We start from the raw sequence: 55,402 nt of genomic DNA on the forward strand, positions 1-55,402 counted from the left end.
CGCCTCCCTGCGCGCCCAGGGCGACGGCAACCTCGACCACTCCGCCCTCCTGCGCGGCGTCGAACGCCTCTCCGGAAACACCACCGAAAGCTGAGCCGGTCCGCGGCTCCTTGCCGCGGCCGACCCGGACCGGCCGACGCCGCGACTGCCGCACTGCAGTCGCGGCGTCGGCTTGTCTACGGCTCGGGGAACGTCACCGGAAGGGCGGCAAGGCCGCGCATCAGCCGTGTGCGCCGCCAGTCGAGCGTGCCGGGGTCCTGGCACTGCCGCCGCATGCCGGGGAAGCGGGTCAGCAGAACCTCGAAGGCGATCCGGCCCTCGGTACGGGCCAGCGCTGCGCCCAGGCAGTGGTGCGGGCCGTGACCGAACGAGAGGTGCCCGGCCGGGCGGTCCAGCCGTACGGCGTCGGGCGCGGGGAACCGTGCGGGATCGCGGTTGGCGGCGCCGGGGGAGACCAGGACGACGTCCCCGGCCGCGATCCGGGCGCCGCCGAGATCGAGTGACTCGCGGGCGTACCGGAAGGTCGCGAGGGTGAGCGGGGAGTCGTGGCGGAGGAATTCCTCGACGGCTGCGGGCAGGAGGGAGAGGTCGGCCCGGAGGCGGGCGCGGAGGGCGTCGTCGTGGAGCAGGGCCAGCATGCCGTTGCCGATCAGGTTGGCCGTCGTCTCGTGACCGGCGACCACCAACAGCACGGCGAGGGAGACCAGTTCGGGCTCGGTGAGCCGCTCCCCGTCGTCCCGGGCGGCGATCAGAGCGCTCAGTACGTCGTCGCCGAGGGCGTCGCGCCGCCTCGCGATCAGCTCCGTCATGTAGTCGCTGATGGCGTGTGAGGCGCGATCGACGGTGTCCGGGTCCGCGGTGGCGAACAGGTCGTTGGACCACCGGCGGACCGCCGCGCGGTCGTGTTCGGGTACGCCGAGCAGCTCGCTGATCACGGCGATGGGCAGCGGGACGGCGAACTCCTCGACCAGGTCCGCGGAGCCGCCGTCGGCCAGCGTGTCGGCCAGCCCCTCGGCGATCTCGCGGATGCGCGGCTCCAGACGCGCCACGGCCGCCGGCGTGAACGCCTGCATCGCCAGCTTCCGCAGCCGGCCGTGGTCCGGAGGGTCCGTGGCGAGCATGGTGCGGCTGACGGCGGGGGCGAGATCGCGCGTGGACGGCCGGCCGGCGAAGTAGCGGGCGGTGTCCTTCGACAGCCGTGCGTCGGCCATCGCGGACCGTGCCTGCGCCCATCCCGTGACGACCCACGTCGTACGGCCGTTGGTCGTGCGGACCCGCTGGACGGGGCCGCGCTCACGCAGCGCGGCGAGCAGGGGATAGGGGTCTCGGGAGAACGCTGCCGAGTCCAAGGGGTCGGGCACGTCGACTCAAGATCCTCATCGTGGGAGTGGGGAAGGGGGGGCGTGCGGGAGGGCGCAGAGCAGGGAGCGGTGGGCGCGCGGAGAGCGGGCGGGCGCGGATACGGGCGCGCCTACCTGTCGTCGCCCGGAAGGGTCTCCCACGAGGCGGCAGCCTGGGCCAGCGCCTTGCGGAGCAGCCGCAAGGCGTCCTCCTGATCCGGAATGCCGAGCGCCGTGAGCGGCGACTGATCCACCATCGCCTCGATCAGCTCATGCCGGACCTTCGCTCCCTTGTCGGTGAGTTCGACCGTCTTGGAACGCCGGTCCGCCGGATCGGGGACCCGCTCGATGAACCCCTGCCGCTCAAGACGGGTGACGAGGAATGTCGCGCTGGACGGGTCACAGTGCAGGCGGCCCGCCAGCACCTTCATCGAGGGAGCGGGCAGCTCCGGGTCGAGCGCCCAGAGGGCTTCCGAGAGCGGTGCGGTCAGCTCCAAGCGGTCCAGTGTCGTCCGCAGCTGCACCTGGGACCAGCTCACGACCTCATGCAGGGCGGTGAGCAGCTCTCGCGTCAGTTCGGCCTGAGTCGATGGCACCACATGTCCAGTCTACCGAGGAGTGCTTTGAGTCTCGAAGTTTGCCGGCCGGCGAGGTGGCTGCGCTCCGGCGCGACATAACAAAACCCTAGTCCGCCAGCAGGTGGACGTGTAGTGACATCCACCGGCTCACCGGTCGCTTCGTCCATGGTCTCCCGCCTCACCTCGCGGGGGAGGGGCCGCTCTTCGACGTGCGCGCGAGCGGAGCCCGGCGCACGCTGGAGGCATGACCGAGCATCCGCCTGTCATCGTGCATCCCCCCACGCCCTCCGGCGGGCGTCGGGTCACCGTGCGCGGACAGATCGTCGGCCTGGCCCATGGACGTGGCGATGTCGCCGAATTCCTCCGCCGCGCCGGGGTCGCCGAACCGGCCGAGGACATCGCGCTGGATGACCCCCGCCTCGTGGAATGGCGCGGTGGGAGCCTCAACGACTGGCCGATGCCGCCGGCCTGAACGGCGTCAGATATCAGCGGCCTGAACGCGGCCGCGGCCGTAGGCGTACCGCTGCCGACTGTACGTGTGCCGCGGCTGTAAGCATGTCGACCGCTGTGCGGCCCCCGTAGCACGGCCTCGAAATGCGCTGTCCGATTCCCGCCAGCATCGCCATCGCGCCTGCCGCACAGTGGGGACCGTGATGAAGAACGAGGACGGCGGGACGTCTCCCGCCCCGCCGTCGTCCCGCCCGAGCCGCAGCCGGTCGCGATGGCCGGATCCGTCGACGGATGGCGCCCGCCCCGCCAAGGACGTGTCGCCCTTGCCTGCTCGTGGCGCGTCCCGGGCCCGGGCGTATTGGACCCCGGCCCCCTGAGCGCGCGGGAGACACCGTCCGATCCTCTCGGGCTTCAAGGAAAGAGCAGACTCATGACAGCACCCGTACAGTCGGCACGTCCCACGACCGCCACCCGGCCGCCGGCGCAGAGCGAGCCGACACAACAGGCAGGGGCCGACCGCTCCGCCCCATCCCTGCCCGATACCCCGACCCCGTCCGACACCCTGCACAGGACTTCGATGACTCCGCCGCCAGCCGTATCGTCCGTTCCCTCCGCGTCGTCGCCGATGCTGTACACCACGTGCGAGAGCCCGTTGGGCGAGCTTCTCCTGGTGGGTCAGAAATCCGAGACCGCGCACGGCGGCACCACGCTCGCCTCGCTGTCGGTTCCCGGACAGAAAGGCGGCGCGCTCGTCCAGGACGCCTGGAGCGAGGACGCCACCGCGTTCGAGGAGATCATCCGCCAGCTGCGCGGTTACTTCGACGGGACGCTGACGCGCTTCGACATCGCGTGCGTCACCACCCGTGGCACGGCGTTCCAGCAGCGGGTGTGGAAGGCCCTGGAGACCATCCCGTACGGCACCACGACGACCTACGGCCGGCTCGCCGCCGACATCGGTGCGGCGCCCGGCGCCGTACGTGCCCTCGGAACCGCCATCGGCGCGAATCCGCTGCTCATCGTCCGGCCCTGCCACCGCGTCATCGGTGCGGACGGATCGCTCACCGGTTACGCGGGCGGTCTGGACCGCAAGCGCCAACTCCTCGGCCTGGAGGGGTTCGCAGACCTGGCGGGCGTGGCTCCGGGGGCCCGCTGAACGTTCGTGCGCGCCTTACACCGGTGAGCCCCCGCACCAACGCCCTTGGAGCACTCCATGCCCACGCACACCACCCAGCGAGCGCGCGGCGCCGGGGGCTCCCGGCCCACCGCCCTCGGTGACCGGGTCGCCGCCTGCGACTGGCGGGCCCTGACCGATGAACTCAACGTCCTGGGCTGCGCGTTGACCCCCCAGCTGCTCGCCCCCGACGAATGTCGCGACCTCATCGCGCTGTACGACGACGCCGCCCGCTTCCGTTCGACGATCGACATGGCCCGGCACCGCTTCGGATCCGGCCAGTACCGCTACTTCGCCGAGCCGCTCCCAGAACCCGTCCAGGCCCTGCGCGAGGCGTTCTACCCGCACCTGCTGGAGATCGCCCGCGACTGGTGGGGCAAGCTCGGCAGGCCGGCGCCGTGGCCCGACCAGTTGGGGGAGTGGCTGACGATGTGTCACGCGGCAGGTCAGAGCAAGTCCTCGCAGATCCTGCTGCGTTATGGGGCGGGTGACTGGAACGCGCTGCACCGCGACCTCTTCGGCGACATGGTCTTTCCGCTCCAGGTCGTCATCGGGCTGGACGAGCAGGGAACCGATTACACCGGCGGGGAGTTCCTTCTCGTCGAGCAGCGCCCGCGGGCGCAGTCCCGTGGCACCACGACCGTCCTTCCGCAGGGCCACGGCCTTGTCTTCACCACCCGAGACCGCCCGGTGCGGTCCACCCGCGGGTGGACGGCGGGTCCGGTTCGCCATGGCGTGAGTACCGTCCGCTCCGGCCACCGGCACTCCCTGGGCCTGGTCTTCCACGACGCCTGACCGCGGCAGTTCTGCCGTCGGCATCTGGCGACCCGTGTGTCCCGGCGTCCGCCGGTCAGAGCTGGAGTCGCTGCCCGTTCGCCGGCAGGCGTCTCAGGAGCGTTCGTCCAGCGCCGTGAGTGTGGAGACGAAGACCGGCGCGCCCTCCTGGAAGCCGGTCACCCGGACCGTCGTGGTGCTGGGCATCGCCGACGGCACGAGGTGCGCCTCGATCACGCAGGGCACGTCGCGCTCGGCGTAGCGGCGGAATTCGGTGCCGAAGGCGTACGGAACGAAGGTGGCGGGCGAGGTGAGGGCGCGGGCGGCCTGCTGTGCCGCGTCGAGCAGCACCATCCCCGGGACGTGATCGTTCGCCGGGTTCACGACCGCGGCGTGGCCGGGTGCGACGCGCAGCAGCCACCGGCCCGGCCGGTCGGTGGGTGCGATCAGGACGTCCTCGTTCTTGGTGCTGCCGGTGAGCCCGTGTGGAACGGGCTCCGGAAGCGGCCCCTGGACGTGGCGTGCTGACAGCTGTGCGCCGCGGATCCGGCGGTAGACGGCGGGGGAGGCGACGGTGACGCCGGAGTGGCCGGTTGCCACGATTCCGTTCGCCTTGCGGATGGTCATGCCGAAGTGGCCGCCGGTCATCGCGCCGGCCCGCATCCGCAGCTTGCTGCAGGTCACCTCGATGGTCAGCTCGGTGGGTCCGTTTCCGACTGCGAGGTGCTCGGGGTGCGTGGTGTACGCCAGATCGCCCAGGACAAAATGGTGGCCGACGGGGACGCCGAGCTCAGTGTGTGAGATCAGCAGCCCCGCCTGCCGGATGGTCTCGCCGGTGAGGATGAGGTGATGGCGGCCGTGGCTCGGGGTGAAGTACCCATGGTCGTGGGGCCACTGGGCGGTCAGCGAGAAGTGCGTCTCGTCCAGCCGGCGCCACGAGGTGATCAGGATGTCCTCGGCGGTGGGGCGGTGCACGAGCTCCCTGGGAACCGTTGCCGCGGCACCGCGCCGCGAACGGGGCCCGGTTGCCCGGTTCCGGACTATGGCCGCCGCGTGCGAAGTACTGGGGTGAACTGCGCTTTCGACGTGCATCGTGTCGCTCATGACTGCCCCCAGGCGTCTCAACGGGATGGTGTCGAACGCTGTTAAGATACGTACCATCCGGTTTTGTTTTCAATGCCATGTGAAAAAGAGGACAAGTGGCTGGTCTGCGGGCGACTTGAAGTTGTAGCTAACTGTTGCTGAATGGAAAATCTTCGAAAGACAGGAGGCGCCCTGTGGCACAACAGGACCGCGCGATCCGGACCCGCCGACTGATCCTGGAGGCGGCCGCCGCGGTATTCGACGACCTCGGCTACGACCGTGCGACCATCGCCGAAGTCCTTGAGCGTGCCGGTGTGACGAAGGGCGCCCTGTATTTCCACTTCGCTTCCAAGGAGCAATTGGCCCTCGCCGTGCTGAGGGAGCACGTGGTGGACATCGCCGTTGAGCCACAGAAGATCAAGCTGCAGGAGTTCGTGGACTCGGGTCAGGTCCTTGCCTACCGGCTGCGGAGCGACCCGATCCAGCGTGGTGCGGCGCGCCTGGCGGTCGAGCAGGGCTCCAACCACCTTGATCGCAAACAGTCGATGATCTCCTGGACGCACTTCGTCGAGGCCCTGTTCGCCAAGGCGAGGGGGCAGGGCGAGATTCTGGAGAGCGTCAATATCCGGGATGCCGCGGAGCTGTTCGTCGGCGCATTCGCCGGCCTGCAGATGATGTCGAACGCCATCTCGAATCAGGCCGACCTCAGCCACCGGCTGACCGTTTTCTTCCAGCACACCCTGCCCAGCATCGCGGCGCCCGCGGTCCTGGGCAGGCTGATCCTCGACTCGGAGCGCGGTGCGAAGCTCGACGCCGCTCTGCGTGGGAAGGCCCTGGCCGAGGAGGTATCGGACTGATGAGGGTGCCTGGGGAATCGGGGAGTTGTTCCGATTGATGGCGGGTTAAAAAATACCGCACGGTCGGTGTTGGGGTCGGTGGCAGGTCAGAGGCGTCGCGTGATCGCGGCGCCTTTGTCGTGGGCGGGGCGGGGTGCGTCGGTGGGGCGCGGCTCGGGTGGGGCGGGGGTGGCGTGGGTGCCGGTGCGGCCGACGCTCAGGATCGGCGTTGTCAGTGCCGTGCGATTCACTGGGGGAAGGGTCGAATGTCGGCGTAAGTGCCTGCGTGAATTGGGCCTTTGGGCGGGGCTCGGGGGAGGGGCTATGGGAGTGAGTGGCTGGAAAGGGCCCGGCGGGCGTGAGGCAGATCACGTCGTGCGGCGTGAGGTGACCGCCCACGGACCGGAATACGGCATCGAAATAATATGTTCGCCATGCAAGTAACGGGTGTTCAGTCGGTTCGGCCGCGCCCATGTCCGCCCCTCCGACGCTCGTCCCCCAACGCCCGTCACACCCATCCCTGTCGCATCGAAATGTGCTCCATCGACGCTTGCTCCACCGAAAATCGACGCCCGCACCGAAACCTGTATCGCTGACGCTCCCCGCTCCCCGCTCCCACGACTCCACCGCCCCAACGGAACATCACCCGGCCTGCTGACACCGCCCTGCGCGGCGCCGCGGGCCATCGCCTGTTGCCCGATTCGCACGCCGTCGGCACCGCCGCACCCCGGCCGTCGCCACACCCTTGACCACATCTATCGCTTTTATCGCTGCTGACCGCACTCGGTCCCTGCTGACTCCCTCATCCTGCCTTTCCTCTCTGCCGCCCTGGAGGCCATACGCATGACCCGGACGACGACCGACCAGCTGTCCGAGAGGGCGACGGCAGACCCTTCCGCCGCGCGCCCGGGGCCCGACCCGACCGAGGCCGGACCCCGGAGAACCCCTGGCGGCATCGTCCCGGTCCTCGCCTTCTCCGGCATCGTCGTCGCGGTCATGCAGACCCTGCTCGTGCCGGTCATCAAGGACCTGCCGACGCTGCTCAACACCGCGCCCGGCAACGCCACCTGGGTCATGACGGCCACCCTCCTCGCGGGCGCGGTATCGACGCCGATCATGGGCCGTCTCGGTGACCTCTACGGCAAGCGTCGGATGCTGCTGGCCAGCCTCGCCGTGATGGTCATCGGGTCGCTGATCTGCGGGTTCACCGACGACCTGCTCATCATGATCGTCGGCCGGGCGCTCCAGGGCTTCGCGATGGGCGCCATTCCGCTCGGCATCGGCATCATGCGCGACGAGCTGCCACGCGAACGGCTCGGCTCGGCGATGGCCCTGATGAGCTCCTCCATAGGCGTCGGCGGCGGACTCGCCCTGCCCGCCGCGGCCCTGGTGGCGCAACACGCCGATTGGCATGCCCTGTTCTTCGCCGCCGCAGGTCTCGGTGTGCTGTCGATGCTGCTCACCGTCCTCGTGGTCCCCGAGACCGCGGTGCGGGCACGCGGACGCTTCGACGTGGCCGGCTCCATCGGGCTGTCGGCCGGCCTGGTCGCCCTGCTGCTCCCCATCACCAAGGGCAGCGACTGGGGATGGGGCTCACCCACCACCCTCGGGATGTTCGCTCTCGCCGCAGTGATTCTGGTGCTGTGGGGCGTGATGGAGCTGCGGATCCCCGACCCGCTGGTCGACCTCCGCACCAGCGCCCGGCGCGAGGTGCTGCTGACGAACCTCGCCTCGATCACCGTCGGCGTGGCCTTCTACGCGATCTCCCTGGTGCTGCCGCAGCTGCTCCAGCTGCCGAAGTCCACCGGCTACGGTCTCGGCCAGTCGATGGTGGTGGCCGGGCTGTGTGTGGCGCCGCTGGGACTGACGATGATGCTGGTGGCGCCCCTGTACGCGCGCCTCGCCGCGCGGCGGGGCCCCAAGATCACTCTGCTCCTCGGCATGCTGGTGATCGCGATCGGCTACGGCGCCGGCATCGGCCTCATGAACGCGCCCTGGCAGACCGTCATCATCGCGGTCACCGTCGGCGCCGGCATCGGGCTCGCGTACTCCTCGCTGCCCGCCTTGATCATCGGCGCCGTCGACCCTTCCGAGACCGGCGCGGCGAACGGCCTCAACACCCTCATGCGCTCCATCGGCACGTCGGTTTCCAGTGCCGTCATCGGCATGGTCCTCGCCCACATGTCCACCCGGGCCGGATCGGTCACCGTGCCCACCATGGGCGGCTTTCGCGTCTCCTTCCTGATTGCCACGGGCGCGGTCATCGTCGGCGTGGCCGTGGCCGCGTTCCTGCCGTCGCAGAGCAATACGTCCCGCCCCACCTTGGTCGCACAGAGCACGGACGGTTCGGAGGAAGCGGCCGGAGCGGTCGGCGTGGCCGGAGCGGGAGAGGTGTACGGCAATGCGGGTGTGGCGGCGTCGTCTCACCCCTCCACGGGCACGGAACCTGTTCCGTCCGCCCCGTCCGCCCCGTCCGCCCCGTCCGCCCCGTCCGCCCTGCCCTCCACGCCCGAGCGTCCCGAGGAGCTTGTGAAGCCCGCGCCGTCCTGGGCACGGCCCGCTCCCGTCCCCGCGCCGCGGACCGCCCCGGCAACGTCCGTAACGGCCGGGGCCGCCGCGCACGTCGACGCTTCGACGGGCTTCCGCGGCCGAGTGCTGGACGCATCCGGCGGGCCCGTACCGCGGGCGAGCATCACCCTGATCGACCGGCAGGGCCGGCAGGCCGGCGTCACGACGGCAGGCGCCGACGGCCGCTACGCCCTGACCGCCCCCGCCGACGGCACCTACGTCCTCACCGGTGCCGCGTCCGGGCACACCCCCCACGCGGCGTCGGCCACGTACCGCGCCGGGGCCGCCCCGGTCGAGGTGGACCTGATACTCACGGCCTCCGGCAGGCTGAGCGGGACCCTGCTCGGCGGGCCGGACGGCCTTCCGCTGGTCGGTGCGAGCGTCGTCGTCACCGACAGCGGGGGCGATGTGGTGACCCGTACGACGTCGGGCGGCGACGGGAACTGGGAAGTCTGCCGGCTCCTGCCGGGCACCTACACCCTGGTCATGAGCGCCGACGGACACCGGCCTGAGGCCCGTGCCGTCGAGTTGTCCGGTGGCCGGCCGGAACGGCAGGACGTACGCCTGCACCCCGTTGCGACGGTTCGTGGGACGGTGCGGGGCCCGGACGGACAGCCACTGGCCGACGCCGCCGTGACCCTTGTCGAGGACGGGACGGTGGCCGCCCACACCGTCACGGGCTCGGACGGCGTCTTCGCGTTCTCCGAACTGAGCGGACGTCACTACACGCTGTCGGCGGCCGGCTATCCGCCGCAGGCCACACCGATATCCGTCGCAGGCGGCGTCACCGAAGTCCTCGATGTGGACCTGGTACAGCCGTCCGGTGCCGCCCGCTGACCCTCGCGGCGACGCTTGCGTCCGTCACCATGTCGCTCATGTCCGTCCCTTGGGTCCGGGGCGGGCATGAGCGTGGCGAGGAGGCGGGGGCGGGACGGGAGTGGCCCGGTCAGCGCGCCGGCCGATGCGGCATGCCTACGCGGGGAGGCGGCGGCTCTGGTCGGCGCGGACGTGTGGGGCAGGAGCGCGGGTCCGGGACGGTGGGTCGGAATCTCGGGGTGCGATAGCGAATCGCGAAGGCACCGGAGCGTGCATCCACGAAGCCGTACCGGGCGGGACATGGTCGGTCCGCCGCCCGGAAGCGACCAGAACCCCTTGGTGGACAGATGACGCCGTGGCTCGGAGGCCGCCCGACCTGGGCAGGCGTGCGGTCGAGGATCCTGGCCCGTCGGCCCGTCGGCCCGTCGGCCCGTCGGCCCGTCGGCCCGTCGGCCCGTCGGCCCGTGTGCCCAGCGCCGCTGCGTGGCCCTCGCCCCGCAGACGGGCCGCTGCCCCCCGAGATGCCCCTGACGTGCGCTGCTCCGGAGACGTCCGAGAGTCCGCTGACCTGAAGATGTCCGGGAGCCCGCTGACCCGGAGATGACCCCTACGCCCGCTGACCCGGCGATGGCCCTCAGCTCTGGTATTCGGTCAGATCGATGCTGTGCACGGTCAGCGCGTGGCCGTAGTCGGGGTGGGCGGTTTCCCGCTCGAAGACCAGGCCGAGCTTGCGCATCACATTCTCCGACGCCTCGTTGCCCAGCCGGTCGATGGCGATGACGCGTTCGAGTCCGCGGTCCTGGAGAGCGAACTCCAGCACGGCCTGCGCGGCCTCGGAGGCGTAGCCCTGCCCCCAGAACTGCCGCCCGAGGCGCCAGCTGATCTCGACGTCGGGCATCGCCTCCGGCAGGTACTCGGGCAGGGACAGCCCCGCGAACCCGGCGAGTTCGCCCGAGGCCAACAGCTCGACGGCGAAGAGGCCGAACCCCTCGTCGTCCCATTCCTCCTCCCACCGCTCAATGGCCTCCGCGGTCTGGTCCAGGTCGAGGACCGAGCCATCCCCGACCCAGCGCATGACCAACGGGTCCGCGTTGATGTCCGCCATCGGGGCGAGGTCGTCGTCGTGCCAGCGGCGGAGGAGGAGGCGGGGTGTATGGATCTCGGTCATGTCGCCCATCCTGTCGAATGCGGCGCGGGAGTGGTAATCGGCGGGACGGTGGGGGGCGAGGTGCGGCTGGGGCGCATGTTTCTCCCGCGCCCTTCTCCGGAGACCTTGGTCGCCGAATGGCGCAATGGCCCGCCACCATTTTCCGAAGATTCTTCGTCTGAAGGGGAGGGCGAATTTTCGGTGCGTGGGACTGGCAGAGGCACCCCCGGTTGCCGCCGAAGGCACGCGCAGGGGTGTCGTCAGGCACCGTCCACCGCCCACCGCCCACCGCGCGAACGAACCTCACGGAACGGCGCCGCACATACCGCCCACGGCGCGCCGCACCACCCTCCGTGCCATCCCTGCCGCCGGCCATCCACGATCGCGTCACCCGCTCGGTCCCGACCCAGAGACCCGGCAGTCGGCGCTACACCCCGGTAGCCTCAACTCGCCAACTTTCCAGGCCAGTTGTACTTTCCGCGTAAGGGCTTGCACTTTCGTCGACAAGCCTTGTCACGCCTCGACCGGTGGTCGACGATGTGGCCACCCCGCCGCTCCTCCCGTGGCACGACGTCCGACTGGTTCGCCTTTCGCCGCCGTCTCCTCAGCGGATGCCACGCCACCGGCGTCCGGCTGTGGGGGAGGGGAGGACGGGTGGGGCGGCGAGTTCTCGATGCCGCGCCCCACCTCGCAAGCACCGACGCGGGCCGCATCGGTCGAGCGGCAGGAGCAGCGTGGAAGAAGACCTCCGCCCCCGTCGAGATGACCGGGCTCGTGGTGCGCCGCGGCATGCCGCCCCCTTGGTGCGCCGCCCCGGCAAGGCGTGGTGAGCGCGTACGCCCGCCTCGCCCGTCGCCCGCCGCCCCCACCGGAACCAGGAGAGACGATGCCCCACCGCACCAGCCACCGGCCGCATCGAACGGCACCGGCGCCGCCCCGAACGGCGCTGACCGCTCTGTGCACCGCAGCCCTCGCCGTCCTCGCGGCCCTCGCCACGCCACCTGCGCAGGCGGAGGCCCGGGCCGCCGCATCCGCGAACGCCCGCACAGAATCGGTCACTTATTACGTGGACTGCGCCGACGGCTCCGACGCCGCCTCGGGGACCCGCCCCGCCACCGCCTGGCGCACCGTGAAGAAGGCCGGCGCCGCGGCTCTCCGCCCGGGTGACCGCGTCCTCTTCAAGCGAGGTACCACCTGCGCCGGCACCTTCGCCCCCACGGCGTCGGGGGCCGCCGGCGCGCCGCTCGGGGCGGGCGCGTACGGGAGCGGCGCGAAGCCGCGTATCGCGGGGGCCGGCGCACGGGCCGCGATCCTCCTCGACAACGTCCAGCACTGGGAGCTGCGCGACCTCGACGTGACCAACACCGGCCCGGCCACCACGGCCGACCCCCGTGCCGGGATACTCGTCCGGCTGCATGACTTCGGCACCGGTCACCACTACCTGGTGGACGGCGTCGACGTGCACGACGTCAACGGGGCCGATGTCAAGGATCCCGACCCGTCCGGCGGCATTCTCTTCGCCGTGCAGGGCTCCGCCGAGCCCACCAGCTTCGCGGGGGTGACGGTGCGTCACTCGACCGTGGAGCACACCGACCGCACGGGCATCGGCACCTCGTCCACATGGGGCCGCAGGCCCGAGCACCCCCAGGGGCCCGGGACATCCTTCGCGCCGATCACGGGGCTCTCGGTGCACCGCAACACCGTGCGGGACGTCGGCGGTGACGGCATCGTCGTGCAGAACTCCGTCGGGGCGCGCGTGGAACACAACCTGGTCGACGGCTTCAACGCCCGCTCAGCGGGCTACAACGCGGGCATCTGGGCCTGGAACTCCGACCATGTCGTCTACCAGTTCAACGAGGTCACCGGCGGCCACGGCACCCGCGACTCGATGGCGTACGACATCGACGGCGGCAACAACGGCAACGTCTACCAGTACAACTACAGTCACGACAACGAAGGCGGATTCCTGCTCGTCTGCAACGGCGAGGGCATGACGTCGGACGGCAACACCGTTCGCTACAACGTCAGCGTCAACGACGAGAACAAGTCCGCGCCCTACGGCGTCATTTCGGTTGTCTGCGGCCCCGCGACGAACACCCTGGTACACAACAACACGATCACCACCGCCACCTCCGGCACGGCCATGGTCAGCAGCAACGGCCCCGGAGGCGTCACCTTCCGCAACAACATCTTCGCCGGTGCCGAGGCGACCTCCCCGATCGCCGACCCGCACAACCTCTACGACCACAACCTCTACGCCCGCATCTCCGGCGTCCCCGGCGACAGCGCGGCGGTACGTGCCGACCCGCGGTTCGTCTCCCCCGGTGACGTCCGCCTTCGTGCCGGTTCCCCTGCCCTCGGCGCGGGCGTGGCGGTGTTCGGCTCGGGCGACCGGGACTTCTACGGCAACCCGGTCCCCGACCCGCCGAACATCGGGGCGGACCAGGGGAGTGGGAGGTAGCACGGCCGGGAGGGGGCGGCGGCTCCCGACCGGTCCCGCTTCCGCGAGGCCGGTGGGGCTGCCGGGGGCGATGAGGTTACGGCGTCCGGTGGGAGGTGCGGCCGAACACGGCGGTGCCGCGGTTCGAAACTCCGAAACTTCTGCGAGCCTGGTGTAATACCCGACGTTCCGGCTGGTCACGGAGACCAGCCCAGGCACCGCCGGCCGGGGCGCCCGGCCCGTTAGCGGTGCGTTAGCGCCGCGTTAGCGGACCGGCAGCGCCCTGGGCCAGGCTGGAAGCAATGGACGGACCATACGCACCCGGACCATGAGGGTACGGACGCACAAGACGAGGGGGACACCTATGTCGCTCACCGCCAAGACCCTCGGCCGCGGCCGCCGTGCCGCCGCCGGTTCGCTGATCGCCCTCGCGGCGCTCACGCTCACCGCCTGCCAGGACGGGAGCAACTCCGCGGCCGGCCCGCCGTCCGCCTCCTCGCCCGACACGGCCGGCAGCGCCGAGGGCGAACACAGTGCGAAGCCGTCCGGCGATGTCCGAAAGCCTTCCGGTTCGCAGGCGCCCTCCGCGGACACGCAGCCCTCCGCGAGTGCGTCGAAGCCCTCCGGAAGTAAGTCCCCCGACGCAGGCAGCCCGAGCCCGAGGCCGAGCACATCGCGGAGCGAGAACGCGGCCAAGTCGCCCGCGGGGCGCTGCACCGCCACTCAGATGTCGCTGCGCCTCGGCCCCTCCGACATCGGCGCCGGCAACATTCACTACCCGCTGGTGTTCACGAACAAGGGCAAGAGCGCCTGTTCGCTGCGCGGCTACCCCGGGGTCTCCCTCATGTCCCGTGACGGTTCGGTCATCGGCAAGCCCGCCACCCGCGAGGGCGGCGCCGGCGGCTCCGTCAAGCTGCAGCCGGGACGGAGCGCCCACGTCGTGCTGCACACGGTCAACGACGGGGTCTCGGACACCCCGTGCTGGTCCTCGTCGCAGATCGTCTACGTGTACCCGCCCGGCTCGAAGGACTCGATGACCACGCAGAGCCGTGGGCTGCGGGTGTGCGGCGGGCGGTTCACCGTCACGACGATGGAAACCGGCGCCACGAGCTGACGTTCGTGGGGTGAGCAGGGCCCGAGCGGGCCGGTCATGGACCGGCCCGCTCAGCCGTGTTCGGGGGGTGTGGGGCCCGCGACGCCGGTACGTCACTGGAACGGCCCCCGTTGTGGTTCCGGTCGGCTGGTTCGGTGCTACCACTGTGTACGGAAGCCGTGAAATGTGCGCTTTCGTTGCATACCTCCCCAAGGAGGCATCCCTATGGATGCAGCATCTTCGACCGTGGCCGACAGTGCGGATACGGCCGGAAAGCCGTCCGCCGAGGACGAGTCCCCGATCCACATTCTCTGGATCAACGCGGGCCTGAGCTGTGACGGCGACTCCGTGTCGCTCACCGCCGCGACCCAGCCGAGCATTGAGGAAATCGCGCTCAGTGTGCTGCCGGGCCTTCCCAAGGTGGCCGTGCACTGGCCGCTGATCGATTTCGAATGCGGGCCCGTGCAGGGTGCCGACAACTTCATCGAGTGGTTCTTCAAGGGCGAACGCGGCGAGATCGACCCGTTCGTCCTGGTCATCGAGGGGTCCATCCCCAACGAGTCGATCAAGCCGGAGGGCTACTGGTGCGGCTTCGGGGACGACCCCGAGACAGGCCAGCCGATCACCACCAGCGAGTGGATCGACCGCCTCGCCCCCAAGGCGCTGGCCGTTGTCGCCATCGGCACCTGCGCCACGTACGGCGGTATCCATGCGATGTCCGGCAACCCCACGGGCGCCATGGGCGTGCCCGACTACCTGGGCTGGGACTGGACGTCCAAGGCCGGCATCCCGATCGTGTGCGTGCCCGGCTGCCCGATCCAGCCCGACAACTTCTCGGAGACCCTGACCTACCTGCTCTACCAGGCGGTGGGCTCGGCTCCGATGATCCCGCTGGACGACCAGCTGCGGCCCACCTGGCTCTTCGGCGCGACCGTGCACGAGGGCTGCGACCGGGCCGGATATTACGAGCAGGGGCAATTCGCCACCACCTACGACTCGCCCAAGTGTCTGGTGAAGCTCGGATGCTGGGGCCCCGTGGTCAAATGCAACGTGCCCAAGCGGGGCTGGATGGACGGCATCGGCGGCTGCCCGAACGTCGGCGGCATCTGTATCGCCTGCACCATGCCCGGCTTCCCCGACAAATTCATGCCGTTCATGGACGAGCCGCCCGGCGGCAAGGTCTCCAGCACCGCCAGCGCCGCGTACGGCAGCGTCATCCGCCGCCTGCGGCAGGTCACCGCGAAGACCGTCGACAGCGAACCCAAGTGGCGCCACCGCGGCGACAAGCTGACCACAGGTTACCGGTCCCCTTGGTGACAGCAGGAACCGGAGCCGCCTGAGCGTCCGGCCTCTCCGTCCGACCCCCACCTCCCGCACAAAGAAGGGCACGGCACACACGATGGCACCGAAGACAAAGGCGGCCGGTGACGGCAGCGGTCTGACGGAGATGGCCTGGGATCCGATCACCCGGATCGTGGGCAGCCTCGGCATCCACACCAAGATCGACTTCAAGCAGAAGCGGGTGGCGGAGTGCTACAGCACCTCGTCGGTGTTCCGTGGCTACAGCGTCTTCATGCGCGGCAAGGACCCGCGGGACGCGCACTTCATCACCAGCCGCATCTGCGGCATCTGCGGCGACAACCACGCGACCTGCTCGGTGTACGCGCAGAACATGGCGTACGGCGTGAAGCCCCCGCACCTCGCGGAGTGGATCATCAACCTCGGTGAGTCCGCCGAGTACATGTTCGACCACAACATCTTCCAGGAGAACCTGGTCGGGGTCGACTACTGCGAAAAGATGGTCCGCGAGACCAACCCCGGCGTCCTGGATCTGGCCGAACGCACCGAGGCCCCGCACGCCGGCGAACACGGCTACCGCACCATCGCCGACATCATGCGCTCGCTCAACCCCCTGGAGGGCGAGTTCTACCGCGAAGCGCTCCAGGTCAGCCGCTACACCCGCGAGATGTTCTGTCTCATGGAGGGCCGCCATGTGCACCCCTCCACGCTCTACCCGGGCGGCGTCGGCACCATCGCGAGCGTGCAGCTGTTCACCGACTACCTCAGCCGACTGATGCGCTACGTCGAGTTCATGAAGCGCGTCGTCCCGCTCCACGACGACCTGTTCGACTTCTTCTACGAGGCACTGCCCGGCTACGAGGAAGTCGGCCGGCGGCGCGTGCTGCTCGGCTGCTGGGGCGCGCTCAACGATCCGGACTACTGCGACTTCACGTATCGCAACATGACCGACTGGGGCCGGCGGATGTTCGTCACCCCCGGCATCATCGTCGACGGCAAGCTGGTCACCAACGACCTCACCGAGATCAACCTCGGCATCCGGATCCTGCTCGGCAGCTCCTACTACCAGGACTGGCAGGGCCAGGAGCAGTTCGTCACGCACGACCCGCTCGGCAACCCCGTCGACCCGCGCCACCCGTGGAACCAGCACACCATCCCCGCTCCGCAGAAGCGGGACTTCGGCGACAAGTACAGCTGGGTGATGTCCCCGCGGTGGTTCGACGGCAAGGACTACCTGGCGCTGGACACCGGCGGCGGCCCCATCGCCCGCCTGTGGTCGACCGCCCTGTCGGGCCTCGTCGACACGCCCTACGTCAAGTCCACCGGCCAGAGCGTGGTCATCGACCTGCCGCGCAGCATGACGAAGCCCGAGGCCCGCTTCGAGTGGAAGATCCCCAAGTGGAGCAACGCGCTGGAGCGCAACCGCGCCCGCACGTACTTCCAGGCGTACGCGGCCGCCATGGCACTGCACTTCGCCGAGAAGGGGCTGGAGGAGGTCCGCGCCGGACGCACCCAGACCTGGGAGAAGTTCGAGGTGCCGGACGAGTCCATCGGTGTCGGATTCACCGAGGCGGTCCGCGGCGTCCTCTCGCACCACATGGTCATCCGGGACGGGAAGATCGCCAACTACCACCCCTACCCGCCCACCCCGTGGAACGCCAGCACGCGTGACACCTACGGCACCCCCGGCCCGTACGAGGACGCCGTCCAGAACACGCCCATCTTCGAGGAGAACTCCCCGGAGAACTTCAAGGGCATCGACATCATGCGCGCCGTCCGCAGCTTCGACCCCTGCCTGCCCTGCGGCGTCCACATGTACGTCGGCGGCGGCAAGTCCGTGAAGAAGATGCACGTGCCCACCGGCCTGAGCGGACTCGGCGGATGAGCGCCCCGGTGGACACCGCCCCGCCCCGGAGCGCCGCGCCGAACGCGGAGGCGACCGGCCGGCGCGTCGAAGAGGTCCTGGACCGCATCGCGCAGCGCGACGACAGCGAGATCACCGCGTCCGCCGAGGAACTCGTCCGCGTCCTGATGGACTTCTACGGCGCGGGACTGGCGCGGATCGTGCATCTCCTCGACCGCGGCGGAAACCGCGATGGCGGTGGCGGCCCGCGTGCGGCCGTGCTGCGCGACGAACTCGTCGCGAGCCTGCTGGTGCTGCACGACCTGCACCCCGAGGACGTCGCGACCCGCATCGAACGGGCGCTGGAGAGCGTCCGCCGACAGCACCCCGCCGAGGTGGCCGGCTTCGACGAGGACACCGGTGTGCTGCGCCTGCGGTCGGCCGACTCCGGAGGCTGTGGCTGCCCGAGCACCTCGCAGGAGGCCCAACAGGCCATCGAGAGCGCCCTGTCGTGCTTCGCGCCCGAGGTGACCTCGGTGCAGATGGAGTCCGCCAAGGCAGCGCAGGAGCCGACGCTGCTGCAGATCTCCAGCCGGCCGCCGACCGCCTCCATGCCGTCGTGACCGGCCCGCAGACGGCGCCCACGCGCCCCGCGCCACCGGCCCACCAGGGCCTGCGCCGGTTCCGCGCGCCCCAGCCGCAGGCCCCGGAACGCTGTGAGCTGTGCGCCGCGGTCCTCGCCGAGCACAACCACCGCCACCTCGTCGACACGAAGAAGCGCGCGCTGGCCTGCGCCTGCACGCCCTGCGCGCTGCTCTTCGACCGGCCGGGGTCCGGCGCGGGGCAGTTCCGTACGGTCCCCGACCGCTACCTCGTCGACTCCGCCCACACCCTCGACGACGCGGCCTGGGACCTGCTCCAGATCCCCGTCGGCGTCGCCTTCTTCCTGCGCAACGCCGACCTGGACCGGCTGGTCGCCCTCTACCCCAGCCCGGCGGGCGCCACCGAGAGCGAACTCGACCCGGCCACCTGGCAGACCGTCGTCGGCGCTAGCCGGCTCGCACAGCTCCTCGAACCCGACGTGGAAGCCCTGCTGGTACGCCGCACCGAGGGCCGCATCGACTGCTACCTGGTGCCCGTCGACATCTGCTACGAACTGGTCGGCCGGATGCGCCTGCTGTGGCAGGGCTTCGACGGCGGACCCCAGGCGCGCACCGCGCTGGCCGACTTCTTCACCCAGGTAGCTCGGCGGGCCCGCCCGCCGAAGGAGGACACCCGGCCGTGACCGACCTCTCCTTCGTCTGCACCGGCGTACGGGCCGACAAGTACGCCGCCGGCCCCACCCTCGTCTTCCGGCTGCGCATCACGGCCGCCGACGACGCCCGGGTGCACGCCATCGCCTTGCGCTGCCAGTTCCGCATCGAACCGGCCCGCCGCGGCTACGAGCCCGAAGAGGCCGAGGCGCTGGCCGACCTCTTCGGCGAGCGGTCCCGCTGGGGCAGCACCCTGCAGCCGCTGCAGTTCGCCCAGGTCTCCCTCGTCGTCCCCGGCTTCACCGGTGAGACGGAGGTGGACCTCCCCGTACCGTGCACCTACGACATGGACGTCGCCGCGTCCCGCTACTTCCGCGCCCTGCGCGACGGCGAGGTACCGCTGCTCCTGCTGTTCTCCGGCACGGTGTTCGCCGGCGCCGGAGGATTCCGCGTCGCCCCCGTGCCCTGGGACAAGGAAGCGGTCTTCCGGATGCCGGTGCCCGTCTGGCAGGAGATGACCGAGCAGCACTTCCCGGGCTGCGGCTGGCTCCGGCTGCCGCGCGAAACCCTCGACGCGCTGCTCGCCTTCCGCTCCCGTCGGGCCCTGCCGTCCTGGGAAGCGACCGTCGAGGCGCTCCTGGCCACTGCCGACGCCGAGGAACCCGCCCCACGCGCGCGGGTCTTCCCCGGCGCCGTCGCCCGTCCCGTCACCGAGAGGACCGCGCCGTGACGACCAGCGTGCTGCCCGACGAGATGGAGGCACGGTTCGCCGTCGCCCGGCAGGTGGCGGATGCCGTGCTCTTCGAGGGCTATGTGCTCTATCCGTACCGGGCGTCCGCGGCGAAGAACAAGCTGCGCTGGCAGTTCGGCGTGCTCGTCCCGCCCCGCTGGGGTGCCGAGAGCGAGGAGCACTCCTCCCAGCGCACCGAATGCCTGATGGAGCCCAGGTCCGGCGCCCGCCTCTCGGCCGAGCTGCGGTTCCTGCACGCCCAACGGCGCGTCGTCCAACGCCTCGGCCCGGACGGCGAGTTCGAGACGGTCGCCGAACTCGAACTTCCCGACCGGGTGCTGGTGCCCTGGGACGAGGGCGCCGAGGAGCGCGTCACGCATGTCGTGGCCGTCGACGAACTCGAAGGCGACGGCGTCACCGTGCCCTTCTCGCGGCCCGCGCGCGAGGAGACCGAGCTGGTGCACGACGCGGACGGCCGACTCGTCGGCCGCCTGGTGCGCCGCTGCGAGGAGATCAACGGCCGGCTGCGGCTGACCGCGAGCCCACTCGACGGCCCCTACGCGGCGATGCGGCTGACCGCCACCGTCGAGAACTCCAGCCCCTGGACACCGGACGAGGGCGCAGCCGACCGCGACGCGGCGCTGCCCCGCTCCCTGGTCGCGGCGCATCTCCTGCTCGGCCTCGCCCCGGGCTCCTTCCTGTCGATGACGGACCCGCCCGAATGGGCAACGGGAGCCGTGGCGAGCTGCCGGAACGAGCACACCTGGCCCGTCCTCGCCGGCGACCCCGGCCGCAGCGACGTGATCCTGTCCTCCCCGATCATCCTGGAGGACCACCCCGCCATCGCCCCCGAAAGCCCCGGCGCCCTCTACGACGCCCTGGAGATCGACGAGATCCTCGCCCTGCGCACCGCCGCCCTCACCGACCAGGAGAAGCGCGAGGCACGCGGCACGGACCGGCGCGCGGCGGACGTCATCGACCTCGCCGACTCGATGCCCCCCGAAGTGCTGGAACGCCTGCACGGCGCCGTCCGCTCGCTGCGCGAGGTGACCGGGCCCGGCCCGGCGGAACCGGCCGACCTCACCCCCGACGTGCCGGGCCTGCGCCCCGACACGCCCTGGTGGGACCCGGAGAGCGACCGCAGTGTCGACCCGGTGACCGACCGGATCATCGTGGACGGACAGTCCATCGGCGCGGGCAGCCGGGTGCTGCTGCGTCCCGGGCTGCGCCGCACCGACGCCCAGGACCTCTTCCTCCAGGGCCGCAGCGCGCACGTCGAAGCGGTCCTGCACGATGTGGACGGCGGGGTGCATCTCGCGGTGACCGTCGAGGGCGACCCCGGCGTCGACATCCGGCGCGCCCAGGGCCGGTTCCTGTACTTCCAACCCGACGAAGTGGCTCCCCTGGAGGACGCGTGAGCACCGACGCCCCCTTCACCGACGGCCCCCTCACCGAGGCGCCCACGAAGACGCTGATCGCCGGCGTGGGCAACATCTTCCTCGGTGACGACGGCTTCGGCGTCGAAGCCGTCCGCCGGCTCGGCGAGCACCCGCTCCCCGACGGTGTCGAGGTCGTCGACGCCGGCGTACGCGGAGTGCACCTGGCCTACCAGATGCTGGAGGGCTACCACACGGTGCTGCTCGTCGACGCCTCAGCGCGCGGCGGTGAGCCCGGAACCGTCTACCTCCTGGACGCCACGGACCCGGCCTCGGCCCGCCCCCGGAGCACCGCGCTGGACGGCCACCACATGACGCCGGACACCGTGCTCGCGCTGCTCGACACGCTCAGCGCGGGCACCGGGGGGTGCCGTCCGGAGCGCGTCCTGGTCGTCGGCTGCGAACCGGCCGACGTCGAGGAGGGCATCGGACTCAGCGCGCCGGTCGGCGCCGCGGTCGACGAGGCCGTGAGCCTGATCCTGCGGCTCGTCGCACCGGCGGAGCCGACGGCGGCCGCCGCCCGGCCCCACACCATCGAGAGGAATTCCACACCATGCTGAAGCTCGCCCTCGGCGGAGCGGCCGCGGCCGTGTTCGCCCTCGCCCTGAAGAGCGTTCTGCCGGACCTCAGGCGCTACCTCCGTATCCGGTCCATGTGACGGTTCGCTGCGCCGACCGGCGTACGCGAGCGCGCCGCCCCGGCGAGGCATCCCGGCCGGGCTCCGCGCGCGCCGTGTAATGAAGCCGAGCGGCAACCGGTCGTCCCCGCACCAGAGAGAGACCGATGCACGAGATGTCCATCGCGCTCGCGGTTGTGGACCAGGTCGCGAGCGCGGAACGGCCCGCCGGCGCGACCGCGGTCACCCGCGTCCGGCTACAGGTCGGCGAACTGGCCGGAGTGGTACCCGACGCCCTGGCCTTCTCCTTCGAACTCGCCTGTGCGGGAACGCTGTTGGAGGGCGCGGAGCTGGTCACCGAAACGGTGTCCGCCCGCGCCCGCTGCGGTCCCTGCGCGGACAGCTGGGCGGTCGGAATGCCGCCCCATCTGGTCTGCCCGCGCTGCGGCGGAACGACGGCGGAACTGATGTCGGGCCGCGAACTGCAGATCGTCAGCGTCTGCTGGAACGACGCCCCGGTGCCCGCGTCGCCGCACCTACCACCGCACCTACCGACCCACTAGGAGCGCTGAACCATGTGCCGTGTCGTTGACCTGCAACAGGCGGTACTCGCCAAGAACGACGCCTGCGCCCACACGCTGCGCGAGAACCTGGCGGCCCGGGGCACCTCCGTGATCAACCTGCTCTCCAGCCCCGGCAGCGGCAAGACCGCCCTGCTGGAGCGCGAACTCGCCCTCGCCCACCGTCGTGGGGTACCGGTGGCGGCCCTGACCGCGGATCTGGCCACGGAGAACGACGCGGTACGGCTGGCCCGGTCCCAGGTGCCCGTCAAGCAGGTCCTCACCGACGGACTGTGCCACCTCGAAGCCGAGATGCTGGGCGGCCACCTCGACGGGTGGCTTCCGGCCGACACCCGGCTGCTCTTCATCGAGAACGTCGGCAACCTCGTCTGCCCGGCCTCCTACGACCTGGGGGAGACGCTGCGGGTCGTGCTGGCCTCCGTGACCGAGGGCGAGGACAAACCGCTGAAGTACCCCACCGCCTTCGGCCTCGCCCACCTCGTCGTGGTCACGAAGACCGACATCGCTGAAGCCGTCGACTTCGACGAGAAGGAGTTCCGCGCCAACGTCGAACAGATCAACCCCGGCGTCGAGATCGTCCTCACCTCGGCGCGTCGAGGGGAGGGGGACGGCGTCCTGCTCGACCGGGCGCTCGCGGCGCGGGACGGCGCACCGGTCCACTTCCCGGTCATGAACCGGCAGTACCACCACGTCCACGACGCCGGTCACACCCACGACGAGGGCCACTCCCACCACGAGCAGCACAGCCACGGCGAGGGGCACGCGCACGGCGAGGGCCATACCCACGCGCCGGCCGGCGGACCGGACTCTCAAGGGGCCCGCTCCCACACGACCGACACCGGCATCGTGGCGTCGAGCCGCTGATGACCACGGGGCAGGTCGGCGCGGCCCCCGCGACGGCCGCCGTACGCCGCCGGATCACGGTGCGCGGAGTCGTCCAGGGCGTCGGCTTCCGCCCGTTCGTCCACACGCTCGCCACCGAACTCGGCCTGACCGGCCACGTCACCAACACCGGCGAAGGCGTCGTTACCGAGGTCGAGGGTGCACCCGCCGCGGTCGACCGCTTCAGCGTCCGGATCCGCCGCGACGCGCCGCCCCTGGCAGTCGTGGAGGCTGTCGAAGGGGAGGACGTCCCCGCGACCGGTGGCGCCGGCTTCACCATCCTGGCCTCCCGCGCCGCGGAGACCTGCCGCACCCTCGTCTCCCCGGACGCCGCCACCTGCGACGCCTGCCTCGCCGAGCTGACGGACCCGCAGGACCGCCGCCACCGGCACCCCTTCCTCACCTGCACGCACTGCGGGCCGCGCTTCACCATCGTCACCGGACTGCCCTACGACCGGGCGCAGACCACCATGGCCGGCTTCCCGATGTGCGCGGCCTGCGCGGCGGAGTACGCGAACCCCGCCGACCGGCGCTTCCACGCCCAGCCCGTCGCCTGCCACGACTGCGGGCCCCGGCTGAGTCTGCTGATCGCGGACCCCGACGACCGCACCCGACCGCCGCGCCCCGCGTCGGCCACCGACCCCGTCGCGGAGGCACGCCGCCTGCTCGCCCGCGGAGCGATCGTGGCCGTCAAGGGCCTCGGCGGCTACCACTTGGTCTGCGACGCCTCCGACGACGAGGCGGTCACGCTGCTGCGGCGCCGCAAGGCCCGCGGAGACAAGCCCTTCGCCCTGATGGCCCGAGGTCTCACCGACATCGCGCACCTGGTGCGCGTCGGACCCGAGGAGCGCGCCCTGCTCACCGGCGGCAGCCGCCCCATCGTCCTGCTGCGCCGCACCAGGGGCACCGAGACCGCCGGGACGCCGGGACTGTCCGATGCCGTGGCCCCCGGCAGTCCGGACCTGGGCGTCATGCTCCCCTACACCCCTCTGCACCACTTGCTGCTCGGCTTCGCGGGCGACCCGCCGGGGCCCCGGCTGCTCGTGATGACCAGTGGAAACGTCGCCGGTGAACCGATCGTCACCGACGACGAGGACGCCGTGCGGCGGCTGGCGCAGCTGGCGGACGCCTGGCTCACCCACGACCGCCCGATCCAGGTCCCGTGCGACGACTCGGTGCTCCGCGTGTGCGACGGGGAAGCGCTGTTCGTGCGCCGTTCCCGCGGCTATGCGCCGTTCCCGGTCACGCTCCCGCTGCCGGTACGGCCCGCGCTGGCCGTCGGGGGCGACCTCAAGAACGCGCTGTGCCTGGCCGAAGGGCGGCGCGCGTGGCTGTCCGCGCACATCGGCGACATGGACGACCTGGAGACACAACTCGCGTTCGCGCGGGCCGAGGCGCATCTGGAGACGGTCACCGGCGTACGTCCGCAGCTGCTGGCCGCCGACAAGCACCCCGGTTACCGCTCCGGCCAATGGGCCCAACGGCACACCGGGGAAAGGCCGTTGGTGAGGGTCCAGCACCACCACGCACACATCGCCGCCGCCATGGCCGAGCACGGCCTCGACGGCAGCCGTCCGGTGATCGGTGTGGCGTTCGACGGCACCGGTTACGGCGACGACGGAGCGGTCTGGGGCGGCGAGATCCTGTTCGCCGACTACGACGGCTACCGCCGCTTCGGGCAGCTCGCGTACGTGCCGCTGCCCGGCGGCGACGCCACCGTCCGGCGCCCGTACCGCATGGCGCTCGCCCATCTGCGTGCCGCGGGCATCGCCTGGGACGAGGACCTGCCCCCGGTGGCGGCCTGTCCGCCCGACGAGCGGCGGCTCCTGGCGCGACAGCTCGAACGCGACCTCAACTGCGTCCCGACCTCCAGCATGGGCCGGCTCTTCGACGCCGTCTCCTCCCTCGCCGGGGTGTGCCACCACGCCGGCTACGAGGCGCAGGCCGCCGTCGAACTGGAGGCCGCGGCACTGGCCGCCGAGCACGAACCGGGCCCGGGGTACGCCTTCGCGCTCCGGACCGCGCCGCCCGGGGAGCCGGGCGCCGAGACGATCGCCGACCCGGCGCCGGTGTTCGCCTCCGTTGTCGAGGACCTGCGCGCACACGTCGCCCCCGCGCTGATCGCGGCCCGCTTCCACACCGCGGTGGCCGAACTCGTCAGCCGCTGCTGCGTCCTGGCCCGCGAGCGGGCCGGGGTGCAGACGGTCGCCCTGACAGGCGGCGTCTTCGCCAACACCCTGCTTGCGGAGGACGCCGCCCGCCTTCTGCGGCAGGACGGCTTCACCGTCCTGCGGCACCGACGGGTCCCGCCCAACGACGGGGGACTGGCCCTCGGCCAGATCGCGGTCGCCGCGCGCACCGCGCACGCGTACGGCGGCGCGTCCGCCCCCTGAGGCGGCGCACCGAGGCGAGCTCACGGAACGTATCCACGACGAGGAGAACCCCCCATGTGTCTGGCGGTACCCGGAAAAGTTCTGGACATCGAGGAGCGGGACGGCACCCGCATGGCCACCGTCGACTTCGGCGGGGTGGTCAAAGAGGTGTGCCTGGAGTACGTCCCCGACCTCGCGGTGGGCGAGTACGCGATCGTCCATGTGGGCTTCGCGCTACAGCGACTCGACGAGGAGTCGGCCCGGCAGACCCTCGCGCTGTTCGAGGAAATGGGCTTGCTGCAGGAGGAGTTCGGCGACCCCTGGGAGGCGGCCGCCGAGGCGGTCGGCATGCCGGCGGCCGCCGTGGGTGACGGAGCGCAGGAGGCGCGGCAGTGAAGTACATCGACGAATTCCAGGACCCCGAGCTGGCCCGGCGCCTGCTCGACGACATCCGCGCCACGGTGACGCGGCCCTGGGCCCTGATGGAGGTCTGCGGCGGGCAGACACACACCATCATCCGGCACGGCATCGACCAACTGCTCCCGGACGAGGTGGAGTTGATTCACGGTCCGGGGTGCCCGGTCTGTGTGACGCCGTTGGAGGTCATCGACAAGGCCCTGGAGATCGCCTCCCGGCCCGACGTGATCTTCTGTTCGTTCGGCGACATGCTGCGCGTCCCGGGCACCGACCGCGACCTGTTCCGGGTCCGCAGCGAGGGAGGCGACGTACGGGTCGTCTACTCGCCCCTCGACGCGCTGAAGATCGCCCAGCAGAACCCCCGCCGGGAGGTGGTGTTCTTCGGTATCGGCTTCGAGACGACCGCCCCGCCCAACGCCATGACGGTGTATCAGGCACGCAAGCTCGGCATCCCCAACTTCAGCCTGCTGGTCTCGCACGTCCGGGTACCGCCGGCGATCGAGGCGATCATGACCTCGCCGAGCTGCCGGGTCCAGGCATTCCTGGCCGCCGGACACGTGTGCAGCGTGATGGGCATGGGGGAGTACCCGGAGCTGGCCGAGCGGTTCGAGGTGCCGATCGTGGTGACCGGCTTCGAGCCGCTGGACATCCTCGAAGGCATCCGCCGCACCGTCCACCAGCTGGAGCGCGGTGAGCACACCGTGGAGAACGCCTACCCGCGGGCGGTGCGCGCGGAGGGCAACCCGGCGGCCCAGGCGATGCTGGAGGACGTCTTCGAAGTCACCGACCGCGCCTGGCGCGGCATCGGCGTCATCCCCAGAAGCGGCTGGCGACTGTCCTCCCGCTACCGCGACTACGACGCCGAACACCGCTTCTCCGTGGGCGACATCACGACCCGTGAGCCCGCGGAGTGCCGCAGCGGCGAAGTCCTGCAGGGACTGCTCAAGCCCCACGAATGCGAGGCGTTCGGCACGACCTGCACCCCGCGCACCCCGCTCGGCGCCACCATGGTCTCCAGCGAGGGAGCCTGCGCCGCCTATTACCTCTACCGCCGTCTCGGCGTCACGCCCACTCCGATGGAGGCGAGCCCCGTTGCCTGACACCACCCTCCCGTCCTCAGGTACCAAGGACGCCGTGCCGGCCGCCCGCGACCTGCCCACCGTGGACATCACCGGCTGGACGTGCCCGGCCCCGCTGCGCGACCAGCCGCGGGTCGTGATGGGGCACGGTGGCGGCGGCGCGCTGTCCGCGGAACTGGTCCAGCAGATCTTCGTCCCCGCCTTCGGCGGTGAGGTGCTCGGCCAGCTGAGCGACTCCGCGACGGTCTCCCTGGGCGGCGTACGCCTCGCCTTCTCCACCGACTCCTATGTCGTACGGCCGCTCTTCTTCCCCGGCGGCAGTATCGGCGACCTCGCCGTCAACGGCACCGTCAACGACCTCGCCATGAGCGGCGCGCGAGCTGCCTACCTCTCCTGCGGCTACATCCTGGAGGAGGGCGTCGAGATGCCGGTGGTGGCCGCCGTCGCGGACGCCATGGGAGCGGCGGCGCGGGCCGCCGGTGTCGAGGTGGCGACCGGCGACACCAAGGTCGTCGAGGCCGGCCACGGCGACGGCGTCTACATCAACACCGCGGGCATCGGACTGATCCCGGCCGGGGTGGACCTGCGCCCGCAGCGTGTCGTCCCCGGCGATGTGGTCATCGTCAGCGGCCCCATCGGCCTGCACGGCGTGGCGATCATGAGCGTCCGCGAGGGCCTGGAGTTCGGCGTCGAGATCGAGAGTGACTGCGCGGCACTCGGCGGCCTCGTCGAGACGATGCTCGCCGTCACCCCGGACCTGCATGTGCTGCGCGACCCCACCCGCGGCGGCCTGGCCGCCGCCCTCAACGAGATCGCGAGCGCCTCCGGCACCGGCGTCGTCCTCCAGGAGCGGGACATCCCCGTCCCGCCCACCGTGGCCAACGCCTGCGCGATCCTCGGCCTCGACCCGATGTACGTCGCCAACGAGGGCAAACTCGTGGCCTTCGTACCCCGTGAGCACGCCGACGCGGTGCTCGACGCGATGCGCTCCCATCCGCTCGGCGCCGAGGCCGCGGTGATCGGTGAGACCGTCGAGGCACACCCCGGGATGGTGGTGGCCCGGACTCCCCTCGGCGGGACCCGGGTGGTCGATCTGCCGCTGGGCGAACAGCTGCCGCGGATCTGCTGAGGCAGCGGATCGCACGCACAGCCGCCCGGGACGCCGGGCCCGCCACCGAGGTGGCCGTGGCCCGGGTGTCCCGGGCGGTGCTTCGCGACAGGTGCGGGCCCGAACGGGATGGGCCCGGGCGTCACCCCGCGGGCGGCTTCGCTCAGGTCACTCCGTGGCCCTCGCTCGCGGCCAGCACGAAGGGATGGCCGGCCGGGTCCGCGTAGCGGCGGACGTCGAACGGGCCGCCGTTGTCCTTGGTCTCCAGCGGACGGGCGCCGAGGCCGATCGCCTCGCGCTCCGCGGCGTCCATGTCGTCCTCGGGCACGAGAAAGTGCAGATGTGCCTGCTGGGAGTCGTCCGGACGCGGCCAGCTGGCCGGTGCCGCCCCGTGGTCCCGGCGGATCGCGATGCGGATGCCCTGGGGCTCGACGATCTCGATGTAGTCGGGGCCGGCTCCGGTCCGGGGCTCGCCACCGAGGAAACGTGCGTAGAAGTCCGCCAGCTTCTCCGGTTCGGTGCAATCGAGCACCAGGACACTGGTCTTGGCCACGGCCATTGTGCCTCCCTCCCCACTGCGGCGGGCCCGCGCCCACCGGCTGCTGACAACGGTTACCCCGGATCGGCCCGGGCACTCCGGGGCGCGGGCCCGCCATGGTGTGGCGGACGGTGCGCTGCCGCGGAGCGCTCAGGAGTGCGGAGCGCCGTAGTAGCCGGTCAGCTGCTCGTGGTAATCCTTGTCGCCGATGTGCTTTTCCTTGTCGAACTCCGGTGCGTGCTTGATGTCGTCCTTGGTGCGGGAGAGGTAGATCGTGGTCTCGTCGAGGTCGATGGACGAGATCGTCCCGGCCGGCAGCAGGACATGCTTGCCGAAGATCCACACCCCGGTGTCGACGACGAGAGAGGCGGCGCCGACCTCCACGGAGTGCTTGTCGACCTTTCCGATGGTGCCGTCGATCGCCTCGACCTTGAAACCCGTCAGGTCGGTGCCTGCGGCGTAACCAGCGGCGTCGTGGAAACCCCAGATGTTGTCCGTCACGAGAGACCCCTTCCTTGCGGTGCGTGGGCGAGTGAGGGTGATGTCGACCCGGCACGGTGTGCGGTGCACGTATCTGTCGCGCGGTGCAGGGCGCGGTAATTCACTGATCAATGCATTCGCGTTCGGTTTTCTGATGCCCGGTGGATCTCCCGATACGCCTCCCGCCGGGAAAACCCGGGCAGAATCCCGTGAAGGGGAGTGCGGGCGACCCGAAAATGCGCCGGGGCCCCACCGCATTCGTGCGGCGGGGCCCCCGGGCGGGCGATATGGATGCGTCTACCAGCGGTACCAACGGCCGCGCGTGCCGCCCGCACCGGTCGAGCGCATGAGGAAGCCGAGCAGCCAGAACGCCAGCACCACTACGGCGACGATCCACAGAGCCTTCAGTGCGAATCCGGCACCGAAGAGCAGCAGGGCGAGAAGCAGGACAAGGAGCAGGGGAACCATTGCGGTCAACCTCCGGATCGGGGTCTCTCCCGCCACGGGTCGGGCGTGCGCCGATGTGACGGGAAGCGGTGAGTGAGGTTCTTGGGAGTGATCATTCGCTCAGGGGGGCCGCTCAGATGCGGCCGTGGGTCAGCCGTGTCACCGGTCCGAGCTGCGGCTTCGCCGTGGCGCGGCCCGCCGCGAACGCGGCTCCGACCACACCGATCAGTCCGGCGCCGGCTCCGGCCGCGACGGCCTTGCGCTTCGTGACGACCGTCCAGGCGGCGCCTGCCGTGGCGGCGACCTTCCCGGTGGCGGCCGCGGCTGCCTGCCGGCCGGTTTCGATTCCGGCCGCGGCGGCCCGCCCGGCTTGTCCGGTCGCCGTCCTGGCCGATCGTGCGCCGGACTCCGCGGCTTCCTCGGCGACATGTGCCGACGATTTGGCCTTCGCGGCGGCGCGGGCCGAATCCCGCTGCGGCTTACCGGTGGGCGCTTCAGAATTCTTCCGCTGCTGAGTCATACCATTCGCCTTTCCGCTCGAATCCGTTGTAAACACGGGGAGTTCGGCCACCGTCATTCGACATCATTCGGCGTCATTAGGGGGGAGCAATGAACCCAGCGGGCCGAGGTCCAAGTTGAGATCGCTCATGGTGAGTCCGTAGCGGTCGCACAGTTCGGCCATGCGGTCCTGAAGAATCATGAGGGTCATCCCGACCCGCTCCTCCTGGTCCTCGCTCAGGTCGCCCTGGTCGACGCGGTGCAATGCGGTGCGCTCCATGAGTTGGCGCAGTAGCTCGACGATCGTCAGCACCAATTTGATGAGGTCCCGCTCCACGGTCTCCGGATCGGTCTTCAGCCGCTGGGCGATATCGCCGCCCGACCGGGGCTCGGCCGGCCCGGCAGGCACCAGGTCGAAGGCCCGTGCCGCTGCTCGGGCCACCTCGGCGAAGGCGGGTTCTGCTGGTTCTTCCCTCATGGACATTCCTCACCGGTGCGGTCAAACATGCTGCTGAGTGGGGGAGTTGGGCCGGAATTCACCACGGTGCCGGGTCGTCGGGCGTGATCGAGTGGATGACCGCGCGCAGATTGATCCGGACCAGATCGACATCGGCGACGGAGAGGACAAGGTCTCCGGTGAGCACCGCGCCGCCGTTCAGGAGGCGGTCCAGCAGGTCGATGAGGGCCACCTGCCGCCCGGCGAGGGATTCCTCCTCGGTCAGGTCGGCGACGCCGGCGAAGCCGCCCACCGGCACGCCGCCGCCCGTCATGAGCGCTCGCCCACGGCGGGCGGCGTGGCGAAGGAGTACGGCGCCCACGGGCCGGTGACCTCGATGCGTACCCCAGGGGCGTCATCGGCCAGCCCCGCCACCGCCTGCCGGAACTCCGGCAGACTGCCGGCGGGCACCAGGTAAGCCTCGTTGGCGATGTTCTCGCCCGCGCCGGAAGCCAGTTCTCCTTGCTGCGGCCGGTGCGCGACCCTGGCCCGCCCGAGGCCCGCCACGGCCTCCGGTATCCGGGCGGCCACCGTCCCCGCCGCGCGGTAGGCGTCGCGATGGGTGCGTCGCTGCGCCCGGCGTTGCTGGAGATAGGCCCGGCCGGGGCTCGCCGGGGGCGAGGTGGCTTCGGCGGGCGCCGCGCACGGCTCGGCTGCCGCCGCCCGCGGATCCGCGTAGACCTTCACCCCCAACTCGACATGGCCTTCGAGCCAGGAGAGCAGCTCGCCGAAGTCCGCGGCCCGCTCGTGGAGCATCGACAGCACGCGGGCGTCGTCCAGATACACCGTGGCCAGCCGCATGGGGAGCACGGTCGTGCTCGCGTACGCGGCCTCGACCATCGCGTGGTGGGTGCGCGCGATCGCCTCCAGCTCCGCGAGGTTCTCCATGCGTGCCGTCATGCCCTCGGCGCTGTAACTGTCGGCCGGAACGGACGACACGAGAGCCGCGAGCCCGGCGGCGGCGACCGTGCGCAGGGCACCGCCCTCCAGCCCCACCAGCCGGGACGCCGCGGCGTCGAGGTCGGTGCCGGCGCGGCTGATGGCGTAGACGTAGGAGCTGCGGGTCCCGTGGCGGGGCTGATCGAACGGCTCCTGCAGCGGCGTGGCGCCTGCTTCGACGGTGTGTGCGTCGGTGCTCACTGCTTCTCCTCGCGGTTCGCCTCTGTGTCCGCCCGGCCCGGGGCCGGCTGAGCCTGGTCGGCGGCCTGCGCGGTCCGGCCGGATCCCGGCGGCAGGCCGACCGCCTCGCGCAGCTCGGCGAGTTCGGCACGCAGCTGCGCGTTCTCATCGGCCAGCGCGTCACCGCCGGCGGCCGCAGGGGCCCGCGCGCCGGAGACCTGTTGCGGAGCGTGGGCCCGGGAGGAGAGCGACGGATCGTGCTCCCACCAGTCGATGCCCATCTCCTTGGCCTTGTCCACGGAGGCGACGAGCAGACGGAGTTTGATCGTCAGCAGCTCGATATCGAGCAGGTTGATCTGGATGTCACCCGCGATGACCACGCCCTTGTCGAGGACGCGCTCCAGGATGTCGGCCAGGTTGGCGGAGGATCCTTGCCGGCCGTACGGGGACGCCCCGGAGGGCGGTCCCATACGGCCGGCCAGTGAGTCGGACACGTGATCAGCCCTCTCTGTGCGGTCGGGACGGGGTCAGCTGCGGGCCGCGACGGCCCGGCGCCGGGAGGCCGGCGGCTCGTCCTCTTCCGCGCCCTCGTCGTAGCCGTCGTCGTGGCCGTCGCTGTCTCCGGCATCCGGCTCGTCCGCGAACTCGGGGTCGTCCTCCGTGTCGTCCTCGGCAGGCTCGTCCTCGGCCTCGGCGTCGGTGTCCTCTTCGTCGTCCTCTTCGTCGAGGTCGTCCTCCGGACCGAGGTCGTCGTCCAGTTCGTCGTCCACGCCATCGCCATCGCCATCGCCATCGCCATCGGCGTCCTCGGCGTCGTCACGGTCCTCCGGAGGCTCGTGCTCGCCGTCCTCGGCGCGTTCCTCTTCCTCGCGGCGTTCCTCGTCCTCGACGGCGTCCGCATGGTCGACGACGACTTCGCCGTCCTGGATCTCGCCCCGCCACCCATCGGTGGCCTCGCCGCGCAGCATGAGGAACTTGCGGTACAGCTTGAGGTCCAGCCGGGCCCGGCGGCCCTGGGCGCGCCAGATGTTGCCCGTCTTCTCGAACAGCCCCTTGGGGAAGTATTCGAGAACCAGCAGCACCCGCGTCAGGTTGTCCGCGAGGCGGTGGAAGGTCACCACGCCCTTGACCGTGCCCTTGGCGCCTTCGGTGGTCCAGGTGATGCGCTCGTCGGGCACCTGCTCGGTGACGTTCGCCCGCCAGCTGCGGGTGGACTTGGCGACCTTCACCTTCCAGTTGCTGCTGGTGTCGTCGGTCTTCTCGACACTGACGACACCCTTGGCGAAGGTGCTGAACTCCTGGAACTGCGTCCACTGGTCGTACGCCTCGCGCACCGGAACGCCCACATCGATGTCCTCGGTGATGGTGACGCTCTTGGACTTGCCGCCACCGCCCTTGCGGCCCTTGCCGAACAGGCCCTTGACCTTGTCCTTGACGGTGTCCTTGAGCTGCGAGGTGCCCGCGGTCAGCGCGGCCTGCGCGGGAGACTTGCCCTCACTGAGAGCCTTGCCGCCCTTTGCGAGGCTGCTCGCCAGTCCGCTCGGCCCCTGACCGGGTTCGGCGAGCTTGGTGACGCTCTCGCCCAGCTTCTGGCCGAGGTGGGTGACGGTGTGCTGAGCGCGCGCCTGGAGATAGTTCCGCAGTTCATCCTTGAGCTGTTCGGCGGCCGGGCTCTGCGCCACCTCGTTCTTCACCTTGCTCAGCGTGGAGTCAGTCATTGCGGCCTCCCCGCTCAGCCGTGCGGCGCGCCGCCGAGGCGGTCTTGCGCGCCCCGGAGGTGGTCTTGCGGGCGGTACCGGACGCGGTCTTGCGCGAGCCTGCGGAAGCACTCTTGCGGGCGGCGCCGGCAGTGCCCGATCCGGCCGCTCGCGCCCCGGAGGACGCCTTGCCCGCGCTCGACTTGGCTGTCCTGGCCGGTGTCTTGCGGCGCCTGGTCTCGGCTCCGGAGTCGTCCCGGCTGCCCCGGCTGTCCCGGCTGCCCTGGCTGTCCCGGGAGTTCTGGTCATCCCGGTCGTCACGCGGTGCTGCGTCCGTGTCGGCGTCCGCGTCCGCGTCCGGGGTCGCGTCCGGGTCCACGTCCTGGTCCGTTTCGTCCCCAGGCTCGTCGTCGCGGTCCCGGGAACCGTCCGCCTCGCCGAGGCCGAGCGTCCGCTCGTGCAGCGAGTCGGCGAGATGCGACATGCGCTGCGTCAGGGCGGAGGTGGCCGCGGACTTCGTGGCGTCGACGAGTTCCGCGCGCACCTGGTCGTTGAGGGGGCCGAGAACCGGCGAGTTGGCCACCAGTTTGCCCAACTCCCGCGGGTTCAGGCTGAGTTTCCTGCCGGCCAGGAACATCCCCAGGCCGATGGCCATTTTGGCCTTCTTCGTGCGTCCCAGAAGGTAGCCACCGACGACGGCGGCACCTATCTTGGCGTTGCTGATCATCTCTCGTACACCTCGTTCTCCTCGGTCAGGATTGGGCACGTAGCCGCTGCTGGTTGGCCTCCAGCCACTCCAGGCGGTCCAGCAGTTCGTCCTCGCGACGGTCGAACTCCTCGTCCCCGATACGGCCGGACAGCAACTGCTGCTCCAGGTCGGCCAGTTGGGCCCGCACCGGTTCGGGGTCGTAGTACTCCCGTTCCGCGGTGAGCAGTACCTGGTCGAGAACCCAGACCGTGCCCCGTACGGGGGCCAGTGGCAGGGTGAGGATCTGCGTGATGAGGCCCATGGGTCCTCCGCTCGCGAGTCAGACGAAGCTGTACGGCGGCAGCGGTCCGTGCAGGTTGAGCGTGTACGTGTCGCCCAGTCGCTCGGCCTCCGCGTGCACGGCCTCGGAGAAGGCGGCGGCCTCCGCGCGCCGGACGAGGAACGACACGTTCAGGAAGTGGCTCTTCGTCGGCTCGGCGACCGCGGTGCGCACCGCGCCCTTCGTGAGGCGCGCCGCGATGTCCTTGCCCACGCGGTCCTGCCGGGCCTGGACCTCTTGGGAGACCAGTTCGCCGAGCGCCATCTTGTCGTCGTGCGCCGCGGGGTTGTCCCGGGTGCGTTCGTTGAGCCGGCGTACCTCGGCGGACTCCTTCATGACCTCCCGCAGCAGGTCGTCCTCGTCCCGGGCGACCTTGAGGTTGAACTCCAGGCAGCCGTCGATCTCTTCGAGGCGCGCGGTGTAGCTGTCGCGCTGCTCCTCCAGGGCGGCGGCCACCTGGTCGTCGTCCGGGCCCACCAGGCCGAATCGCATGGGCAGCGCGGCTCCGTCGGCCAGCAGCCGTTCCTGGACGGCCTGGTGCGCGACCAGATCGCGGCGCTTGGCCCGCAGGTCCGCCGGCGCGTCGCTGACCACCGCGCTCAGCTCCTTCGTCCGGATGGTGCGCAGCTGCGCGGCGGGGTCGCCGATCCCGTCGATACCGTCCAGACGCAGGGGGTGTCCGCTGTCGGTGATGGCGTAGATGTACGTCGGCATGTGTTATTCCTCCCGGCTACGGGCGGTGCGGCGGCTGCTGGACGAGGAGGACTTGCGCGCCGGGCGTTCCGTCTCCTCGGCGGGCTCCTCGCGGCCCTTCTGGAAGGACTCGCTGAACGCCTCGACGGCGCCGGTCAGCGCTCCTTTCGACTTCCCCTTGGCGCCGCTCTCGGTTGCGTCCCCGACGATGTCGGTGAGCTGGCTCGGTGCCTTCCGGCCCGATTCCAGGTCGAGGCGGTTGCAGGCCTCGGCGAATCGCAGATAGGTGTCGACACTGGCGACGACGACACGGACATCGATCTTGAGGATTTCGATGCCGACCAGGGAGACCCGCACAAAGGCGTCAATGACGAGTCCGCGGTCGAGGATAAGCTCCAGCACATCGTAGAGATTGCCCGAGCCGCCACCGGTGTTGGGCGCGTTGGATTGCTGAACGACAGTCATGATCGATCTTCCCTTCCAGTTCTCCGGAGCGGGTCTTGGGGCCTTTTCGGGGACGCGGCAGGAACCTGCCGGATCACCTGTCGACCTGGCCCCGCGCATAGCGGCGTATTCGCTCGTATTCCAGGAGTTGCCCCTGGGCGTCGAGGGCGACGCGATAGGAGGCCATCACGCTGGAGGTGTCGGGGACCCGCTCGATCTCCACCACTTCCACGTCCGCCGACCAACCGTCTTCCGTGACCTTGAGCGCGGACACCGAAGCGGGTTCGCAGCCCAGCAACTCCGCGAGCTGCCCGGCGGCGTGCCGCATGGCCGTGGGGGCGGCGATACGCTCGGGGCGGCTCTTGTCTTCCTTGCTCTCCGTTGTCGCCATGATCCCGCCTGTCGTGCGTTGTAGGGGTGTTCTCGAACTACGGTCGGCCGTTCTGTTGGCGATGGAAGTCCGCGTGCCCCGGCGACTCGAACATATGCATCGCTCGGTGCCCGACGGGGTTTCCGCTTTCCGGAACCGGATCGTCAAAGAATCAACTGCTTTTCCTGTCGGCGCAGTTCACGGGACGACGGTGCGGTGAAATGCGTTGATCACCATGTGTGTGGGCTTCCCTGCCCCGCGTGCCGCTCGGTGCCGGCCGCCCGTCGACCGCTCCATGGCGGGCAGCCGAGGCGTGATCGCGAATGGGGAGGCGGCATGATCTCGGCCCCTGGTGCTCCGTGGCGTGTGCACCACGGAGAGTGCACGCTCCGACGTGTATTCAGCTTCAATCCCTCAGCTGGACTATGCGATGCAATGGTTCGGCGGTGAATGCAGTGGAGCTCGAAGTAATTCGGGGGAATGCGATGAACCGGGATTCCCTTTCCGTGCACCTTTCTCCCGCCGCACAGTCCCGCGGACCGGCTTCGGCCCCGAAGCCGGCCGCCCGACCCTGTACGAGTCCGGGGGTAGGGGCCGATCCTGGAGGGCGGAGCCGCGTTCACCAGGCAGCGAGGGGCGGGACATGAGCCGGTTGACGATCGCGATGCACCATGTGCGAGCCGCGCTGAGCGGCGCGCGGCGGCTCGGTGTCGACACTCTGCCGCTGCTGCAGGCTTCCCGCATTCCGCCGCTCCTGCTGGGCGACGACCGGGCCCGCGTCACGCCCGAGCAGTTCACCTGCCTGATCAAGGCGCTGCACCACGCGACGAACGACGAATTCCTCGGCCTCGGCCCCACTCCCAGCCGCCGTGGCACCTTCGCGATGATGTGCCACGCCTGCCTGGGCTGCCACGACCTCGGTGCGGTCCTCGACCGGGCGGCACGGTTCTACGGGCTCTTCCCCGGAGGGCCCGACCTGGCGATCGAGACGGTCACGGGCGGGGACGGCTCGGACGAGGCGGTCTTCTCGGTACGCAGTGATCTGCGCCCGTACGACGAAGGCCACTTCCTCTCCGAATGCCTCCTGATCATTTGGCACCGGCTCTCCAGCTGGCTCATCGGGCGGCGCATCCCGTTGCGCTGGGCGCAGTTCGCCTACGCGGCACCGGCGCACGCCCGGGAATACGAGGTGCTCTTCGGCTGCCCGGTGCGCTTCGGCGCGCGGCACACCGCAGCCGGCTGGGACGCGCGCTGGCTGGCCGCCCCCGTCGTCCGGGACGAGGCCGCGCTGGCGCGGATGCTGCGCCGGGCGCCGGCGGACCTGCTCAGCCGGCGCGACTACGGCACCACGGTCGCCGATCAAGTGCGCAGGACCCTGGTCCAGGCGCTCCGGGCCGAGTCCGCGGCGCGTCTGCCGGACGTCTGTGAGGTCGCCGCGCGGCTGGCGGTCAGCCCGGCGACGCTGCGGCGCAGACTGCGGGCCGAGGCGACGTCGTACCAGCAGTTGAAGGACGCGGTACGCCGGGACGTGGCGATCGCCTCGCTCGTCGCCGGGCAGGAGCCGATCGCCGAGCTGGCGGCGCGGATCGGGTTCTCGGAGGACACCGCCTTCCTCCGTGCGTTCCGCCGCTGGACGGGGACGACCCCCGGTGCGTACCGGCTGAACGGACCGCCGCCCGCCACCCCGTCGTGCCCGGTCGGCGGCGGTCTTGAGGTCCGTGGTCAACAAAGCTGAGCGTTCCGGTCAGCGCCTTCCTTACCCGCGAGTCACTACGGTCACCCCAACCACCCCGACACACACGTCAGTTGGGAGAGCCGCATGCACCTTCGGTCCACAGTGCTCACCTTCGTCGCCGCCCTGTCCCTGTCCCTGGGCCTGACGGGCGCGAGCGCCGCGCCGGCCCAGCAGACGGCGAAGGACGCCCCCGGCGACATCGTGACCTCCTCGCCCACGTCCTTCCACCCCCTGCCCGGCCAACCCACCGCGACCCGGGCCTGGCACCTCACCTATCGCTCCACCACCGCCAAGGGCACCCCCACCACCGTCTCCGGCACGGTCATCGTCCCCAAGGACGGCCGAACCGGCCCGCGCCCGCTCATCACCTACGCCGTCGGGACGGTCGGGCTCGCGGACTCCTGCGCCCCCTCGGCAGGCTTCCCCAAGGGCACCACCGTCGAGGCCAACCTCATCCACCAGCTGACGGCCCGCGGCTGGGCCGTCGCGGTCACCGACTACGAAGGTCTGGGCACCCCCGGCGAGCACACCTACACCGTGGGCCGCGCCGAGGGTCAGGCGGTCCTGGACGCTGCCCGCGCCGCGCAGCGACTGCCGGAGGCGAGCGCGGCCGGCCTCACCAAGGACTCCCCGGTCGGCATCATGGGCTACTCCCAAGGCGGCCAGGCCACCAGCTGGGCAGCCGAACTGCACGCGTCCTACGCGCCCGAACTGAACGTCAAGGGCACCGCGACCGGCGGCGTCCCCGCCGATCTGCTGAAGGTCGCCGAAGCCAACGACGGAAACATCGGCGCCGGGCTGGTCCTGATGGCGGCCTCCGGCCAGAACGCCGCCTACCCGGAGCTGAACCTGGAGAAGTACCTCAACGAAAAGGGCCGCCACTACGTCGACTTCATGCGGAAGAACTGTGTGGCCATCGACACCGTCGCCGGGCTCTTCAAGAGGATCTCGGATGTGACGGTCAAGAACCCGCTGCACGAGCCGGACTGGCAGCGGCGGCTTCGCGCATCCCACCTCGGTACGGGGAAACCGGACGCGCCCGTGTACCTCTACCACGGAACTGCCGACGAACTCATTCCGTACGAGGTCGGCTCACAGCTGCGGGCCGACTGGTGCGGCAAGGGCGCCGACGTGCAATGGACGTCGATCCCCCTCGGTGAGCACGTGGTCGGCGCGATGGTGGGCTCCACACCGGCCGCCAACTGGCTCGCGGACCGATTCGCCGACAAGCGGACGCACAGCAACTGCGCCTGAACCGGCCCCGAACCGCCCACGACCCGAGCATGAATCGCGCCTGCCGCGCCGTTCGCCGAGGCGAGGGGACGGAGCCCCGTGGCATCCCGAGGGGGAACGCCACGGGGCTTGCGCACGCCAGGGGCGGAACGCCGTAGCCCGGACGCGTCCGTATCGGTCGTGCGCGCCCGGTGCCGACGCCGGGGGCGGATCAGGCTTTGCGCAGCAGGTCGGAACCGAACCAGTCGTCGTCCGTCCGTACGCCGGGCAAGGTGAAGAAGTAGCCGCCGCCGACCGGCGTGACGAACTCCGCCAGCGGCTCGCGCTCCAGCCGCTGCTGCACCGCGGCGAACTGCCGCTCCACGTTCTGCTGGTAGCCGCAGAAGGCCAGTCCGAGATCCATCCGCCCGTCTTTGTCGAACCCGCCGTCGTAGCTGTAGTTCCGCCGCAGGAAGAGCGAGTCGGCCGTCGCCGGGGTCCGCGGATTGGCCAGCCGGACATGGGAGTCGAGCGGAATCCGCCGGCCCTTCGGGTCGTTGCGGAAGTCGGGTACCTCGGTCTCGTCTCGACCGCCCAACGGCGCTCCGCTCGCCTTGTGCCGCCCGAAGATCCTCTCCTGGGCGGCGACCGGCAGCCGGTCCCACGCCTCGATGTGGAACCTGATCAGACGCAGCACCTGATAGCAGCCGCCGATGGCCCAGTCCGGCTCGCCGCACGGCGGCGTCACCCACAGCAGCCGGTCCCTCTCCGCGGCCGAGGAGACGTCCGGATTGGCGATCCCCTGCTTGAAACCGACGAAGCTGCGCGGCGCTCCCGAGGCCCGGGACGGGTTGAGGAAGCCGTCCGCCCGCCAGCGCAGCCGCATCAGGCCGGAGGTCTCCCGGGCCAGATCGCGCATGACCTCCACGACGGCGTCGCGGTGCTGTGCACAGATCTGCACCGACAGATCACCGTGGCTCCGTGACGGAACCAGCCGGTCGTCGGGGAAGGCCGGCATCGCCTTGAGGTGCCGGGGCCGTTGCGCGGTCAGGCCGAACCGGTCGTCGAAGAGGGACGCGCCCACGCCGAGCGTGATGCTCAGCGAGTCGGGCCCCGGCCGGTCCGCCGCGAGGGCCTCGTCCTCGGGCCGTGTCCCGGCAACCAGGGCACGGGCCCGCTCGGTGACCTTCTTGAACAGCTCGGTGAGCTGCGAAGCGTTCTCCGCCTGCACGTCGAAGGCGAGGAAGCCGGCGAAGAGCTGCTGCGGGGTCACGATGCCGGCCTGATGGCGCCCGTGGAACGGGATCCTGTCAGGCGACACCTGCGGGCCCACGGCCGGCCCGGCGAGGGGCACCCCCGCACCGGCGGCGTGTGCCTCCCCGCCGAGGCCGGCGGCGGCCGCCACACCGGCGATTCCCGCCGCGCACCTGAGGAACTCCCGACGCCCTTCGTCCCGCGCTGCGGTACGGCCTTCGCCGGTCCGGTCACGTCTCATGGTCCTGCCATCCCTGACTGCGTCATCGGGCACCCAGCCGCCTGCGTACCTCTGCGTGATGGTCTCCACCTCCGGTGGGAAGGGCGGGAGCAACACGGTCCCGACGCCCGATATCACGCCCGGGTGCGCCACCGGCTACCCCGATCGGCCCCGGCCGGCGCCGCGGCGGTTCGCCGTGCGGCACTTGACCGGCGCCCGCACGGATGGCGCACACGGACCCGGCCTCCACGCGACAGCCCGTCCCCGCGCTCCTATCGTCGGGCCTGTGACCTGCCCGAACGCGCTGCGGAAGAACACCCGGGGCCGGCCGACCCCCTGAGCACGGCACGCCATCGAGCCCACGGACCCTCACATGAGCCAACCCGCTGAAGCCCCTCCCGACCTTCTGCGCATCGAGAAGGGCCATGCCGAGCCCGAGGAACTCGCGGCGCTCACCGTCGTGCTGTGCGCCGGCCTGACGCTGTCGCACGCCGCCACAGACTGGTACCAGCGCGCCGAGGGGACCGCCGGGCGGCAGCGCGCGGCGCACACCGCCTGTTGGTCGGGCTGCTGGACGTGCGGCTGACCGGCCGGCGGGTCAGCGTCGTGAAGCGCAAGTCACGTGCCAGAAATATGATGAATGCGGCAATGGTGGGCTCTCGAGGGTCCATCGGAGCGGATGCGTCGGTCGCGGCCGGGCCCCGTCGGAGCCAGGCCCGGTCGCTTCCGGCAGCGGAACTCGTTCACGTCAGGAGGGCAGCTCGGATTTGCCGCGCGGCGCACCCCCGTAGTGGCCCATGAAGTGATGCACCTGGGAGCGGTCCATGGCTCGGCGTCGTCCTCCGAGGTCGGCGAGCGCCGACGACCTGCTGACCACGCTCGGGCAGCTGACCGCCCGGGCGCGGGAGGGGGCTGAGCTTCACCAGGCCCGGGTGGAACTCGCCGAGGCCCTGCAACGCGAGATGCTGCCGGCGGCGCTGCCGGTGCTGCCGGGGCTGCGGACCGCCGCCACCTACGCGCCCGCCCGCAGTGGCCTCGACATCGGCGGCGACTGGTTCGACGGTTTCCCGCTGCCCGACGGGGCGCTCGCCTTCTCCATCGGCGATGTCCAGGGACACGACGTCGAGGCGGCCGCCTTCATGGGACAGATCCGGATCGGGCTGCGCGCCGTGGCCGCCCACGCCGCCGACCCCGGAGAGGTGCTGAGCCGGGCCAACGACCTGCTCTTGTCGGTGGACTGCGGCCTCTTCGCCACCTGCACGTTCCTGCGCTTCGACCCGGTCGCCTGGGAGGTGTCGAGCGCCCGGGCCGGCCATGTGCCCGGCGTCTGGGCGACGGTCGACGGCAGGTACGGCCTTGCCGAGGATGCCGGGGGACTGCCCCTCGGCGTCATGGCGGGCGAGCAGTACCCGGTGACGCGTCGAAGGCTCACCACCGCCGGGGCGTTCGTGCTCCTCACCGACGGCGTGGTCGAGGGTCCGTCGTTCCCGATCGAGGCGGGGCTGGCGCAGGTGAGCCGCCTGGTCAGCGACCGGGCCGGCGACGATCCGGCCGTGGTGGCCGACGCGGTGATGAGCGTCGCGGAGTTCACCGGGCACACGGACGACGCCGCGGTGATCGTCCTGCGCTACGACGCGGCGGACGGAGCGGGGTGAAGCGAGGGCCGGGCGCGCGTGTCGCGGCCGATGCCGGAGCGTCGGCATTGTCTGATGGCTGACGTGGTGCGCACCGAGGAAGTCCGGCGTCTCGCTCCAGCAGTCCTGAAAATCCTCGTACTCGCCGCCGTCTACTACGCGTCCGCACGGGTCGGCCTGCTGGAGCAGGTGGTGATCGAAGGGGTTGTGGTGACCCCGCTGTGGCCGCCCACCGGCATCGCGCTGAGCTGTCTGCTCTACCTGGGCCTTTCGACGTGGCCGGGTATCGCGCTCGGCACTCTCTTCGTCATCCTGAGTCTGGGCCCGCTCTCCTACGCGACCCTGGGGATCATCGCGGGCAACACCCTCGCGCCCGTGTGCGCCTGCCTGATGCTCAGGGCGGTGGACTTCCACCTCGCACTGGACCGGCTGCGGGACGGGATCGCGTTGGTGACCCTCGGGGCCTTCGGCGGCATGCTGATCAGCGCGACCGTGGGCAGCGGCGTGCAATGGCTGGCGGGCTCGCTGCCGTCGAGCGGCTTCTGGCCGACGTGGGCGGCGTGGTGGGTCGGCGACGCGATGGGCGTGCTCGTGATCACCCCGCTCCTGCTCGTCTTCCGTACGGTCAGAAGGCCCCGCGACCTGCGCCCCTACCGGTGGATCGAGGCGACCCTGCTGGCGGTCTGCTCCGCTTCCGTCGCGCTTTTGGCGACCCGGAGCCCGCTGGCGATGCTCTTCCTGGTCTTTCCGTTGATCGTGTGGGCCGCCCTGCGATTCCAGCTCGCGGGCGCGGCACCGTGTGTGCTGCTGGTGTCCGTGCTGGCGATCTCGGCGGCCAAGAGCCGCAGCGGGCCCTTCTCCGGCCAGAGTCTGCTGGAGGCCATGGTCAATCTCCAGGCCCTCAACGGCTCCGCGGCGCTCACGGCGCTGCTGCTGTCGGCGATCGTCACCGAGCAGAACAGCGTCCGGCGGAAGATCGAGCAGGCATGCAAGGACCTTGCGGAAGTGGTGGAACGGCTCGCGCCGGGGGAGACCATGCGACGGTGGCCGCCGGAAGGCGAGGACCGATGACGTACGGCCGCTCGGCGGCTGTGTGCGAGCGCCCCGGCCTCGTCAGCCGTCGAGCAGTTCCCCGAGGTCGTAGTTGACCGGCTCCTCCAGCTGGGCGTAGGTGCAGCTGTCCGGCGTCCGGTCCGGGCGCCAGTTGCGGAATTGGGCCGTATGGCGGAACCGGTCGCCTTCCATGTGGTCGTACGCGACCTCGCAGACCCGCTCCGGGCGCAGCGGCACCCAGGACAGGTCCTTGCCGCCGCTCCACCGGCTGGGTCCGCCGGGCATCCGCTTGGATGCGTGGGCCGCCTCGTCGGCCCAGTCGCCCCAGGGGTGTCCCGCCACCTCGTCCATCCGCAGCGGCTCCAGCTCCTCGACCAGCGCGCGCCGCTTCGCCATCGGGAACGACGCGCACACCCCGACGTGCTGCAACCGCCCCTCGCTGTCATGCAGCCCCAGCAGCAGGGAGCCGACCACGGGGCCGCTCTTGTGGAAGCGGTAGCCCGCGACGACGCAGTCGGCGGTACGGGCGTGCTTGATCTTGAACATGGCCCGGTCGCCCGGCCGGTAGGGCAGGTGCAGCGGCTTGGCGACCACCCCGTCAAGACCGGCCCCTTCGAACTGGTCGAACCAGGTCCGCGCCAGCTCCTGGTCGGTGGTGGCGGGGGCGGTGTACACCGGCGGCCCGGCCGACGCGAGCGCCGCCACCAGGGCTTCCCTGCGGGCCGACTGCGGCTCGTCCAGCAGTGAATCCGAGCCGAGGGCCAGCAGATCGAAGCCCACGAGCGAGGCGGGTGTCCGCTCGGCGAGCGTACGGACCCGGGAGTCGGCCGGGTGGATGCGCTCCAGCAGCTCCTCGAAGTGCAGCCGGCCGTCATGGGCGATGACGATCTCACCGTCGAGGACGCACCGCGGCGGCAGCTCGGCCCGCGCCGCGGCCACCACCTCGGGGAAGTAACGGGTCAGGGACTTCGTCGTGCGGCTGGCGATCTCGATGTCGTCGCCATCCCGGAAGACGATGACGCGGAAGCCGTCCCACTTGGCCTCGTACTGCATGCCGGCGGGGATGTCGGCCACCAGCTTCGCGAGCATGGGGGAGACCGGGGGCATGACAGGCAGATCCATGGTTCCGATCCTGCGCGGAGTGCCGCGATCCCGCGCGCTGGGCCGCCGCTCCGGCCACCGCGCCCAGCGTGCCTCACGTCGCTCCCGGCGCGCGGCACCGCCCCACGCAATTTAGCGTTGAGGCATGGCCGCAGGAGCTGTTGAGCTGGACGTCGCCGGACGCACGGTGCGTCTGTCGCACCCCGACAAGACGTACTACCCGGAGCGTGGTTTCACCAAGATGGACGTCGCGCAGTACTACCTCGCCGTCGCGGACGGGGTGCTGCGTGGAGTGCGCGACCGGCCCACCACCATGCAGCGCTTCCCCGATGGCGTCGAGGGCGAGTTCTTCTACCAGAAGCGGGCACCGAAGGGGCTGCCGGAATGGCTGCCCACCGCACGTATCGCGTTCCCGAGCGGACGGTTCGCCGACGAGATGTGCCCCACGGAGCCCGCCGCGGTGCTCTGGGCGGCCAACCTGGGCTGTCTGACGTTCCACCCCTGGCCGGTGCGTCGCGGTGACACCGAGCACCCCGACGAGCTGCGGATCGACCTCGACCCGCAGCCCGGCACGGGCTTCGCCGACGCCGCACGGGCCGCCCACGAACTGCGTGCCCTGCTGACCGAGCTGGGGCTGCGTGGCTGGCCCAAGACGTCCGGCGGCCGCGGTGTCCACGTCTACGTACCGATCCGGCCCGAATGGACATTCACCGAGGTCAGGCGGTCGGCGATCGCGCTCGCCCGGGCCTTGGAGCGCCGGCTGCCCGAGCTGGTGACGTCCGCCTGGTGGAAGGAGGAACGCGGCGAGAAGGTGTTCGTGGACTACAACCAGATGGCCCGGGACCGGACCATCGCCTCGCCCTACTCGCTGCGGTCCAGGCCGCGGGCGACGGTCTCCACCCCGCTGCACTGGGAGGAGCTGTCCGACGTCGAGCCGGAGGACTTCGACCTGCTGACCGTCCCGCCGCGGTTTGCCGAACTCGGCGATCTGCACGCCGAGATGGAGGACCACGCCTTCGGGCTGGAGTCGGTCCTGGAACTCGCCGACCGGCAGGCGGCGGACGACGGGCTGGGCGAGATGCCGTATCCGCCCGACCATCCGAAGATGCCGGGGGAGCCGTCCCGGGTCCAGCCGAGCCGGGCCAAGAAGAAGTGAGCGCTCCTTGCTCTGACGGAGGTCCCCTGCCGGACAACGAGCAATGCACGCACGGGAGTTGAGAGGGGACTCGCTCGCCGCGTGATGGATCACCCGGCGAACGCCCCGGAGCCCCACCCCCAGGCCGGGCCGTCAACGTCCTGCCTGGCTCACGACGCCTGGCACGGCCCGGACAAGAGGTTCAGCCCGGTCACGACTAGGGAACCGGCCGGTTCTCCTCGTGCTCGCGCACCGCGTCCAGCCGCTCCCGCACCCAGCTCTCCACATCGCTGACGTGGCGGGTCGCCGCGGTGAACGCGCCCAGGCTGTCGTGCGCGCTCAGAGCGGTATAGATGTCCATGTGCTGCTGGTGGGTCCAGGACAGCACATCGCTCTTGACCAGGGCCCGCCAGATACGGGCCCGGGCGGTCAGCTGGCTGACCGAGGACACCAGGGACTGCAGGGTGAGGTTTCCCGTCGCCGCCACGATGTCCGCATGGAACGCCAGGTCCTCACGGACCAGCTCCTCGGGATCCTGGAGCGTGCGCATTCGCTCGATCCGCTCCCGCAGGCCGGCCAGCGCCCGGTCGTCGATCCGGGTGGCGGCCAGCGCGGTCGCGCCTGGTTCCAGCACCTTGCGGCACTCGAACATCTCGCCGATGCCGGTGTCCTGGGCGAGTTCGAGGAAGCTGCCGATGGCGTTGAGCAGGCGGTCCGGCCGCAGGTCGGTGACGAAGGTGCCGTCGCCGCGGCGCACTTCGAGCACTCCGGCCATGGCGAGCGCGCGCACCGCCTCGCGGAGGGACGGACGCGACAGCTGAAGCTCCGCGGCGAGCGTCGCCTCGGGAGGCAGCCGGTGCCCGGGGGCGAACTCGCCGGTCTCGATACGGCGCTTGAGCAGGCCGATCGCCTCGTCGACGACACTCCCGACGCCGCCGCCCCCGTCTTTTCTCGATGCCATGGCCTCAGGATGTCATCCCGGCCCATACCGGGCCGTCGGGGTAGCGGTGGGCCCGCAGGGTCTCGCGGCGGATCTGCGCGCTGTACCCGGGAGCCTCCGGCACCAGGTAGCGCGAGCCGCGGATGCGTACCGGGTCCTGGAAGTGCTCGTGCAGATGGTCGACGTACTCGATGACGCGATCGTCCATGCTTCCGCTGACGGCGATGTAGTCGAAGATCGACAGGTGCTGGACCAGCTCGCACAGGCCCACCCCGCCGGCGTGCGGGCAGACCGGCACCCCGTGCGCGGCGGCCAGCAGCAGGGCGGCGACCGCCTCGTTGACGCCACCCAGCCGGCAGGCGTCGATCTGGCAGATGCCGATCGCCTCGGCCTGCAGGAACTGTTTGAACATCACGGCGTTGTGGGCGTGTTCGCCGGTCGCGACATGGGTGGGAGCGATGCTCCGGGCGATCGCCGCGTGGCCCAGGATGTCGTCGGGGCTGGTGGGCTCCTCGAACCACCAGATGTCGAACTCGGCCAGCGCGTCCATCCACGCGATCGCCTCGTCGACCCCCAGCGTCTGGTTGGCGTCGATCATCAGCCGTCGGCCGGGACCGATGATCTTGCGGGCGATGCGGCAGCGCCGTACGTCGTCGGCCAGATCCGCGCCGACCTTCAGCTTGACCGCGTCCCAGCCCTGCTCGACCGCCTCCTGGCAGAGCCGGGTCAGTTTGGCGTCGTCGTAGCCGAGCCAGCCGGCGCTCGTGGTGTACGCGGGGTAGCCCTGCCGGCGGACCAGGGACTCGCGTTCGGCGCGGCCCGGCATCCGGGCCTCCAGCATCTCCAGCGCGGCGTCGGGCGTCAGCGCGTCCTTGAGGTAGCGCCAGTCGACCAGGTCGACCAGCTGCCGCGGTGAGAGGTCGGCGAGCAGTTTCCACACCGGCTTGCCCGCGAGCTTGCCGGCCAGGTCCCAGGCGGCATTGACCACCGCGGCGGTGCCGAGGTGGATGGCGCCCTTGTCCGGGCCCAGCCAGCGCAGTTGGCTGTCGCCCAGCAGGTGCCGGGAGAAGCCGCCCAGGTCGCCGACGATCTCCGCGACGGACATGCCGACGGCGCGCTCGCCGATGGCGCGGGCGGCCTGGACCGCGAGGTCGTTGCCCCGGCCGATGGTGAAGGTGAAGCCGTGCCCCTCGGCCACGTCGGCCGTGTGCTTGTCGCCGCCGGCGACATGCAGCACCACGTACGCGGCGGAGTAGTCCGGCGCCTCGTTCATCGCGTCGGAACCGTCGAGGTCGCGTGAGGTGGGGAAGCGGACGTCGATGGTCTCGACGTCGACGATACGAGCGGTCATCTGCACTCTCCTGTGACAGCGAACGGGTGTCCTGCGCAGGTCGGACGAGGAGCGGACTCGTGTCGGAGTGCGCCCCGCGAAACCCAACATGTCAGATGTCTGTGGTGGTTGCCAGATGTCACATCAAAGAAAAAGGCCGTTCACGCCCCTCTTGTCGACGTCGCAGGGGGCGGCTACGTTGCACCGGTCAGATGTCTCGGGGGTTGCCGTCAGATGTCTCGACCCGGCGTCATGGTCGCCCGTCGGGCCGGGACCGCTCGGTGAAAGTCTGCTCCGGCCCCTTCGAACTCCCGGCCGGATGTCCGGCGTCTGGCTCCCCACCGTTCCCCGTCACCCGACCGCCCACCCGTCAGCCTGTCCCGCAGGGAGGTTCGATGACCACGGCCGTCATCACCGCGGAGAGCGTGCGCCGGAAAGTGTCCCGGCGTCTGCTCCCCCCGCTGTTCGTCATGTTCGTGCTGAGTTTCCTGGACCGCACCAATGTCGCCCTGGTCAAAACCCATCTCGCCACGGACGTAGGGGTCTCCGCGGCCGCCTACGGCTTCGGCGCCGGCATCTTCTTCCTCGGCTACGCCATGCTCGGCGTGCCCTCGAACCTCGTACTCCACCGCATCGGGGCCCGCCGCTGGCTGTCGGTGATGATGCTCGCCTGGGGTGTCCTCTCCTGCGCGATGGCCCTGGTCAGCAGCCCGACCAGCTTCTACATCCTGCGCTTTCTGCTCGGCTCGGCCGAGGCCGGGTTCTTCCCCGGGGTGATCCTTTACCTCACCTACTGGTTCCCCGGGGCCGACCGCGGCAAGGCGACCGGCGTGTTCCAGTCGGCGGTGGCCATCGCCAGCCTCATCGGCAACCCCGCCGGCGGCTACCTCATCGGCCTGCACGGCCTGGGCGGACTCGCCGGCTGGCAATGGATGTTCCTCCTGGAGGGCCTGCCCACCGTCCTGCTCGCGGTGGCCATCCCCTGGCTGCTCACCGACCGCCCGGAACAGGCGACGTGGCTGACGCACGAGGAGCAGCGGCTGCTGTCCGACCGAATCGCCGCCGACCGGCCGGGGACCGACGCCAGACCACCCCGCGCCATCCGCGAGATCCTCTCCGACAGTCGCGTACTGCGCCTGATGTTCGTGTACTTCGCCATCCAGATCGGCGTCTACGGCGTCACTTTCTGGCTGCCCGCGCTGGTCGGGCGCATCGACGGCCTCTCCGACCTCGGTATCGGCTTCGTGTCGGCGGTTCCCTGGGTGTTCGCCCTGCTCGGCGTGCTCCTCCTGCCGTGGATCTCGGACCGCACGGGGGACCGGCGCGGACCGCTCCGGCTCGCCCTGGTGCTCACCGTCGTCGGGTTGATCGGCGCCGTGGTCCTGCCGCCGGTCGCCGCGATCGGCGCGCTCGGCGTCGCCGCCTTCGGGTTCCTGGGCGCCCAGCCGGTGTTCTGGCAGGTGCCGCCCACGATCCTCACCGGCGCCCAGATGGCCGGCACCATCGCGCTGATCTCCGGCTTCGGCAACCTCGGCGGGTTCCTCGGGCCGTATGTGATGGGCCTCGTCGAGACCGCCACCGGATCCGGCGCCGCCGGGCTGTACGCCATCGGCGCGGTGGTCGCCGCCGGGGCGGTGGTGGTCACCGGCTTCCGGTGGGTGGGCCGCGACGCGGGACGCCCCGCCTCGCCGGCCGGCGGGCCCACGGCCGATGTCGTCGACCAGAGCCCCCTCGGGCGGAGCGGGTGACAACCACCGACTCGCCGCCCCGGCCGAGGAGCGCCGCAACCCGGACGCCCCCTCCCGCCCCGGCTCGCCCCGTCGTCCACGGTGCACGGGGCGAGCGACAGCAGAGACCTTCGAGAAGGAGAGCCATGACGCGCATCGTGCGCTTCACCGACGACACCGCCACCGTGCACACCGGAATCGCCGACGACCGCGGCGGCATCCGCGCCTTCCCCGCGGGGACCCGGATCGCCGATCTGCTCCGGCTGCGCGCCGCCGAACTCCGCGAACTGACCGACACCACCGCGGCCGGCCGCGCGTCCCACACCGAGCGGGAGGTCCTTCTCCTGCCGCCGCTGGACGGGCGGATGGAGTTGTGGGCCGCGGGCGTCACCTACGAGCGCTCCCGCGAGGCGCGCGTCGCCGAGAGCACGGAGCAGACGGTCTACGAGCGGATCTACGACGCCGAGCGTCCGGAACTCTTCCTCAAGGCCGTGCCCTGGAGGGTCGTCACGGACGGCGAACCGATCGCCGTGCGGGACGACTCCGCGCTCGATGTGCCGGAGCCGGAGCTGGGCCTGATGGTGAACCGGTACGGCGAGACCGTCGGCTATCTGGTCGTCGACGATGTCAGTTCGCGCTCCATCGAAGGGGAGAACCCGCTCTACCTCCCGCAGGCCAAGATCTACGCCGGCAGCTGCGCGGTGTCCTCCGGCATCGTTCCGGCGTGGGAGATACCCGACGCCGAAGCGCTGGGGATCGCGCTCACGGTACGCAGGGGCGGCACCGTGGCGTACAAGGCAGCCACGTCCACGGCCGCCTTCCACCGGACGCCGGAGGAACTGGTCGGGTATCTGCGGCGCTGCCAGCCGTTCCCCGACGGAGTGGCGCTGTCCACCGGAACGGGAATCGTGCCCGACCTCGACTTCACCCTGAACGCGGGGGACGTCGTGGAGATCACCATCGACGGCGTCGGCACGCTCACCAACTTCGTCACCGCCGACCCGTCCGAGCTGAACTGGCTCGTCGAGGCGGCGGACGACCCGCTGGTGCGCCGCGTCCACCGCCGTTGGCGCTGACATCGTGCGCGCGGCCCGGATGTCACGCTCGCGTACGTCCCCGCCACTCGCCCGGTGGCGGGGACGGCCGACATCCGCGGTCACACCGTCGATTGCGTCATCGCCCTGCCGCCGGCTATCCCTTCGCCACCGTCGGCTCGCTGCTTCTCGGCGGCGAGCCGATCCCTGTCTCGCGACATGCGCCCCGGGGGTCCTGCCCGCAGCCTGGTGACATGGACGAGAAGCCACCGCAGGTGACCGTGCACCCGCCGGAGCCGGGCGGGGCGCGGCGGGTGACGGCCGGTGACCGCCGACTGGGGGTCGCCCACCGGATCGAGGACGTGGTGTCGCTCCTTCGGCACGTGGGGCTGGACGAGGTGGAGGTCGAGGAGACCGACCTCATCGACTGGCAAGGCGGTGGCCCCGAGGAATGGGGCGGGTAGCCGGTCTCAGCGGGCGGCGGTGAACTCCCGCTCGGCCTGGCTGCGCAGTTCCTTCTTGTCCGGCTTTCCGGCATCGGTGAGCGGCAGCGCGTCGGTGAACGTGACGCGTGCCGGTTCGTACATCGCGCCGCGCGCCGAGCAGACCATGGCGCGCAGTTCCCGATCGTCGACTCCGCTGCCGGGCGCCCGCACCACCACCGCGTGCACCTGTTCGGTGCGGTCGGCGTCGCGCACGCCGAAGACGGCGCTCTGCAGCACGTCCGGGTGGGTGTTCAGCAGGTCTTCGAGTTCGGTGGTGTACACGTGGCCGCCGACCACGACGATCATGTCCTTGAGCCGGTCGACGATGGTCAAGTACCCCTCGCCGTCGAGGTGTCCGACGTCTCCGGTGTGCAGCCAGCCGTCCCGCAGGACTTCGGCGGTCAGCTCGGGCTGCTTCCAGTAGCCCTGCATGACCATGGGGGAGCGCACGCAGATCTCGCCGTGCTCGCCCGCCGGAAGGTCGCGGCCCGAGGTGTCGCGAATCGCCACCTCGACCCCGGGCACGACCTTCCCTGCGGACCGCAGCCGGTCCGGCCGCAGCGGGTCGTGGTCCTCGGGTGCCAGCACGCTGATACCGCCCGCCTCGTTCTGCCCGTAGCCCTGGACGAGCACCGGGCCGAAGGCACGCACCGCGTCGGCGATGCGGGCGGGGGACGCCTGGCAGCCGCCGTAGGTGAGGGTGCGCAGGCTGGAGGTGTCGGTGTGCGGCGCGTCCGGGTGGTCCATCAGCTGATAGAGCAGCGGCGGCAGGAGGAAGAGGTCGGTGATGCGTTCGCGCTCGATGGCGGCGAGGGCCGTCGCCGGGTCGAAGTCGTCGAGGAGCACCACCGTGCCGCCCGAGTTGATCGTGCTGTCCGCCATCATGCCCGCGGCGTGCGCGAGGGTCGTGCACACCAGCTGGCGGCGCTCACCGACAGGCAGGTCGGACGGCGCGCCGCGGAACCAGCGAGCCTGCGCGAAGGTGGTGCAGATGCCCTTGGGGTGGCCGGTGGTGCCCCCGGTGTGGCGGATGGTGCACACGTCCTGCGGCTGCGCCCGGCCGGGGAGCGGCTCGCCGCTCTGCGCGGCGGCCAGCTCCAGCAGGTCCGTGCCCGTCTTCGCGGGGCCGAGTGTGAGAACGACCGGAACCGGCGCCGAGCCCGCTATCTCCGCGGCCCGCTCCGCCATGCGGGGGTCCACGATCAGGGCGTTGGTCTCGACGTCGCGGACGATGGCGGCCTGGGCGTCGGCGGAGAGCTTGTTGTAGAGGTGGTTGACGCGGGCGCCGATCAGGTTGGCCGCGTAGCGGGCGGCGATGGTCTCCGGCAGGTTGCCACTCAGCAGGGTGACGGTCTGCCCCCGGTCGACCCCTTGGGCGCTCAGCGCCCTGGCCATCCGGTAGACCAGCTCGCGGAACTCGCCCGCGCTGACCCGCCGGCCCTGGTGGACCAGGGTCTCGCGGACGGGGTCGGCGCTCAGTGCGTCAAGGTTCTCCTCCACGTAGGTGCGGAAGGTCCGGGCATCTGCTGACATGTAGGGGGTTCCTCCTGACGCCGGCGTGCTCGTGCCGTACGCCGGCGGTGCGGTATGCAGGGGTTTTAGTTGCTAGAGGCAACTAAAGTCAGGTTAGCGCTTAGTGATCGACTTCTCCAAGTCGGGCGATGTCCCGGCGCACCTCGCCACTTGGCGTTCACCGGGTGAAGGCCGTGGCCACCACCGCGGCGGTGCCCGTCCGGTGGACCGACGGTGTGGGACGTGCTCGCATCAGGTGAAAGAAGCGAAGGAGCGCTCCCTCTCCCTGCGGGTCCGTCCCGCGTGGAGGGATGATGGAGGGCAGCGGAAGCACGGCGGGAGACGGCCGGTGTGCGAGAGCGCCACGGCTGTCGGTCGCGGAGACCGGCGGAAGGAGTGCCTGGGATGGCGACCGACGCGTTCCCCGAAGGCTTCCCCGTCGAAGGCTTCCCCGTCGGGGAGGGGCCGTCCCGGCCGGGCGGGCTGCTCGATGTCCTGGGCGTGGCCGCAGTCATGCTGGACGCCGAGGGGCGGATCACGCTGTGGAGCCCCCAGGCGGAGAAGCTCTTCGGATGGACGGCGCAGGAGGCGCTCGGCAGGCCCGCCGCCCAGCTGCTGGTCGGTCCGGAGAATCTCGACCAGGTCCTCACCCTGTTCTCCCGGGTGATGAGCGAGGGCAAGAGCTGGGCCGGTGTCTTTCCCGTCCAGCACAAGGACGGCAGCACGCGCCTGGTCGAATTCCGCAACATGCGTCTCCAGGACGAAGGCGGCGAGACCTACGCCCTGGGAATCGCCACCGACCAGGCCGTCCTGCGGCAGGTGGAGCGCGACCTCGCCCTCTCCGTCCGGCTGGTGGCCCAGTCGCCGATCGGCCTGGCGGTTCTGGACACCGGGTTGCGGTTCGTCATGGTCAACCCGGCGTTGGAGCGCATCAACAACCTGCCCGCGGAAGAGCACATCGGCCGCGAGGTGCAGGACGTCCTGACCTTTCTCGACACCGAGGTGATCGCTGCCCGTATGCGGGAGGTGCTCGGCAGCGGCAGGCCGCTGCTCGACCAGTTCACCGTCGGCCGCACGGCCGCCGACCCCGCGGGCGAACACGCCTGGTCGGTGTCGTACTACCGGCTGGAGGACCCCAATGGCCGAGTCCTCGGCCTGGCCACCTCCGTCGTCGACATCACCGAGCAGCACCGGGCCGCCACCGAAGCCGCCCGGGCACGCAGGCGCCTCGCCGTCATCGCCGACGCGTCCGCGACCGTCGGCACCACCCTCGACGTCGACCAGACCGCGCACGAACTGGCCGACGTGATCGTGCCCGAGCTGGCCGATCTGGCCGCGGTGGATGTCCTCGACGCCGTACTGGAAGGCCGGCGCACGACATCCCCCTCGCCGGGCGACGCGGCCCGCTTCCGGGCGCTCGCCGTGGCCACGGCCTACCCCACCGACGCGGTCCGTGCCGCCGACCCGACCGGCCAGATCGCTTCCTACGACGCCGACCGGCTCATCACCCGGTGCGTGACGAGCGCCCGACCGGTCCTCGTGCCGCACGTCGGTGCGGCGGACCTGCCGCGGATCGCCGCCGACCCCCAGGGCGCCGACCTGTTGGGGCGGGCCGGACTGCACTCCTACCTCGCCGTGCCGCTGATCGCCCGCGGTGAGGTCCTCGGCGCGCTGTCGCTGTACCGCGTGCGCAATCCGCAGCCGTTCGACGAGGACGATGCCGTACTGGCGGTCGAGCTGGCCGCCCGCGCCGCGGTGTGCATCGACAACGCCCGCTCGTACCAAAGCGAGCGCCGCACCGCCCTTACCCTCCAGCGTCACCTGATGAACCACCGGCCGCCGCAGCCCATGGGGATGGAGATCGCCTACCGCTACCAGCCCGCCCAGGCGGCGCGTGAGGTCGGCGGGGACTGGTTCGACGCGATCCCGGTGGCCGGCGACAAGACCGCCCTGGTGGTCGGCGACGTCATGGGCAGCGGCATCAACGCCGCCGCCACCATGGGGCAGTTGCGCACCACGACCCGCGCGCTGGCCGATCTCGACCTGGAGCCTGCCGATGTGCTCCAGCATCTCGACCACATCGTGTCCGGCCTCGACCCGGCCTTCGCGACCTGTCTTTACGCCGTCTACGACCCCTACCTCGGGCAGTGCAGCATCGCCGTCGCGGGCCATCTGCCGCCCGTCCTCGTCCGGTCCGGCCGCCCGCCCGAGCTGCTCGATCTGCCCACCGGGGCCCCGCTCGGCGTCGGTGGTGTCCGCTTCGAGCAGACCACGGTGCCACTTCCCGACGGGGACCAGCTCGTGCTCTACACCGATGGGCTGGTCGAAACGCGTGACCAGCCCATTGACGACCGGCTGCACATGCTCCTCGACCTGCTGGCGGAGCCCGAACTGCCGCTGGAAGAGCTCTGCGATCGGCTCCTGGGCGCACTGCGCCATGACAACGACCACGACGATGTCGCCCTGCTCATCGCCCGTGCGCACGCGCACGACGAGTGAGCGATCGGCGGCGGATCGCCCCCCGGGTCCCCGCGACTTGAGACCGGTCGACGGTGGAATTCGAACCGTTGGGGAGCCGCGAAATCCGCGCGCTTTCCGGACTTCGGTCGAGCAGAAGAGCCTCTCTGGCCCCCTTCGGCAACTGATTCCGTTGCCGAAGAGGTCTTGACGTGCCTCCTGCGCGAGGGTTGTATTCGGTCACCGAAGTGGCGCCCGCAATGTGCCGGGTTTCTCCCCCTTCGAGGCACACTCCGTCGAAGGTGCCCCCTTCCTGCCGCCAGCACCGATGGGACCCGCATGACCGATACGCACCGCATCCCCGCAGCCCGCGCCCCGGAGCAGGTAGCCCATGGCTCGACGGAGGGGAAGTCCCCCCGGCTCACCCGGTCGATCGGTGTGGTCGGGGGCACGCTGCTCACGCTGTCGTGTCTGACCCCTGCGTCCTCGCTCTTCGTGATCGTGCCCGACTCCTTCGCCACGCTGGGCACGGGCACCGCCCTGACCATCGCCGTCGCGGCCCTGCTGTGTGTGGGCGTCGCCTTCACCTACTCCGAACTCGGCACGCTGATACCGAGCTCGGGCGGCGAGTACGCGATGGTCGGCACCCTCATGGGCCGACTCGCCGGATGGCTGGTTTTCGTTCTGTCGCTGATCGTCGTGATGATTGTCCCGCCGATCATCGCGCTGGGCACCGCCGACTATCTGGCGCCGATCGTCCCTCTCGATCCGCAGTACACCGCGGCCGGCGTGATGCTGCTCGCCACCGCCATGGGCCTGCTCGACCTGCGCGCGAACGCCTGGATCACCGG

General features: G+C 70.9%; 56 protein-coding genes and 1 pseudogene (1 of these 57 cut by a window edge). 33 read left to right on the plus strand and 24 right to left on the minus strand.

Translation table 11 applies throughout. From position 1 onward, the window contains the following. Window positions 1-94: pseudogene (locus ACH4FH_RS34170) on the plus strand (2-hydroxy-3-oxopropionate reductase); the annotation flags it as partial. 82 nt (window positions 95-176) lie between these two features. Here ACH4FH_RS34170 and ACH4FH_RS34175 read toward each other — a convergent pair. Both ACH4FH_RS34175 and ACH4FH_RS34180 read right to left on the minus strand, forming a co-directional pair. Continuing rightward, the gene (locus tag ACH4FH_RS34175) at window positions 177-1,361 is read right to left on the minus strand and encodes a cytochrome P450 (protein WP_398559838.1); all 1,185 of its coding nucleotides are present in this window, start codon (window positions 1,359-1,361) and stop codon (window positions 177-179) included. Window positions 1,362-1,471: 110 nt separating this feature from the next. Beyond that, window positions 1,472-1,939 (minus strand): MarR family winged helix-turn-helix transcriptional regulator, encoded by a 468-nt coding sequence (locus tag ACH4FH_RS34180; RefSeq protein ID WP_398559839.1) that lies wholly within the window; start codon window positions 1,937-1,939, stop codon window positions 1,472-1,474. Window positions 1,940-2,162: 223 nt separating this feature from the next. On the opposite strand from ACH4FH_RS34180, the gene ACH4FH_RS34185 reads away from it, so the two are divergent. From ACH4FH_RS34185 to ACH4FH_RS34195, 3 genes are all read left to right on the plus strand, one after another. Beyond that, window positions 2,163-2,390: a hypothetical protein gene (locus ACH4FH_RS34185; RefSeq protein ID WP_398559840.1), complete on the plus strand. Its 228-nt coding sequence runs from the start codon at window positions 2,163-2,165 to the stop codon at window positions 2,388-2,390. Between the two features lie 603 nt (window positions 2,391-2,993). Beyond that, on the plus strand, window positions 2,994-3,521 hold the full coding sequence (locus ACH4FH_RS34190) for a methylated-DNA--[protein]-cysteine S-methyltransferase (protein ID WP_398559841.1): 528 nt from the start codon (window positions 2,994-2,996) through the stop codon (window positions 3,519-3,521). Between the two features lie 57 nt (window positions 3,522-3,578). Further along, window positions 3,579-4,334: a 2OG-Fe(II) oxygenase gene (locus tag ACH4FH_RS34195; RefSeq protein ID WP_398559842.1), complete on the plus strand. Its 756-nt coding sequence runs from the start codon at window positions 3,579-3,581 to the stop codon at window positions 4,332-4,334. Window positions 4,335-4,427: 93 nt separating this feature from the next. Here ACH4FH_RS34195 and ACH4FH_RS34200 read toward each other — a convergent pair whose 3' ends face one another. After that, entirely contained in the window at window positions 4,428-5,357 is a 930-nt protein-coding gene (locus tag ACH4FH_RS34200; protein WP_398559922.1) for a ScbA/BarX family gamma-butyrolactone biosynthesis protein, read from the minus strand. Between the two features lie 233 nt (window positions 5,358-5,590). Here ACH4FH_RS34200 and ACH4FH_RS34205 point away from each other — a divergent pair, with 233 nt between their 5' ends. Continuing rightward, window positions 5,591-6,253 (plus strand): ScbR family autoregulator-binding transcription factor, encoded by a 663-nt coding sequence (locus ACH4FH_RS34205; RefSeq protein ID WP_398559843.1) that lies wholly within the window; start codon window positions 5,591-5,593, stop codon window positions 6,251-6,253. 86 nt (window positions 6,254-6,339) lie between these two features. On the opposite strand, the gene ACH4FH_RS34210 is transcribed toward ACH4FH_RS34205, so the two are convergent. Further along, the gene (locus ACH4FH_RS34210) at window positions 6,340-6,483 is read right to left on the minus strand and encodes a hypothetical protein (RefSeq protein ID WP_398559844.1); all 144 of its coding nucleotides are present in this window, start codon (window positions 6,481-6,483) and stop codon (window positions 6,340-6,342) included. Window positions 6,484-7,075: 592 nt separating this feature from the next. On the opposite strand from ACH4FH_RS34210, the gene ACH4FH_RS34215 reads away from it, so the two are divergent. Further along, the gene (locus ACH4FH_RS34215) at window positions 7,076-9,637 is read left to right on the plus strand and encodes an MFS transporter (protein WP_398559845.1); all 2,562 of its coding nucleotides are present in this window, start codon (window positions 7,076-7,078) and stop codon (window positions 9,635-9,637) included. A 613-nt stretch (window positions 9,638-10,250) separates the two neighbouring features. Here the strand turns inward: ACH4FH_RS34215 and ACH4FH_RS34220 are convergent. Beyond that, the gene (locus ACH4FH_RS34220) at window positions 10,251-10,784 is read right to left on the minus strand and encodes a GNAT family N-acetyltransferase (protein ID WP_398559846.1); all 534 of its coding nucleotides are present in this window, start codon (window positions 10,782-10,784) and stop codon (window positions 10,251-10,253) included. Window positions 10,785-11,649: 865 nt separating this feature from the next. Between ACH4FH_RS34220 and ACH4FH_RS34225 the strand changes: the two genes are divergently transcribed. The 16 genes from ACH4FH_RS34225 to hypE all read left to right on the plus strand — a co-directional run bounded on the left by ACH4FH_RS34225 (window position 11,650) and on the right by hypE (window position 27,933). Then, the gene (locus ACH4FH_RS34225) at window positions 11,650-13,224 is read left to right on the plus strand and encodes a right-handed parallel beta-helix repeat-containing protein (protein WP_398559847.1); all 1,575 of its coding nucleotides are present in this window, start codon (window positions 11,650-11,652) and stop codon (window positions 13,222-13,224) included. Window positions 13,225-13,567: 343 nt separating this feature from the next. After that, window positions 13,568-14,317, plus strand: coding sequence for a DUF4232 domain-containing protein (locus ACH4FH_RS34230; RefSeq protein WP_398559848.1), 750 nt, complete (start codon window positions 13,568-13,570; stop codon window positions 14,315-14,317). Between the two features lie 204 nt (window positions 14,318-14,521). Continuing rightward, entirely contained in the window at window positions 14,522-15,613 is a 1,092-nt protein-coding gene (locus ACH4FH_RS34235) for a hydrogenase expression protein HypE (RefSeq protein ID WP_398559849.1), read from the plus strand. A gap of 82 nt (window positions 15,614-15,695) precedes the next feature. Beyond that, the gene (locus ACH4FH_RS34240; RefSeq protein WP_398559850.1) at window positions 15,696-17,480 is read left to right on the plus strand and encodes a nickel-dependent hydrogenase large subunit; all 1,785 of its coding nucleotides are present in this window, start codon (window positions 15,696-15,698) and stop codon (window positions 17,478-17,480) included. Then, window positions 17,477-18,061: a hypothetical protein gene (locus tag ACH4FH_RS34245; RefSeq protein ID WP_398559851.1), complete on the plus strand. Its 585-nt coding sequence runs from the start codon at window positions 17,477-17,479 to the stop codon at window positions 18,059-18,061. Before ACH4FH_RS34240 ends, ACH4FH_RS34245 begins: the two co-directional genes overlap by 4 nt. Further along, on the plus strand, window positions 18,058-18,723 hold the full coding sequence (locus tag ACH4FH_RS34250) for a DUF5947 family protein (RefSeq protein WP_398559852.1): 666 nt from the start codon (window positions 18,058-18,060) through the stop codon (window positions 18,721-18,723). Before ACH4FH_RS34245 ends, ACH4FH_RS34250 begins: the two co-directional genes overlap by 4 nt. Beyond that, complete coding sequence (locus ACH4FH_RS34255) at window positions 18,720-19,421, plus strand: DUF6084 family protein (protein ID WP_398559853.1); 702 nt, start codon at window positions 18,720-18,722, stop codon at window positions 19,419-19,421. Before ACH4FH_RS34250 ends, ACH4FH_RS34255 begins: the two co-directional genes overlap by 4 nt. A 23-nt stretch (window positions 19,422-19,444) precedes the next feature. Continuing rightward, a complete protein-coding gene (locus tag ACH4FH_RS34260; protein ID WP_398559923.1) occupies window positions 19,445-20,839 on the plus strand; it encodes a hypothetical protein in 1,395 nt (464 codons plus the stop codon). Next, window positions 20,836-21,417: a hydrogenase maturation protease gene (locus tag ACH4FH_RS34265; protein ID WP_398559854.1), complete on the plus strand. Its 582-nt coding sequence runs from the start codon at window positions 20,836-20,838 to the stop codon at window positions 21,415-21,417. The genes ACH4FH_RS34260 and ACH4FH_RS34265 overlap by 4 nt, the downstream gene beginning before the upstream one ends. Next, window positions 21,411-21,515, plus strand: coding sequence for a DUF6893 family small protein (locus ACH4FH_RS34270; RefSeq protein ID WP_398559855.1), 105 nt, complete (start codon window positions 21,411-21,413; stop codon window positions 21,513-21,515). The genes ACH4FH_RS34265 and ACH4FH_RS34270 overlap by 7 nt, the downstream gene beginning before the upstream one ends. 125 nt (window positions 21,516-21,640) lie before the next feature. Further along, entirely contained in the window at window positions 21,641-22,036 is a 396-nt protein-coding gene (locus tag ACH4FH_RS34275) for a hydrogenase maturation nickel metallochaperone HypA (protein WP_398559856.1), read from the plus strand. 12 nt (window positions 22,037-22,048) lie between these two features. Further along, a complete protein-coding gene (gene hypB / locus ACH4FH_RS34280) occupies window positions 22,049-22,918 on the plus strand; it encodes a hydrogenase nickel incorporation protein HypB (protein WP_398559857.1) in 870 nt (289 codons plus the stop codon). After that, window positions 22,918-25,329 carry a carbamoyltransferase HypF gene (gene hypF, locus ACH4FH_RS34285; protein WP_398559858.1) on the plus strand — a complete coding sequence of 804 codons (2,412 nt, stop codon included), beginning with the start codon at window positions 22,918-22,920 and terminating at the stop codon, window positions 25,327-25,329. The genes hypB and hypF overlap by 1 nt, the downstream gene beginning before the upstream one ends. Before the next feature lie 54 nt (window positions 25,330-25,383). Beyond that, the gene (locus ACH4FH_RS34290; protein ID WP_393897761.1) at window positions 25,384-25,704 is read left to right on the plus strand and encodes a HypC/HybG/HupF family hydrogenase formation chaperone; all 321 of its coding nucleotides are present in this window, start codon (window positions 25,384-25,386) and stop codon (window positions 25,702-25,704) included. Beyond that, window positions 25,701-26,825 carry a hydrogenase formation protein HypD gene (hypD, locus tag ACH4FH_RS34295; RefSeq protein ID WP_398559859.1) on the plus strand — a complete coding sequence of 375 codons (1,125 nt, stop codon included), beginning with the start codon at window positions 25,701-25,703 and terminating at the stop codon, window positions 26,823-26,825. Before ACH4FH_RS34290 ends, hypD begins: the two co-directional genes overlap by 4 nt. Continuing rightward, window positions 26,818-27,933: a hydrogenase expression/formation protein HypE gene (hypE, locus tag ACH4FH_RS34300; RefSeq protein WP_398559860.1), complete on the plus strand. Its 1,116-nt coding sequence runs from the start codon at window positions 26,818-26,820 to the stop codon at window positions 27,931-27,933. The genes hypD and hypE overlap by 8 nt, the downstream gene beginning before the upstream one ends. Window positions 27,934-28,075: 142 nt before the next feature. Here the strand turns inward: hypE and ACH4FH_RS34305 are convergent, their stop codons facing one another. From ACH4FH_RS34305 to ACH4FH_RS34370, 14 genes are all read right to left on the minus strand, one after another. Beyond that, window positions 28,076-28,471 (minus strand): VOC family protein, encoded by a 396-nt coding sequence (locus ACH4FH_RS34305; RefSeq protein ID WP_398559861.1) that lies wholly within the window; start codon window positions 28,469-28,471, stop codon window positions 28,076-28,078. Window positions 28,472-28,600: 129 nt separating this feature from the next. After that, the gene (locus ACH4FH_RS34310) at window positions 28,601-28,951 is read right to left on the minus strand and encodes a PRC-barrel domain containing protein (RefSeq protein WP_398559862.1); all 351 of its coding nucleotides are present in this window, start codon (window positions 28,949-28,951) and stop codon (window positions 28,601-28,603) included. A 276-nt stretch (window positions 28,952-29,227) separates the two neighbouring features. Then, complete coding sequence (locus tag ACH4FH_RS34315) at window positions 29,228-29,398, minus strand: hydrophobic protein (RefSeq protein ID WP_398559863.1); 171 nt, start codon at window positions 29,396-29,398, stop codon at window positions 29,228-29,230. A 112-nt stretch (window positions 29,399-29,510) separates the two neighbouring features. Further along, window positions 29,511-29,897 carry a hypothetical protein gene (locus tag ACH4FH_RS34320; protein WP_398559864.1) on the minus strand — a complete coding sequence of 129 codons (387 nt, stop codon included), beginning with the start codon at window positions 29,895-29,897 and terminating at the stop codon, window positions 29,511-29,513. Between the two features lie 63 nt (window positions 29,898-29,960). Then, window positions 29,961-30,353: a gas vesicle protein K gene (locus ACH4FH_RS34325; RefSeq protein WP_398559865.1), complete on the minus strand. Its 393-nt coding sequence runs from the start codon at window positions 30,351-30,353 to the stop codon at window positions 29,961-29,963. Between the two features lie 58 nt (window positions 30,354-30,411). After that, window positions 30,412-30,645 (minus strand): gas vesicle protein, encoded by a 234-nt coding sequence (locus ACH4FH_RS34330; RefSeq protein ID WP_398559866.1) that lies wholly within the window; start codon window positions 30,643-30,645, stop codon window positions 30,412-30,414. Next, complete coding sequence (locus tag ACH4FH_RS34335) at window positions 30,642-31,511, minus strand: GvpL/GvpF family gas vesicle protein (RefSeq protein WP_398559867.1); 870 nt, start codon at window positions 31,509-31,511, stop codon at window positions 30,642-30,644. Before ACH4FH_RS34335 ends, ACH4FH_RS34330 begins: the two co-directional genes overlap by 4 nt. Next, window positions 31,508-31,984, minus strand: a complete 477-nt coding sequence (locus ACH4FH_RS34340; RefSeq protein ID WP_398559868.1) for a gas vesicle protein — start codon at window positions 31,982-31,984, stop codon at window positions 31,508-31,510. Before ACH4FH_RS34340 ends, ACH4FH_RS34335 begins: the two co-directional genes overlap by 4 nt. A 33-nt stretch (window positions 31,985-32,017) precedes the next feature. Further along, window positions 32,018-33,208 carry an SRPBCC family protein gene (locus ACH4FH_RS34345; RefSeq protein ID WP_398559869.1) on the minus strand — a complete coding sequence of 397 codons (1,191 nt, stop codon included), beginning with the start codon at window positions 33,206-33,208 and terminating at the stop codon, window positions 32,018-32,020. After that, entirely contained in the window at window positions 33,201-33,914 is a 714-nt protein-coding gene (locus tag ACH4FH_RS34350; protein WP_398559870.1) for an ABC transporter substrate-binding protein, read from the minus strand. The genes ACH4FH_RS34345 and ACH4FH_RS34350 overlap by 8 nt, the downstream gene beginning before the upstream one ends. A 25-nt stretch (window positions 33,915-33,939) precedes the next feature. Further along, window positions 33,940-34,197 carry a gas vesicle protein GvpG gene (locus ACH4FH_RS34355; protein ID WP_398559871.1) on the minus strand — a complete coding sequence of 86 codons (258 nt, stop codon included), beginning with the start codon at window positions 34,195-34,197 and terminating at the stop codon, window positions 33,940-33,942. Window positions 34,198-34,215: 18 nt separating this feature from the next. Further along, window positions 34,216-34,929: a GvpL/GvpF family gas vesicle protein gene (locus tag ACH4FH_RS34360; RefSeq protein ID WP_398559872.1), complete on the minus strand. Its 714-nt coding sequence runs from the start codon at window positions 34,927-34,929 to the stop codon at window positions 34,216-34,218. Window positions 34,930-34,932: 3 nt separating this feature from the next. Beyond that, window positions 34,933-35,373: a gas vesicle structural protein GvpA gene (locus ACH4FH_RS34365; RefSeq protein WP_398559873.1), complete on the minus strand. Its 441-nt coding sequence runs from the start codon at window positions 35,371-35,373 to the stop codon at window positions 34,933-34,935. Between the two features lie 73 nt (window positions 35,374-35,446). Beyond that, the gene (locus tag ACH4FH_RS34370) at window positions 35,447-35,743 is read right to left on the minus strand and encodes a gas vesicle protein (RefSeq protein ID WP_398559874.1); all 297 of its coding nucleotides are present in this window, start codon (window positions 35,741-35,743) and stop codon (window positions 35,447-35,449) included. A gap of 622 nt (window positions 35,744-36,365) precedes the next feature. Here ACH4FH_RS34370 and ACH4FH_RS34375 point away from each other — a divergent pair. Together ACH4FH_RS34375 and ACH4FH_RS34380 are read left to right on the plus strand one after the other, a co-directional pair. Next, the gene (locus ACH4FH_RS34375) at window positions 36,366-37,457 is read left to right on the plus strand and encodes an AraC family transcriptional regulator (protein ID WP_398559875.1); all 1,092 of its coding nucleotides are present in this window, start codon (window positions 36,366-36,368) and stop codon (window positions 37,455-37,457) included. A gap of 84 nt (window positions 37,458-37,541) precedes the next feature. Next, window positions 37,542-38,711 carry a lipase family protein gene (locus tag ACH4FH_RS34380; protein WP_398559876.1) on the plus strand — a complete coding sequence of 390 codons (1,170 nt, stop codon included), beginning with the start codon at window positions 37,542-37,544 and terminating at the stop codon, window positions 38,709-38,711. Between the two features lie 190 nt (window positions 38,712-38,901). Here ACH4FH_RS34380 and ACH4FH_RS34385 read toward each other — a convergent pair whose 3' ends face one another. Then, the gene (locus tag ACH4FH_RS34385; protein ID WP_398559877.1) at window positions 38,902-40,164 is read right to left on the minus strand and encodes a Dyp-type peroxidase; all 1,263 of its coding nucleotides are present in this window, start codon (window positions 40,162-40,164) and stop codon (window positions 38,902-38,904) included. Between the two features lie 352 nt (window positions 40,165-40,516). On the opposite strand from ACH4FH_RS34385, the gene ACH4FH_RS34390 reads away from it, so the two are divergent. From ACH4FH_RS34390 to ACH4FH_RS34400, 3 genes are all read left to right on the plus strand, one after another. Next, a complete protein-coding gene (locus tag ACH4FH_RS34390; RefSeq protein ID WP_398559878.1) occupies window positions 40,517-40,729 on the plus strand; it encodes an acyl-CoA carboxylase subunit epsilon in 213 nt (70 codons plus the stop codon). Window positions 40,730-40,967: 238 nt separating this feature from the next. Continuing rightward, a complete protein-coding gene (locus tag ACH4FH_RS34395; protein WP_398559879.1) occupies window positions 40,968-41,798 on the plus strand; it encodes a PP2C family protein-serine/threonine phosphatase in 831 nt (276 codons plus the stop codon). A 63-nt stretch (window positions 41,799-41,861) separates the two neighbouring features. Continuing rightward, a complete protein-coding gene (locus ACH4FH_RS34400) occupies window positions 41,862-42,848 on the plus strand; it encodes an MASE1 domain-containing protein (protein ID WP_398559924.1) in 987 nt (328 codons plus the stop codon). A gap of 42 nt (window positions 42,849-42,890) precedes the next feature. Here ACH4FH_RS34400 and ACH4FH_RS34405 read toward each other — a convergent pair whose 3' ends face one another. Continuing rightward, window positions 42,891-43,952, minus strand: coding sequence for an ATP-dependent DNA ligase (locus ACH4FH_RS34405; protein ID WP_398559880.1), 1,062 nt, complete (start codon window positions 43,950-43,952; stop codon window positions 42,891-42,893). Between the two features lie 124 nt (window positions 43,953-44,076). On the opposite strand from ACH4FH_RS34405, the gene ligD reads away from it, so the two are divergent. Next, complete coding sequence (ligD, locus tag ACH4FH_RS34410; protein ID WP_398559881.1) at window positions 44,077-45,087, plus strand: non-homologous end-joining DNA ligase; 1,011 nt, start codon at window positions 44,077-44,079, stop codon at window positions 45,085-45,087. Between the two features lie 196 nt (window positions 45,088-45,283). Here ligD and ACH4FH_RS34415 read toward each other — a convergent pair whose 3' ends face one another. Together ACH4FH_RS34415 and ACH4FH_RS34420 are read right to left on the minus strand one after the other, a co-directional pair. Next, window positions 45,284-46,027, minus strand: a complete 744-nt coding sequence (locus ACH4FH_RS34415) for a FadR/GntR family transcriptional regulator (RefSeq protein WP_398559882.1) — start codon at window positions 46,025-46,027, stop codon at window positions 45,284-45,286. Between the two features lie 4 nt (window positions 46,028-46,031). Continuing rightward, entirely contained in the window at window positions 46,032-47,357 is a 1,326-nt protein-coding gene (locus ACH4FH_RS34420; RefSeq protein WP_398559883.1) for an enolase C-terminal domain-like protein, read from the minus strand. Between the two features lie 374 nt (window positions 47,358-47,731). On the opposite strand from ACH4FH_RS34420, the gene ACH4FH_RS34425 reads away from it, so the two are divergent. From ACH4FH_RS34425 to ACH4FH_RS34435, 3 genes are all read left to right on the plus strand, one after another. Next, window positions 47,732-49,084 (plus strand): MFS transporter, encoded by a 1,353-nt coding sequence (locus ACH4FH_RS34425; RefSeq protein ID WP_398559884.1) that lies wholly within the window; start codon window positions 47,732-47,734, stop codon window positions 49,082-49,084. 125 nt (window positions 49,085-49,209) lie between these two features. Continuing rightward, a complete protein-coding gene (locus tag ACH4FH_RS34430; RefSeq protein WP_398559885.1) occupies window positions 49,210-50,139 on the plus strand; it encodes a fumarylacetoacetate hydrolase family protein in 930 nt (309 codons plus the stop codon). Window positions 50,140-50,351: 212 nt separating this feature from the next. Then, on the plus strand, window positions 50,352-50,561 hold the full coding sequence (locus ACH4FH_RS34435; RefSeq protein WP_398559886.1) for a hypothetical protein: 210 nt from the start codon (window positions 50,352-50,354) through the stop codon (window positions 50,559-50,561). 6 nt (window positions 50,562-50,567) lie between these two features. Here the strand turns inward: ACH4FH_RS34435 and ACH4FH_RS34440 are convergent, their stop codons facing one another. After that, window positions 50,568-52,115 carry an AMP-binding protein gene (locus ACH4FH_RS34440; protein ID WP_398559887.1) on the minus strand — a complete coding sequence of 516 codons (1,548 nt, stop codon included), beginning with the start codon at window positions 52,113-52,115 and terminating at the stop codon, window positions 50,568-50,570. Window positions 52,116-52,499: 384 nt separating this feature from the next. On the opposite strand from ACH4FH_RS34440, the gene ACH4FH_RS34445 reads away from it, so the two are divergent. Next, a complete protein-coding gene (locus ACH4FH_RS34445; protein ID WP_398559888.1) occupies window positions 52,500-54,593 on the plus strand; it encodes a SpoIIE family protein phosphatase in 2,094 nt (697 codons plus the stop codon). 297 nt (window positions 54,594-54,890) lie between these two features. After that, on the plus strand, window positions 54,891-55,402 hold the 5' end (the start) of the coding sequence (locus tag ACH4FH_RS34450; protein ID WP_398559889.1) for an APC family permease. 958 nt of this gene lie beyond the right edge of the window; only the first 512 of its 1,470 coding nucleotides appear in the window; its start codon is at window positions 54,891-54,893; its stop codon lies beyond the right edge, outside the window.

This window comes from Streptomyces sp. NPDC017993, from assembly GCF_044328065.1.
In the GTDB taxonomy this organism is placed as follows: domain Bacteria; phylum Actinomycetota; class Actinomycetes; order Streptomycetales; family Streptomycetaceae; genus Streptomyces.

Bases quoted from the DNA above. Each gene is read 5' to 3' on its own strand.
- ACH4FH_RS34185 (WP_398559840.1), top strand. From the start codon at position 2,163: ATGACCGAGCATCCGCCTGTCATCGTGCATCCCCCCACGCCCTCCGGC.
- ACH4FH_RS34190 (WP_398559841.1), top strand. From the start codon at position 2,994: ATGCTGTACACCACGTGCGAGAGCCCGTTGGGCGAGCTTCTCCTGGTG.
- ACH4FH_RS34195 (WP_398559842.1), top strand. From the start codon at position 3,579: ATGCCCACGCACACCACCCAGCGAGCGCGCGGCGCCGGGGGCTCCCGG.
- ACH4FH_RS34215 (WP_398559845.1), top strand. From the start codon at position 7,076: ATGACCCGGACGACGACCGACCAGCTGTCCGAGAGGGCGACGGCAGAC.
- ACH4FH_RS34220 (WP_398559846.1), bottom strand. From the start codon at position 10,784: ATGACCGAGATCCATACACCCCGCCTCCTCCTCCGCCGCTGGCACGAC.
- ACH4FH_RS34225 (WP_398559847.1), top strand. From the start codon at position 11,650: ATGCCCCACCGCACCAGCCACCGGCCGCATCGAACGGCACCGGCGCCG.
- ACH4FH_RS34230 (WP_398559848.1), top strand. From the start codon at position 13,568: ATGTCGCTCACCGCCAAGACCCTCGGCCGCGGCCGCCGTGCCGCCGCC.
- ACH4FH_RS34235 (WP_398559849.1), top strand. From the start codon at position 14,522: ATGGATGCAGCATCTTCGACCGTGGCCGACAGTGCGGATACGGCCGGA.
- ACH4FH_RS34240 (WP_398559850.1), top strand. From the start codon at position 15,696: ATGGCACCGAAGACAAAGGCGGCCGGTGACGGCAGCGGTCTGACGGAG.
- ACH4FH_RS34245 (WP_398559851.1), top strand. From the start codon at position 17,477: ATGAGCGCCCCGGTGGACACCGCCCCGCCCCGGAGCGCCGCGCCGAAC.
- ACH4FH_RS34260 (WP_398559923.1), top strand. From the start codon at position 19,445: ATGGAGGCACGGTTCGCCGTCGCCCGGCAGGTGGCGGATGCCGTGCTC.
- ACH4FH_RS34270 (WP_398559855.1), top strand. From the start codon at position 21,411: ATGCTGAAGCTCGCCCTCGGCGGAGCGGCCGCGGCCGTGTTCGCCCTC.
- ACH4FH_RS34275 (WP_398559856.1), top strand. From the start codon at position 21,641: ATGCACGAGATGTCCATCGCGCTCGCGGTTGTGGACCAGGTCGCGAGC.
- hypB (WP_398559857.1), top strand. From the start codon at position 22,049: ATGTGCCGTGTCGTTGACCTGCAACAGGCGGTACTCGCCAAGAACGAC.
- hypF (WP_398559858.1), top strand. From the start codon at position 22,918: ATGACCACGGGGCAGGTCGGCGCGGCCCCCGCGACGGCCGCCGTACGC.
- ACH4FH_RS34290 (WP_393897761.1), top strand. From the start codon at position 25,384: ATGTGTCTGGCGGTACCCGGAAAAGTTCTGGACATCGAGGAGCGGGAC.
- ACH4FH_RS34305 (WP_398559861.1), bottom strand. From the start codon at position 28,471: ATGGCCGTGGCCAAGACCAGTGTCCTGGTGCTCGATTGCACCGAACCG.
- ACH4FH_RS34315 (WP_398559863.1), bottom strand. From the start codon at position 29,398: ATGGTTCCCCTGCTCCTTGTCCTGCTTCTCGCCCTGCTGCTCTTCGGT.
- ACH4FH_RS34320 (WP_398559864.1), bottom strand. From the start codon at position 29,897: ATGACTCAGCAGCGGAAGAATTCTGAAGCGCCCACCGGTAAGCCGCAG.
- ACH4FH_RS34325 (WP_398559865.1), bottom strand. From the start codon at position 30,353: ATGAGGGAAGAACCAGCAGAACCCGCCTTCGCCGAGGTGGCCCGAGCA.
- ACH4FH_RS34330 (WP_398559866.1), bottom strand. From the start codon at position 30,645: ATGACGGGCGGCGGCGTGCCGGTGGGCGGCTTCGCCGGCGTCGCCGAC.
- ACH4FH_RS34345 (WP_398559869.1), bottom strand. From the start codon at position 33,208: ATGACTGACTCCACGCTGAGCAAGGTGAAGAACGAGGTGGCGCAGAGC.
- ACH4FH_RS34350 (WP_398559870.1), bottom strand. From the start codon at position 33,914: ATGATCAGCAACGCCAAGATAGGTGCCGCCGTCGTCGGTGGCTACCTT.
- ACH4FH_RS34355 (WP_398559871.1), bottom strand. From the start codon at position 34,197: ATGGGCCTCATCACGCAGATCCTCACCCTGCCACTGGCCCCCGTACGG.
- ACH4FH_RS34360 (WP_398559872.1), bottom strand. From the start codon at position 34,929: ATGCCGACGTACATCTACGCCATCACCGACAGCGGACACCCCCTGCGT.
- ACH4FH_RS34365 (WP_398559873.1), bottom strand. From the start codon at position 35,373: ATGACTGTCGTTCAGCAATCCAACGCGCCCAACACCGGTGGCGGCTCG.
- ACH4FH_RS34370 (WP_398559874.1), bottom strand. From the start codon at position 35,743: ATGGCGACAACGGAGAGCAAGGAAGACAAGAGCCGCCCCGAGCGTATC.
- ACH4FH_RS34375 (WP_398559875.1), top strand. From the start codon at position 36,366: ATGAGCCGGTTGACGATCGCGATGCACCATGTGCGAGCCGCGCTGAGC.
- ACH4FH_RS34380 (WP_398559876.1), top strand. From the start codon at position 37,542: ATGCACCTTCGGTCCACAGTGCTCACCTTCGTCGCCGCCCTGTCCCTG.
- ACH4FH_RS34385 (WP_398559877.1), bottom strand. From the start codon at position 40,164: ATGAGACGTGACCGGACCGGCGAAGGCCGTACCGCAGCGCGGGACGAA.
- ACH4FH_RS34390 (WP_398559878.1), top strand. From the start codon at position 40,517: ATGAGCCAACCCGCTGAAGCCCCTCCCGACCTTCTGCGCATCGAGAAG.
- ACH4FH_RS34395 (WP_398559879.1), top strand. From the start codon at position 40,968: ATGGCTCGGCGTCGTCCTCCGAGGTCGGCGAGCGCCGACGACCTGCTG.
- ACH4FH_RS34405 (WP_398559880.1), bottom strand. From the start codon at position 43,952: ATGGATCTGCCTGTCATGCCCCCGGTCTCCCCCATGCTCGCGAAGCTG.
- ligD (WP_398559881.1), top strand. From the start codon at position 44,077: ATGGCCGCAGGAGCTGTTGAGCTGGACGTCGCCGGACGCACGGTGCGT.
- ACH4FH_RS34415 (WP_398559882.1), bottom strand. From the start codon at position 46,027: ATGGCATCGAGAAAAGACGGGGGCGGCGGCGTCGGGAGTGTCGTCGAC.
- ACH4FH_RS34420 (WP_398559883.1), bottom strand. From the start codon at position 47,357: ATGACCGCTCGTATCGTCGACGTCGAGACCATCGACGTCCGCTTCCCC.
- ACH4FH_RS34425 (WP_398559884.1), top strand. From the start codon at position 47,732: ATGACCACGGCCGTCATCACCGCGGAGAGCGTGCGCCGGAAAGTGTCC.
- ACH4FH_RS34430 (WP_398559885.1), top strand. From the start codon at position 49,210: ATGACGCGCATCGTGCGCTTCACCGACGACACCGCCACCGTGCACACC.
- ACH4FH_RS34435 (WP_398559886.1), top strand. From the start codon at position 50,352: ATGGACGAGAAGCCACCGCAGGTGACCGTGCACCCGCCGGAGCCGGGC.
- ACH4FH_RS34440 (WP_398559887.1), bottom strand. From the start codon at position 52,115: ATGTCAGCAGATGCCCGGACCTTCCGCACCTACGTGGAGGAGAACCTT.
- ACH4FH_RS34445 (WP_398559888.1), top strand. From the start codon at position 52,500: ATGGCGACCGACGCGTTCCCCGAAGGCTTCCCCGTCGAAGGCTTCCCC.